Raw genomic sequence first — 57,671 nt, forward strand, 5'->3', positions numbered from 1 at the left:
CTCGTTGCTATGCCGGCTGCTTTTCATACAAAGATCAACAACCTCTAGAGACTGTAACTAATTTAATTAGCGAGATCCCAGCTTGCACCTTGATACGTAACAACGTTAGCACTACCCTTTTAAAACAGCCCTAGTTTTCTTGTCATGCTTTTCAATCTATAGGCATATACCATGCACTCTACTAACTCAAACTCATCTATTTTTTGCTTCACTTTAATCGGCTTGCTGTCTTTTTTAACGCTTTCTTGTGCCACTATAAGCAAGAATGATAAGAATTATACGAAGGGGAGCCAACCCGGTGATATTTTGTATAGCTATGTTCATGCGAATATTAGCGATAGTGATACCGTAAGCTCATTACTAGCTAATTACGAAGGCCCTAAAAACTTATCGACCATTGTTGAAAAGTACGAAGACGAGATAGCCCAGTTGTATAAGCAACATGTGTTAATACCTAGCCCACCTATCAGTGAAGATGAAAAGAAAGCGCGGTTTGCCAATATAACCTCTAATCAAGCCTCCGCTCTATTTGCTTTTTATCCCATTGATACTGCAAAGTGGATGAAAATCATTTCAACATATTCGGGTTTAAGCAAAAACGATATTTACGAGTCGGCGATTACAGCAGGGTTAGACCCTACAATAGTTTTTGCCGCATCAGCTTCTGGATTTGAAGATACAGCTACCCCGCTTATTAATTCGATAGGGTTAGTAATTTACGGCCAGGATGAAGAAAGTACTGCCACCGTTAAATTTAGAGCCGAAGATGATACTTATTGGCGTGAAGGGCTAGATTTAGCATGGGAGCCAATTTACGGGTCATTCGCTGGAAGCATAGTGTACCTAGAAGCAAGCACTACGTATCATATAGAAGTAACCGTCACGGATGCTTATGGCGATATCGTTGAACATTCCTTTCAAACAACAACAAAACCTAATACGCCCCCTATCGACCCAAATAAAATTTATTACCTTTCTGAGATATATTCTGGCGGACAACTGGATTTAGAAGCGCTAAATATAGAAGGTAGCGCAGATGGCTATGCAAAAATTATAGGCGACGGCCCCGTTATTGAAGCTGGCAGCGATGTACTTGCGGCTGTAAATATTGGTAACAACTCGTACGTTATGCTAGAAAATCTTACAGTTAAAGGCGGGCAGCGTTACGGTATATTTGCAAAAAAGGCACACCATATCTGGATTAAAGGTTGCAACGTATCGGAGTATGGAAGAGAAGCAGTTGATATTAGAAACGGCAAAGCTTACTCAAGCCCGACAAGTAACTCCCCTATCAATTACGATTCGGGTATTTACTTAGAGCGAAGCGGTATTGCTGTGATTGAAGAGTGTGAAGTACATAGCCCCAATCTAGGAGCAAATAATTGGTCGGTTGGTCACCCTAAAGGTGCAAATGCGCTTCAAGTTTGGGCATATCATGACAGTGATGCATACCGGGGTGAATTTATAGTTAGAAATAATCGTTTCTACGGTAGTCAAGATCACAGATTTAACGATGTCATCGAAGGTAGAATGAACACAGAACGCCGTGGCGGATTCGTAAAAAACTCAGCTATTCATGGCAATTATTTGGCTTATGCAAACGACGACCTCATTGAAATTGATGGGGGGCAGCAGAATGTTCTGGTATACGATAATGAACTTATTCAAGGTTATACTGGAATTAGTATTGCACCGAATCTCTTAGGACCAAGTTACTTGTTTCATAACTTTATTCATAACTTAGGTGACGATAGAGGAAAAGAATGGACTGCGATAAAAGCTGGAGGCCTCATGTCTAAGCCTGCAGGACAGACATTCATCTTTGAAAATTTTATTGACGTTCAGAGAAATGGAATAGCAGCTTCTAAAGTCGTTGGAGACTCAACTTTTTGGGTCAATACAAAAAATAACATTATCATTACTCAAAATACAGGAAGCTCAGTTGGCTACTGTATTTTTGATAAAGAAAAATTTATAGGGAGTGTTAGTAGCAATGACCTTTGTTTTAACGAAACCTTACAAGACGCAAGATATGAGTTCGACTTAACTAATCTTTCTGAACATCCCCTTTCAGACAACCTCGAGTTTGTTGAATCTTTGAAAGCATTGATGCCATCAACCAGCTCCATAAGTGAGGGCAATACCATACCTAACTTTACAGAAATGGTAGCTCTTACTCCTAGTATCAAAGAACCAGAAACTATTTGCGAATTTAATCTAGAACAAACTGCGTATGTTCCAATTACTAAACAATATAAATATGGCACCACTGTAGTGTCGCCGGAAGGTACCGTAACAATGACAGGAAATAACTGGATACGTTTTCCGATTAATTGTGTATTAACTGAAAGCTCAATCGTTAACCTTAAACTAAAAATAGAAGGTCAAGCAGAGATTGTCGGTATCGGAATGGAAACAGACACTAAAGAAACAAGCAATAGAATAATTAGGTTTTCAGGAACCCAAGAGTGGGGTTTAGATGGTACAGCCAACTTTGATGAGAGTAGTAATGCCGTTGAGTTTCCAGTCGGAAAATACATTACCGGGCAGATAGATTACTTATATTTATTGTTAGATTACGATAGCGTTACCCCCATAGAAAACAAAGTTAAGGTAGTATTTAGCAATATAAGAGTAAGTGAATAGACCTGAACTTCTTTGTAAACAAAATGGCAAATATTGAAAGCAATAAACCTGTAATAAGGCAGGCTTAAAATAATACACATCGTGGTGCGATAAATCCGTTTAAAAAACTAAAATTTAATTTTTAGGATCAATACTTGCTTCACGGTCTCTATTCTAATTATATAAAGTTAAAAACAACTAATATTAAGGATTTAGTTTGAGGCAGCAAATAAAGAAGAAGGTCGAAAAAATTTTAGAGAGCTACCCCAAGGTGTTTTTTTGTCACGTGCCTAAGTGTGGGGGCGTTTCGTTATCCGACGCGATTTACGAATCTCTTTATCCCAAGATATTAAAAGCATCTCGCTTCACTAATAATATCGATTTAAAGGGAAGTAAGGTCGCGAGCGAGATATTGAACCTTGACATGATGACGGTAAGAGAAGCTCAACTTGTTAATTACCTTAACTCCAAAGGCCAAGTGTTCATAACTGGTCATTGTAGGGCCCGCCCGGAAGTAACTTCAGAATTCTCTAAAAATTGGAATTTTATAACCATTTTACGTGAACCTGAAAAACGCTTTGTGTCTGAGTACGTTTATAATAGATTCAAGTCCTCTTCGTGGTTAAAGAATGATAGTGAAATTTCTGAGTATTTAGATACAGAAAAAGCCAAATCTTCAAGTACAACATACGCACGTTTCTTTTCAAAATTTAGTACATACGAAGAAATTATGGCTAATAAAAATGAAGCTATTGATTCTGCAATTTTAAATCTAGCGAATTTTGCAAGTGTCGGTGTGCTTGAAGATTTAGAGAGTTGGCAGAAACAGTTCAACAACAAATTCGGTGCTAATATAAAAGTTAGTAGTAAAAATACCACGCCTAATAGTGATGAAGCTCAAAAGATATATAATAATAGTGCAATAATGGAAAGAATTCGTGAGTTCACCAAGGTAGATCGAACTATTTACGAAGCAGTTCTACGTAAAGAATAAATAATTCTTGTTTGAAAGCTTACTTGTCTCAAGGTCAATCAGAGTTGGGACATCTAATCATTATTCGCTATAGCGCAACTTACAAAAAAAGGGGCTGTTAAGCCCTTTATAATTATTCAAATGTAAGCGTCTGGCAACTTCACGTTTCACCTGAACAAACTTGTTGCTTGTTCGCTGTAACCGAATATCACGACGCTTGGTGTAGTAAGTTTGAACATTATTCTGCTGTTGGCGACAAAACGCCACTGCGGTGAGCCCGCTTTGCTTTCGCTGCTCGAATAAGTTGAGCCAGTCTTGGATGTCTCTTCGTTGATATTGCGGCATGGTCATTCTCCTTAACAAAAAGAGAACACCATGCCGTAGCTAATTTATGAATTGAATGTGGGGATTACCGGACGGATACTTCTTAAAAATGAATACTTACTCTATAAGCCAAGAGATTTAGAAGAAGCGAGAAAGATGGTTGCAGAGTCAGTAGCAATCTATAATGGTAGGCGGCCACATCTGGCCCTTAAATACAAAACGCCCGATGGAATACATCGGGCATTTTAACCGAAATAAGTGTCAACCTATTTCAAGACGAGTCAGAAAGACTATCTCTTAAAGCGTCGTGCACCAATAAAAAAAGCACCAACTAGAGAAAGTAGGAGAACCGAAGGCTCGTGAACTTGTGCAACATTGCTAGATGATGCAGTATTCAACGCCTGAATGTTCTCATCAGTCAAAACCAGCAAATCACCACCTAACAAGTCAGATGAAAAAGCGATACTGCTAAGCCCACCACAGCACTCTTCAGCCCAAACAACATCAATTTTAGTTAATCCAATTGAAGCGATCTACTGACTGGACATCACTGTTTGTCCACGTTTTTCTCCACCAAAGATCATCTTCGGTGTCTAGAACATTCGACCCATTCACGTAGATTTCTGCTCCGTAAAACGCGTCTAAGCCAGCAAAAAGAGTAAATTGAACAAGCGAAGAAAAATCAAATTCAAACGAGATGTGAGAAACTGACTGAGTTTCAGAATTAACCATATCAAAAGCTGATGCATTTGATGTAGTAGCAGACGAGCTGTTGTTGATGTAATCCAATAGACTAGAACTCGCGTCGAAAGTGCTGTCTATACCAGTGTACTTATACTCGATAAGTGCTGCGTGAGAAACGCTTGTGGTAAGTGCAAGTAGCAGCGCTGCAATGTACTTCTTCATATGGACCTCAATAATACTTGAAATAATTAATATGTTACTGAAAATCAATAAAGCAAAATTTAGGCCACCACATAAAACCCTTTAAAATCAACAGCTTATAAAAAACACAGTATTCCGAGAATATATATTGTAAATATTTCTGACAGTAACGATTTTCACGAATGTATTGTCTATATGACGTTAATATGAAACTAGTATTCAAATAATTCGAAATCTTTTGAATACAAATCAAATATTTTTTCGCGAACATTATCAGAAACATCTGACCCATTAGATAACTTTGAAACGTTAGATTTAGGTAACGTAGTATTTAGATCGAGTTTATCTGCTACGACTTTGAAATCTTGATCGATCTTTTCGTATCTACCTACAAAGTCAACCATCACTTCAAAATATTCATTACATAAAAAACTAAATTGCGGCCTGAAAAGTACTTCTGTATGTATCCGCATAGAATTAAGGTAATTTAGGACAAAGTCATCGAATTGATTATATTCACTATTTATAAGTGCACTTAACCGCTTATTATTAGTTCCATTTCCACCAGACAATAAATAACGGTGAACCGAAAGCAGTCTATCAACTGGATGGCGTACAAATGCGAACTTGAAACTTCTTTCAAAACGCTTCTTGTCCGCGCTTTTAAAATTGAAAGCTGAGCAATGGTCTCGTTGAACATGCTTAGTAGAGCCAGATAAAGCGTGTAGCACGCTTGTACCCGCCGCCTTGGGTATATGAATAAAAATGCAATTATGCTTACACATATAGCGACGATAGGGATAAATATTGAGATAACTCTTAATATGATAACTTATTGCAGTTTTTATACCTAACATGTGCTTTCCCTATCTACCTAAAATCTTAATCAAGTCATCTCTCAAAACTTTCGAATTGAAAGATTGCTCTATTTTTTTTCTAGCATTATCACGTATTTCACTCAGGTCCCGCCGCTTCGATATATCTAATATTGCATTGCTTATAGCATCACTGTCATGTTCTTGTACTAAGAAGCCTGTCTTCTTATTTTCAATAAGTTCCGGTATTCCGCTATGATATGTTGACAACACGATTACGCCGCTAGCCATTGCTTCCATCAGCGATACAGGAATACCCTCTTTGTCACCATATCGGTCCTGTATTGAAGGGAGTAAGAATAAATCAGTACGTTTTAGTTCGTTAGCAACTTCTATGGGTGAGCAAGCACCTAAAAAGCTTACTCTATGTTTGTTATCATGCCTTTCCACTATCTCTTTTAAATTTGGCAGCAAACTTCCATCACCAATCAACGTTAGGTGGCACTCTACTTCCGTGTTTAGAATTGCCTTTATCGCATACTTAAGTCCTTTCTTTTCTGTCGCTCTAGCGACAGAAAGCACCTGAAGTGGTGAAGATAGTTCTTTATCGCTGAAAGAAAAAGTATCGACATCTACGCCCATATGGACGACTTCTATGCTCGATTTGTTAGCACCAAAATTAACTAAAGATTCAGCCCAATGTTCGCTAATAGGTAACAACTTTCCACCTAACTTGCCATACTCTTCTTTCCATAACTTCAATTGGTCATAACGACTTATTTCATAACCATGAAAAACCGTAAATAGGTTTTCACAGTCTATAAGTTCAGCATTTCGGAGATAATCTAGTACTACACCATTACTTCCAAAGTGCGCTATGCAATTTTCCATAACGATTTTTTTGTTCCGCAAATGCCAAACTAAACATAGTAAATCTTTTGCCGTAAAAAAATTTTTCTTCTTTATTAGCCGGCTTGCTAAACCTAAAATCGGCCAACGCTGCTTAACACACGCGCACAACAATGCCCCGAGGAGCATATATACCCACGACTTTTTTGAGTGCGGCTCTGGTAATATTGACGATACTTTTTCATCCACATCCGGTCCAAATATGGAAGTTAGTATTGAAGAAGTATGATCAATAGGATTTACAGCCAACACATGAACATCCATTCCCTGGTTCTTGAGATCTTTTACTTGATTAAGGACGAACGTTTGCGATAACACAGGGAACGTCCGTACAAAAAAGTAAACTTTTTTGGAAATTGACATTTAAAATCCTTTTACTCTTATAAGTGAGTTTTTTAGCTCTTTGTAGAAGACCAACAACATAGCGGCTATAGCAAATGTAAGCATTGCTACAATGATTTCTTTTACCAAAAATACTTCGGGTATAAAAGGCAAAACAAAATACTTTAGTATGGCTAGCGGGACAGACAGTGAAGTCACGACTATAAGCATATTTTTAACTGAAAAAGGGAAGCTGACGTTTGTGATAAATAATATGAAATAATAATTCACAATAGGAAACAGGATAAGCTGGAATACAGCCATCGCCGAGACCAGAGCAACTACACCATACTGTGAGGACGCATAAATAACTAGTGTATTAGGCAAAAGTAAAATTACATTCCAGAGAAAATTTCTCTTGGTAAAGCCAGTCGCCTGAACTAATGGTCCGACTAAGTTAGAACTAGCTACACGGATGAACCAAAATATTGAAAGTATTGATAATACCCAGCTATGTTGCACAAAATCGGAACCGAAGAACAACGCTGTGACTAGGTCTGACGTGATGATTACTGGTATGTAAATAATTGCTAGTACAAACAGTTGTAGTATAAAGAAGTCTTTATAGACTCTGGCGAATCGCGTTCCATTTTCTTTTACTTCTGCAAATGCGGGTAATGCCACTTTACCTATAATAGGCTGTAGTGCCTGTGCAGGTCTGCTGGCAAGTTGCTTTATAACATGGTAAACCCCTAATTCGTTGCTCGGAAGGGTTACAGCTAGAATAATAACGTCAAGTTGCCTTCTTAGAATATTTAGAGCCTGAGATCCAAAGTCAAATATTCCATAATTGAAAGCTTCACGATAAATAGCAGTATTTACTTTAGTCGTTAGGTTTACTTCTCTTCCCAAAACCATCATGAACCCAACCAGACGAACTAACTGGTATACGATAGTGGCTCCTACTAAACAAAGTAGCTCCAAATGACTAAAACTGATTGCAAACACAAAGGATAGGACTTTCGCAAATATATCAACTTGCGCTACCCGTTGATGATGAAAGTTTTTCATTCCTACTGCTTGATATTGCGAGGCAATAGATGAAATTACTAGTAAAACAGTGGCCAACCTTAGTTCTTGGACTATGCTTTCATACCCAAGCGCAGTTGCTAAAAAGGGCGTTAATAAAAAATAACACCAAGCTGAATATTGCGCCTATCCCAAGAGCAAGAAAATATATGGCATTGCTTGTGGGTTGGTCTGCATTCTTTTTATATACTAGAAAGTTCGAGATTCCTCCCAAAGCGAAAGCAACAAATACCTCTATCACCATATTAACAACGGCGAACTGACCAAATACTGCTGGAGCTAAAATGCGCACTAATATAGCGAGCTGCGCCATCGTTAGCAGTAGGTTTACTATTGTCGCTAATGTCGTCCATGAAGTAGCACTTACTATCCTGCTCAATTTATATTATTCCTTTTAGCTTCTTGTACTTTGTTGACCAGCTGTGAGCTTCGCTATTTCTGATAACGATACAAAGAATATCGCTGATATGATTCCAAAGACCGATAACCTTTGTTTAAGAGAGGCTTCATTCGAAAAAAACACAAGAAGCGTACGTTTGATATATAGTTTAACGGCCTCCCAAAGCAGCTTTATGGACTTGAGCTTGCCGTCTGTTTTATCCCAAGAGCCACCGATAACCCGCCTTCTTTTCTTAAGAATTTCTTGCTTATTTCTGGCTGGGTGAGCAACTACTGCCTGCTTACAAAAAACAACACTTAAACCATTGTTAGTAAGTCGCTTTGCCATATCATGATCTCCTCCCGATTTAAGTTTGGCGTTGAACCCACCTAACTCGAGAAGTGTCTTTTTTTTCGACAGCCAATTTGCTGTAATGCAAACGCCTCTCCTCGCATACTCTTCTTGATTCATTGAGAAAAAGCTCTCGTATGCTAGAGATGCATCATCAATAATATCAGCGTCATCTTTGAAAAAGCTAACATCACCCGCGACTACACCTATATCCCTCTGAGTTTCGGCGCACTCAATTAGAGAAGCCAACCAGTTTTTATCTGGAACGCAATCAGAGTCTGTAAATGCTACATAGTTTCCTTTAGCAACCGAAAGCCCCTTGTTTCTTGCAGCATATGAACCAGGCTGAAGCTCTTGTAAAACAGTGATACCTTCAATCCTTTGAATTTCTTCAAAAGTCCTATCAGTAGAGCCATTATCAATAATTATTATTTCGTAAGCTTCAGGTACAAACTGTTGACTCTTAAGCGCGTTAATGCATTTAACAACTCTTCGTTCATCATTCCATACGGGAACGATTACAGAAACTTTTACGTTTGAAGTCATGTGAACCACGCATTTAATTTTTAATAAGTAGGAGAGTAATCGGAGAATCACTCTTATATGGACATAGGTCTATTGAATACCTTACGTTTGAGTGCATTAAAAAAGAAAACAAAGGTAGCTCTGACACCTGCCATTTTAAGAGCTTGGATGATCCAGCGTGACTTTTCATTCTTATGTTTAAGAGAAAACAAGATTTGTTCACAGACTCGTTTTTTAAACCAATAGTCACCAAGAAAAACCTTATGCTTATATGCAGACCCCAACCTTTTATCAATGTCTTCCGGTTTCATTTTACGTACTTTTGCACCGATGCCATCTTCATTTTGGAATCTATACAAAAAAACTGGCTTAGGTATATTTTTAAACTTAACGCCTTTTTGAAAAAGTCTTACATACATATCCCAATCTTGGCCATTATTTAATGATTCATCGAAAGAGTGCATCAACAATAGTTCACGTTTGGCACTGAAGCCACTCATTCCGCAGTAGGTATTTCCTCGAAGAAGTGATGGTTTAGTCACCTCTTCATCATTGTTCACAACGACAACATCCTCATTACCTAACTGTTTAAAACCAGAAACGATAGCATCAGCACCAGCTTCATAATGGCCAACCAAAGTTGTCAGATATTCCGGTAACCAAATATCATCGTCATCCAAAAAAGCAATTACTTCGCCACTAGCTTCTTCAATACCTAAATTTCGAGCCTTGTTTGCCCCGCAAGAGACGTTTTGTCTTAAGTACCTAGCACCTAGGGCATTGATAGTAGGCATAGCGCTTTCGTATGTTTGACTCGAATTATCGTCAATAATGATAATTTCAAATGGTGAATAAAGCTGGCTTTTTACACCATTTAGAGCTTCTAAGAGACAGTCGGGTCGATTGTAGGTAGTGATGACTACTGAAATATTTAAGCTCACCTGCTAGCACCTTTTATAAAAACGCTTTTCATTAAACTAAGGGTATTATCAGCAATTCGGTCCCAATTAAAAATGTATAAATACCTATTCTGGTCTAGCGCCAAATCTAGCGAATCTAAATTGGTCAATTTGTTAGCCAGAGCTGCAGTATCCCCAACCTCAAAATAGCTATCTACCGGTGCTTCGATATCTTTATTAGGTAAGATGTCACTAAGAATTACAGGCGTACCCGCACTTATAGCTTCAAGCGCAACAATAGGTAAACCTTCATGATATGACGGCAATACAAATACTCTCGCGTGTTTGTATAACGCTTTAAGTTCATCGCCTGACCTCCGGCCAGCAAAAATAATGTTATCGCTCCCTTGTTCTACCAATGTACACGCGTATTCATCCTGATGATCTGCTTGGCCGACTATAACTAACTTTAAAGAAGTATTAGCTTTTTGGTAGGCAGCCACCAAATCGTGAAAGCCTTTTTCGGGTACCAGCCTGCCCACTGTGAGAACATAGCTATTTGAGGAGAGTCCTAATTCCTTGGGAAGTGCACTTGCACTAATCTCCCCTGTAAATGAGGGCAACATGCCATTGGGCACATATTCGATTTTTCCAGCTTGATTTGAAAATTCTTTTTTCAGCCTGTTCGTTAAAGTTTTTCCTACTACAAACATTTTATTTGAAAATAACACTCCCATTTTTTCGCCAGATCTTAGAATAAACTTCGCTAGTCCATTCCACTTTTGTCGGTCATAATCTGCACCATGGTGTGTCACTACTACTTTCATACCTAGCAACCGCGCGAGCGGAGTAAACAATGCAGGCCCAATAGCGTGAAGATGAACTACATCTGGATGTACAAATATTCTTGCGTACAGAATCGCAAAAAAAGTGTGCATAAAGGTTTCTAAGAATTTATGTTTTAAGGTCCATACACTAACTACGTCTACACCTTTGTAGGTATATTTGTTTCCGCTTACATAAGGTGAACGCGCAATAACTACTACTGAATCGCCCTTTTCTACCATACGTGGGTATAACTGCTGGCAGTGTGACTCTATGCCCCCCATAACATCGGGTATTCCGCGTAAACCTATCGCACATATCTTCATATTATTTGGCGAACCTCATGACTTGATTGTTATGTAAGTTTGGATCAAAAAGCTTTTTCGGTGCAGATAAAGCAAGAACAACGCTAATTAGAATTGCAAAGAATATTAAGCCCTCGATATTCCAAAGCGGCATTGTTGCCATATTCATTATTAAAAAACCAACTATTGAAAAAGCTACTATTTTAGATAGACCACTTTTGCTGATTCTTAATGCTTGGTTTAACGAATATCCAAACATGAAAATAAAAACGGTGAAACCAACTACTCCATATTCATAAAGATTTGATACATAGGTATTATGCGCATATTTAGCGAATACTCCTTTCCAAGAATCAGGACCAAACCCAATTAACTGGTTAAGAGCATTAGCATTCACAAACCCATCTATATATTGACTCCAGATGAATACGCGAGCCGACATAATGTCTTTTTCGGCTTCGCTAAAATATATTGGCGCTTTAAAAATAATATCTAAGTTACTAATTAGCAGACCTACATCAGAGAAGCGTTCACGCATGGTAAATGACAAAACCATAAACGATGCAACGATAACCATAGAGACGATTGTCAGCACAGGCACTTTTTGTGAGGGTTTTAACCGTTGCTCGACAAGCGTGAAATAAAAAACGGCCGCTATAGGCAAAATCGTAAGTACCGAAGTTCTATAGTTCACTAGAACAAGTAGCAATATAGCCAAGGAAAATAAGCCAGTTCTGAAGCGAATGGAGTTTGGCTTAGTCAGTCCTATTACGAAAATGAAACTAACTATAATCATTGAAAAGGCGGCTTCGTGGTTGTAACCACCGATAAAGCTGGTTGAACCATCTGCTTCAGCTGCTTTTGCATGCCCTAACAAAATAGACAGTACCTGCATTGTCACCGGCATCACAAATGCTACTAATAACTTTTTAAATGTTTCCTGTTGCCCTTGAACTCGTATAGATAGAAATAATGCCCCTGCCAAAACTAAGAAGTAACACCATTTAACCAATACATTTATTGCACCTGGTATCTTCATATTCACAAAACCGCTGACAGCGATTACCGTAAAAAATAGATAAAATGGAAAAAGCTTCTTGAGGGTAAATACTGTAAACGGCAAAAAGAATAGCCCCAGCCCAGCCACAGAAATACTCGAAAGCGCATTTATCGAAAAGCCCGCAACCAACGAAGGGTACGTAATAGTATGAAACGCCGACAAAAAGAATCGCAGCCATATAGCGCAAATAGCAAACGCTAAATATTTATTGCAGTTCCCAGTTATGGTGCGATACACCATAATAAAACTTATTAGGCCAACAACTACTTTTAACCCTTCAAACATGTTTATTCGCAAACCTTTTCAATAATGGCTATTACTTTTTCTTGAAAGGCATTGTAAGAAAATTGCTTTGCACAGTTTTTGCTTTTTGCAACGTAAGATGCCCGAACAGTTTCATCACTGAATGAGCTTAACGCACTTGCAACACCTTCAGCGTTATTCAACTCACAAAGAATACCGTTTTTTTCATTGCTAGCGCCAGTTACTCTGTAAGGATATTGCTCGGCAATAATTTCTGCAGGGCCAGATTCGCAGTTTGTTGCTATTACCGCTTTTTCTAAACACATGGCTTCAACAATGGCATTAGGGAAGCCTTCAGCGTTCGACGTACTTACAAAGTATTCGGCATTGCTTAAATAAGGGTATGGGTTTGCTTTAAAACCAAGAAACTGCGTTTTGTTTTCAATTCCTAGGTCTTTGGCTTGTGCTTTTAGGTTCGCTTCTTCATCGCCCACGCCCAGAATTACTAGGTTTTCTGCTATGTTAGCTTTAGCATAGGCGTTAAGTAGTAAAGTGAAATTTTTATTTTTGACTAAGCGCCCTACCCCAATAATGTAAGGCTTTGCTGGTAAGTCCGACACATTTTCCGATGCCTGAGCTTGAAGCTGCTCAATATCATACGGGTTATACAGCACCGAAATTTTATCTCTTGATACTGCATAGTTGTCGATAAGGTCGGCTTTTACACCTTCAGAAACGGCAACAACGCTGTCAGCTTTGTTGTAAAACAAACGAACTAATAGTCGGCTAACACTGTCTTTTAGCCCGCCGGAAAGATGGCTTGTTGTATTAACCCGCTCGCTTATTATGGCTTTAAATTTTAGCCGTTTAGCCAAGGTAACGTTTAAGAAGTTACTTCTTGTTAAAAAGCTGAAGCAATATTCTGGGTTCAGGTCTGCCAATACGGGTTTTAGTTGCTTATACCCTGAAACCAAACTGCCTTCAGCATTAAGTACTATTTTATTTACGTACTCGGGGCAAAGCTGTGACTCTGGCAAGTCGTCAAGAAGAATAAGATGAACAGGAACACGTTTAGCAACAAAGTACGATTGCATTATGGTTAATAGCTTAACCATTACTCGTTCAGCGCCACCGCCTTCAAGTGAATTAATGATAAACACCGCTGGACGCGCTGAGTACTCCATGAAAGTTCCTTTTCGTTGTAAAATTACTACAAAGCTTGGCAATGATACCAGACGGCGCACAACTTCATAACCCGCACCGCGTACTTATAATTTTAAAATCTTAATTAAAAACAATTAAACATAAACCATGCCAGAAAGATCACTTTTTAATAAAAAGACTTTATGGCTTTTGAAATGCCTTTCAAGTTCTTAATAAGTTTGCCATCATTATGTTATTGGTAGGCAAGCTATGCTAACCCATAGTAGTGAAAGATTTTTTACACTTGCCTTAATCTATTGCATAAAGTACCTACGGTTTGCACCAAAAGAAACGTTCATGCTCACCTTTTCTTGCCTTATTAACTGTGCGCGGCATGTTATCAGCTGCTCGCATGGTTGTGATTATAGGGTGTACTTTGCTGGCAGTTACATCGCCCATTGCACAACAAAAAACCGTGTTCACACCGCAAGTTTATGCCCGTATTGGTTCAGTTTATGGCACTGAGGCTAGCGAAAACGTTGCTAAATGGCGACAATTGGTTAGTGAACTACAAAGCGAAGACTTAGACGAAAAGCTTTACCAGATAAACCGCTTTTTTAACCGGTTTGATTTTGTAGACGACCTTGTTCACTGGCAACAAAAAGATTATTGGGCAACACCAATTGAGTTTATCTCTACCGGTGCTGGCGACTGTGAAGACTACACTATTGCAAAATACTTCTCTTTGATTGAACTTGGCGTTCCTGAACAACAGTTGCGATTAATGTATGTAACCGCCTTAGAATTACGCCAACCCCACATGGTTTTGGCGTATTATGAAACCCCAACCTCTGTTCCACTTGTTTTGGATAATATAAATAGGCGTATATTGCCTGCTAATAAAAGAAGAGATTTGTCACCCATTTATAGCTTTAATGGTAACGGCTTGTGGGCCGCTAAAGCTATGGGAACGGGCCGTAAGCTGAGGGGAAGCGGCCCAATGAAGATGTGGGACGATATGGTAGAGCGGCTAGACCGCGTTATGTACGGAGATAAACAAGAATAATGAGACTATCTACCCAATTAAGTTCAAGCTTACTCGTTTTTTTAATACTGGTTTTTGCTGGTTCTTTCATAATAAACGTTAAGTTAACCAGAGAGTATGTAAACGAGCAGCTTGCCACCCACGCGCAAGATACTGCGACTTCGCTGGGGCTATCTATTACCCCATACTTGAGTGAAGCCAATGGTATAGCGGTAGCCGAGACCATGGTAAATGCTATTTTTGATAGAGGGTTTTACCAATACATAACCATTACAGATATGGAAGGGAATTTACTGATTGAAAGGCGCAACCCTAATACCATTGATACGGTCCCAGACTGGTTTACTAGCATTGTGGAAGTTACACCACCGGTAGAGACAACCGAATTAAATGATGGTTGGACGATGGCGGGCGAACTCGCGGTTCAAAGTCACCCAGGCCTTGCCAATGAAACATTATGGGAAAGCGTAAAGCAAAGTGCGTTTATGTTCTTTGCTGCTTTTGTTTTTGCCTATATTGCGCTGCTGTTTATTATTACTGCCATCACAAAGCCCCTTCGTATTGTGGTAAACAAAATTGAAGATATACAAAACCAAAAGTTTTCCCACATTAACTACAAACCTTTCACGAAAGAACTTTCTTTTATAACTCAGGCAGTAAACAGGCTTTCTTCGTCTGTTGAGGTAATGTTTAAAGAGCTAACCCAAAAAGCCGAACAGTTCAGAATTCAAGCCTTTGAAGACAGCCTTACCGGTGTGCAAAACAGGAACGCTTTCACTCGCCACATGAACGCGCTACTAAGTAAAACTGCCACCTCGGATGAAGGCTATGTTATTTTAATACGTCTTGCACAACTAAACGCTATTAACATGACGTTAGGCGCACAAGATGGCGATAATTATGTAACTGCGGTAGCTAAAGAGCTAAGGAACTTTGCTTCTAGCATTCAGGAAACGGCGTTTCTGTTTAGGGTATCTGGCGCTGATTTTGTATTGGTGACAGAGTCGATGACTAAGCAAGATTGTGAAGCCCACATAAACGTACTTTGTAGTACCCTAGCGCCTTGCAACTCACTTAAAGATGGCAGTAAAGCAGTATGGATTGGCGCTGCGCAGTTTAATGATGAACAGTCTTTTTCTGAAATTATGGAAAATGCCGACAGTGCGCTTATGGCTGCGACCAAACAGCCTCATGGCTGGCAGTTCGCTTCTGAGCTTTCTCATATTCACAGTAACACAGCGTGGAAAGAGCGTTTAAACCAAATTTTAGATCAGCAATACGCTGATATACTTATTCAGCCTGTAATGAATGTTGAAAAAAACACACCCGCTTACTGCGAGGCGTTTGCGCGATTTAAAGACAAAGATACTGGCTCCCCAATACCAATGTCTCAATTAATTCCGGCGTCAGAGCGCTTGAACTTAATTCCTGAGGTCGATAAGTTGGTGGTTAGCCTAGTGCTTAATAAGCTAGCAAAAGATAAACGTAATGTTGCCATTAACATTGCGAACGCGTCGCTAGCTAATGCTTCGTTTAGGCAGTGGTTATTAGGTTTACTGAACCAAAATGAAGCGCTATGCACTTATTTGATCTTTGAGTTAGAAGATTCTGCATTAATACACCACAAAAACGATGCAGTATCGTTTTGCAAGTCGCTGGTTAATTTAGGTTGCATGATTACCATTGAACATTTTGGAGATAATCTTGCATCATTAGTAGGGTTAAGGGCTATTCAGCCTCATTTTGTAAAAATTTCCGGCAAACTTACGAAAGATATTCACTCAGACAAAGACAGTCAGCTGTTTGTAAGTAGTTTATTGAGTATCGCTCGCGGGTTAAGTATTAATATTATTGCTGAACTTGTTGAGAATGAAGCCGAGTCGATTGCACTATCGCAACTACATGTCTCGTATCAGCAGGGTTTTCACTTCGCCAAACCTTCGTTATGGCAGTTTTAATACACGCGAAAAATGAGCATAAGTGAATAGGTGTACAACAAAAACGAGATCTTAGACGTTCACTTGTTGTACAATATGGCCATATGGTGTTAGCAAGAAGCTAACCCGACGTTTTTAATCTAAGGATAAGTTATGCGTAGCAACGTTTTTTTATCTGTGCTTTTAAGCGCTTTAATCGCTTTTTCGACAGTTTCTTTTGCACAAGAAGGCAACGGACCAGGTTTGCAAGTTAGGAACCTTTTGGTTACTGAAATTGAAGAAGGTGCCGCAGTTGAGCAAGCAGCCAGTGTAGTAAGCCAGACTGTACTTAATGAAGCACTATTTTTTGATGCATCGGCTATGGCTTATTTAGGTGAAAATCAAAATGCTTTCGAATCATTAGTGGGCCTTTTGAATGATAACGCCACAGGGTTTGAACTTGCGATAGCAGGTTTTACAGCGTTTCCTGAACAGGCTGCACAGATTGTTACCATTACTATTTTAATGTTTCCTGAAGACGCTAACGAAATTTACAACATAGCCCTTCAAATGCAGGTTATTAGTGAAGAAGACGCCTTATTAGCGGTTATTAATGCAGGCGTCGATCCTAGCACGTTAACGGCTACTGCCGCAGGTGCTGCAGGCACTACGTTTTCTCCGCTAGGTGTAGGTACTGGAGCTGCAGGCGCAGGCGGTGGCGACACAACCATTTCAGCTAACTAGGTTGCTTTAATTTATATTTAAATTCTACTTTAGTTAGTTGTAATTGCTTATGTTTAATTTTCAGAAAACCGAAAAGTTTCTTTTCGGTTTTCTTTTATTTACCTTGTTCTGGCTGCCTTTGTCACTAGGAGCCAATCGCCCGTGGGCATGGGCGTTAATGCAAATGTCGTTTTTCTTTATTGGCGGCGCTTTATTACTCATTAACAACTTTTTACTATCAAAGCTATACGCACAATACAAGGTGCTTGTTATTGTATGGATGGCATTCTTAGCTTGGCAGCTAGTTAATATCATTCCCCTTCCTTTTTCTTTAGTTGAAGCCCTTCGCCCTGAACGCGTTCACTTTACGATGAGCCAAAATACTCAGTACTTGGAAGATATAAGGTCGCAGTGGCTTTCGCTAAGTTTCGATGTTGGGCAAAGCAACGTTACGTTTTTTAAATCGCTTGCCTATTGCTTCTTGTTTTTCATTGCACTTACGCTTATCAACACAGGTAAACGCCTTAGGTACACTTTGATAGTAATTAGCGCTGCTGGTGTGCTTCAAGCTATATATGGTGCATTGGAAGTATTGTCTGGCTTAAAGTACAGCTTAATTTTTAAACTGCCTGTTTCTCATATTGCCACGGGAAGCTTTGTTTATAAAAATCATTATGCCAATTTTCTATTACTTTGCTTAAGTGCTGCCATTGGTTACATGATAGCGAGTTTACGTGTTCGAAGCGGTTCTAGCCCAAGAGAGCGATTACGTAGAATAGTGCGCTTTTGGTTAAGTAATAAAGTGCTGTTTCGAATCGGTATTATCATTATGGTTATCGCGTTAGTTATGTCTCGCTCTAGAATGGGTAACAGTGCCTTTTTCATTGCTATGACTATTACTGCCACGCTAGGCTTAATTTACTTTAAACCACGCCAAAAAAGCTATGTAGTACTGTTTATTAGTATGCTGGTAATCGACATTCTTATTGTTAGTAGCCTTTTTGGACTTAAGCAAGTGCAGCAACGTTTAGAGCAAACAAACTTAACCCAAGAAAGCAGGGATGAAGTTGTTACCGATGCCCTTCCCCTTCTTTTAAAATATGGAATTATCGGTACAGGCGGAGGTACCTTTTATACGGTATACCCGCAGGTTCAAAGTGAATCTATTCAGCACTTTTACGATCATGCTCATAACGAATATCTTCAATTTGCTCTTGAATTCGGCATAGTAGGCGCAGCCATTATAGCCGTGCTTGTATTGCTATGCGCGAAAAGCGCCTTAACCGCAATACGGCACCGAAGACACCCCCTTCCGCGAGGAACCGCATTTGCAGGTATTATGGCAATAATAGGAATGGCTTTACACAGTACTGTCGACTTCCCTCTACAAGCACCGGCAAATACCGCTATATTTATTATACTGTTAGCGCTAGGTGTGTTAAGCCGCGATATACCTATGGGAAGGCATGATAGATAACCAGCATTGGTTTTTATAACACAAGGGGATTTGTGTGGTATTAAAGATAAAGCGACCGATAAAAGAAGAGCCAAACGTTCAACATATGCTGGAACGTATGCCCAAAAATGTTGCCGATTCTTTTACTGACGACCAACTGTTTCATTTAAACACAGCCCTAGCCGGGCGGCGATGGGGTAGCCACAAAGTTGACGTAAGAGGCACTATAGGTTTACTGCGAAGCCGATATTATTTTGTTTTATTGGCAGGTAGAGATAAGCGCGACCTATCGCGTACCGAAAGCCGTATAGGCAAACTGGTGATGGCAGCGATGATTGCTTTATTCTTATGCGTATCTTTAGTAGTAGGTTTGGTGCTGCTGTATATTTTAAAAAGCTGGCTGGGTATAAACCTTTTTGAAGGATTCTCGTTAGGCTTATGGGATTGGCTAAACGGAAAAGGCTAACTAATCATACGTTATACAGTTAGGAATGCGTTTTCGAACTGGGTAAATGGCGTCACGCAACCATCTACAAACGGTTCCACTCGCATTGTGCTTTTGTATTGCCTTTAAAACAAAATCTCTGCTAAGCGGGTTCTGAAGGCCTAAATTCAAATGCTGTTTCAATTGCTCTTTAATTTTTACGTAGTGAATAGACCTTGAACTAAACATTTCTAAACCGAACTCCACAATAAACTTATGCACTATGGCATCTTGTGGGCCGGCTTGCTTCGCGTTTTTTACATAATAGTAAAATTCATTATCCAACTCGTTTTGTAGCAGTTTTACAGAAGCCAAGCCGATCCAACTGCCGCTCCAGGTAGGCCGTAATAGCAGGCTTTTTTGATAGCTTATTGCCGCATTGTTTAAGTTGGCATTAATGGTATTTAAGTCTGAACCAGCATCGACCGATTCTTCACTTCTCTTTTCAACAATAGCTTTCCACTCGAATAGCTGCCCCTGTATTTGATAATACAGAGCGTTATCGGGGAAGTAATCGATAGCGCTGCCAATTTTACTTAGACCACTGTCAACTTGCTTTATTGAAGCTTTTTCAGGACTTAGTTGCCATCCTTCAATATCATTTTTCACGCTGTAATACGCGTTACCCGCAATAAAAAGCTGGAAGCTCCACAAAAAAGAGAAACCGGCAAGTAGCACCATGATCCACTTCAGTATTAAGCTGTTATCTTTGAAGATGTTAAGTAATCGGCTAGTCATTGATTGGTTCATTTTTTTAATCGAACGACACTATCGCACCAGGCCGCGTTACAAAAACTTCTTGCGCAAATTCATCACTGAATGCCGACACAACGTCGTAAGCGGCACCCATATCGTTTGGACGGCGTACAAGGTCGTGGGTGTCTGACGCCACTACATGGAATGCTTTGTTTCGCATCATTGACAGTGCAAAATCTTCTACTTTGTCACCAAAACGACCTGTTAAGGCACCAGCGGTAACTTGGAATATACAGCCCTGGCGCTGCAGCCAACTAAATTTATGCTGCTCGGCTAGCAACTCGCGATTCCGCTCTGGGTGTGCAATAAGGGGCTGCACATTATTTTTTAAAAGCCATTTTATAAGCACTTCTAAGCCTTGTGGTATATGGCTATGTGGCATTTCAAGCAACAGAATATGCTTACCATTATATGTACCTAAAAAAGGCAGTGCTTTTTGCTTATACCAAACAGGAATTAGCTCGTTAACGCGCACTTCTGCGGCATAAGAGAGAGAAAGAGGTATAGATGCACGGATAATTTCTTTTTTGAATTCTAGAAAAGAATGTTCAATAGACTTTAACGTATTGTCAAAGTAGCCTTTGTGGATATGTGGTGTGCAAACCATATGGCGAACACCGCCATCTACAGCTTGCTGCGCCATTTCCAAGGCAATGTCTAAAGACCTGGCACCATCGTCGATGCCAGGTAATATGTGGCTATGTAAGTCTATCAATAAATGCTGTTAGCTGCTTTTATGACTGGTATATCCGTATTGGTCATAAAAACCAGCGTACCTCTGTGCTGCCCCTGATTTGCGTAAGTCTACTTGATTTAGTACTACACCATCAAGGCGGTGACCTACTTGTAAGAAACGAGACAAGCCATTGTTAATAAGCTTTTCACTGGTACTATCCGCACGTACTACGTAAATTACCGAGTCACAAGAGTTAGCAATCAACATAGAGTCGCTTACCGCTTGAGTAGGTGCAGTATCAATGACAACGTACTTATACTGAGTTTTTAACAGCTCAATAAGCTCGTTGAAACCTTTATCAGACAAGAGCTCCTGCGGGTTAGAAGGTATAGTACCTGCTGATAAGATGTCGATATTAGACTCTTCATCTCTAACCAAGCACTCATCCAATGTATGAGACTTCAAGATAAGGTTGGCTACGCCCGGCTGATAGTTGGGAATGTTAAATTGCTTACCTACACTAGGGCGACGTAAGTCCGCATCAATAAGTATAGTTTTATCAAGCTGACCTAAGGCGAACGCCAAGTTTATAGAAACCGTCGTTTTACCTTCTTTAGGTACACTTGAGGTTACCATTATAGCTTGTTGCTCTTTGTCTAAATTCAATAAAGACAAGCTAGTACGCAGTGTACGAACAGACTCGGCAAACTGGTGTTTTTTGCCATCGAAGAATGAACGAACTGGTAAGTCGGTCTTTTTCTTATGTGGTAGCCAAGGAATAAGCCCCAACATACGCTGCCCTAGCTTACGCTCTACATCTTCAACTGAACGTATACCACTGTTAAGCGTTTCCATCGCAATAGCTAAGAACACACCAAAACCCACACTAAATACGAAAGCTGCGCCAATTAACAATTTTTTATTTGGTTTTGAAGGCACATAGTTTGGAAGCGCTTCATCCAACACTCTTGCGTTTGCAGATTCAAACCCACCTAGCTCGTCTGTTTCTTTTAAGCGTGTAAAGAATGAATTGTATAGCTGCTGATTAATATCAACTTCGCGCTGAAGGGCTTTGCGCTGATTATCCAGCGCGGATAGGTCGCGAAATTCGGCTTTCGCACGAGACACTTCTCGCTCTAATTGCGCCACCCTATCTTCAGATACTTCATATTGCGTTGTAATACTTCTAATAAGGTCGCGTATTTGGCCGCTTAATGTTTCTCTTATTGATGAAAGCTCAGCGTTTGCTGCAATCATGCGCGGGTGTTTCGGGCCGTATACATTACTAAGCTCACTCACTCGCGTCATTGCCTTAGCTTCGTCACGACGAACGTCTCTTATAGTCGGGTGATTAAGTACTTCAGGCAGGCGTGCAATGTCATCTAATGAAACATCGTTACGTGTTTGTTTGTAAATAACAGCGTTTAGTTTAAGCGCCGTCTGTGCATCTAATAACTGCTTACTTAGTTGCTCTAGTTCTTCAGACGCTAAACCGACTACACCATCAATGTTTACCACTTGGTTTTCTTCATAGAACTTTGCCAAGTTACGTTCTGCTACGTCTAGCTTTTGCTTCAACCCTTCAAGGCTTTCTGTAAGAAAAGACGTCGCTTTTGCTGTCATATCCAGCTTAGCTTGAAGGTAGTTTTCAATGTACACATCGGTAACTGCGTTAGCTAGTTCAGCCGACAGCTGCGGAGATTCGGTAGTAACAGTGATACGCATTACTTGCGTGTTATCTACCATTTCTACTGATAACGCGCTCATTAATAAGGATGTGGCTTTACGCTTTTTAGCCGCTAGGACTTGCTCTTCAGTCAGCTCTTTTGGGTCTTCTTGGGGCAAAAATGGCAGTGCCTCCAGAAGGCTTGCCTTAATTTGGTCTACAATGCCTGGCTCTTCCTTAGCGGGCATAAAGTCTTCATTATTCCATAGCGACAAGCTCTCTACCGTCCGCTCTGCAATTTGACGTGACTGCAATATTTCAAACTGCGTTTGCATGTAGTCTTTACGCTTGGTATCTAAGCCGTATACCTCTTCAATTGAAACCACATTTGCCTTGTCGGCCTCTACCAAAATAGTAGTAGTAGAGGTGAACATTGGCGTCATGCGCATTACCAGTAACGCCACCAATATGGTAAAGGCGATAGCTAATGAAACAATACGAAATGCGTAACGCTTTATAATTCCTAAATAGTGAGCAATGTCGATGGTTTCATTTTCAAACACACCGGCGTTTAACTCTTCCCTGCTATTTACTGCCATTTTTATTCCTGAACGCTACGTATAATTTAGAAGAAACGCTGATTAATGGTGATGATGTCACCAGGCTGGATCATATCGCTAACCGTTACTGTGAACTCGTTAGTTCTGCCGTCTTTTTCGCGAATGATGGTAATTTTGTCGCGCGCTGCACGTTCGGTATACCCACCTGCTAACGCGGCCGCTTTATTTACTGACAGACCGGGTTGATAAGCATAGCCGCCAGGGCGCTTAACTTCACCATCAATAAAGAACGGGCGATATTCTACGATAGCGACAGAAACAGATGGGTTAATAAGGTAATCCCCTAGTAACCCTTCGTAGATAAGTTGCTCTACTTCAGCGGCTGTCATACCTACCAGTTTAATCTCACCTAAAAATGGGTAATTAATAGTACCTACGTCTGGAAGGCGAACTTCCATTGAAAGGTCTTCTTGCCCAAAAACGCTTATTTGAATTCTATCGCCAGAGCCTAATTGATATTGGCTCATGCTTAAGTTGCCCTCTTGGGCTACTACAACGTTAGAAATGAACAAATAACAAATAAAGAAGAAGCTTAGAACTACACTATTCTTCACAACGTAACCTCAGCGGATAAACCAACAACGTTTCTATCATAACCTATAGCTTCTCTGTTACTGTCACGATCAGCTAATTGATAAAATAACGAGAATGATAAATAACGACGTGCTTGATAATTAAGAGAAGCTGAATAACGCATCAATTCGTCATCACGGTTTGCTATACCGTCATCATCAAGTACATATTCATTTGTTTCACGAGCAATGGTTACAGAAGAGCTTAAACGTTCTAACCACTCATGGTTCCAAGATGCAGAATAATCTCTGCCTCGAATAAAGTTCCCTTCCCCATTAGTTTCTCGGGTGTCGGCGTTGGTAGAGAAGCGAAACGTTGAATACGAAACAGGCTGCCATTCTACTCCAACCTCCCAATCAGTCCCATAGAAAGTGCTTCTAGTCGCAGATTCAAAATCTTTCTCTTTATAACCGACTTTCGCAAAACCCGTTGTTGCAGCAGTCGATTCCCAAGTTACACCCAATAGAACGCGTGTTTCGTCACTATCACGTGTTTCAATGCCGGTTTGGTTATCGTATCTGACGTAGGTTTGGGTAACGTCAAGTACAGCAGTAGTCGCTGAACCAATTCTATAACCCAATTCAGCGCCCACCTTATTTTTCACACGATCTCGAATTAGGTAAGCTTGTTCAGATCTATCATAGTCAAGAGTCTCACGGTTAGCTTTAAGCGTTAGCAAGCCATCAGATGTAGCGGCACCGTACATGTATTCACCGCCAAAATAAGTACTTTTGTACCTGTCAGGAGTAGTAATAGCTGTACCAAGGCCTAGTGAGAAGCCGGTGCCTCTGTCTTCATGACCGTCTTCATATTGAGCGATAGCATTGATTCGATGGCGACTGTTCAACTCAAAGTCACCCGAAGCTTCTACAAAGTGGTCAGTGTAATCGTCGTTATCACTGGAAAAATAAACGCCGCGTTCTAATCTATAACCAACTTGAACTGGGTTACCATCTACTTCTGTAGCTGCGATTAGTTCCGGCGATAACGTAGTGCGCCAGCTGTATATTTTGGGGTCATCATCACGCGCATACGCAACATTATCGACGTAAGCCATCGACGATGAAAATGATGGAATTAAATCGAACTGCCCTGCTTGAATTCGACCGGCCTCTTGGGCATATAGTGTCGGGGTGGCGCAAATTACCGACATTGCTATGATGCTTTTGGTCCTTTTAAACATGTTTTTTCCTTCCTTCGATGACCTATCTGTAATGACAATCTAATAACGGTAACTTCGTTTAGCTTTCACCCACTACACAAGCGTATAGCTCTAGTAAAAGAAAAATCTGCATCTTTTACAATTTTTGGTGTTTTTTTACCGGAATATCTAAACTATATTTGAACACGAGCAATAGACGTGCCGTTTTTTGGCCTCTTAACTAAACGTAGAAAAAGTTTCGTTAACTCGCCTGCGCTCAACAAACGGCCGCTCGCAGACACATTAGCTAAATCAAAAGTATTTTATAAAGTACTTAGGTATTGTTTCAGCTATATGTCGACACGTTATTTTGCTCAGTATGCTATCGTATTTATGTAACGAATGGAAAGCTTGTGAGCGTCATTCTACTCTTTCTGCACCAAATTAGTACGAAATAAAGTTGTTTGCTGTAATAAAATTACAATAACAGTCCAATATTGTTACAATGAAAAATAGTAGTTCTGAAATAACTAAGATTAACGTGTCAAAAACACATAGTTGTAAAAGCAGCAAACACCGCGCCATTATTAGGCACAACTATTGCTTACTTTTAGACAAACGTATTAGCTGTTTTTACTGTTCACGTAATAATTGGATCAGGCTAGTAAAACAACCAAGCCATCCACGGCGGCCTTCACTTTTCACCTAGAGATTACCTAAATGGACAATAGAGTAGAATCTAACAAAGCGATAAAAGCTCATCCGGTAGAACCTAATACCAATGGTGGTTTAGTTGTTAGAAACCAGAGCGGTTTTTCTACTGTTTACAGACTTATTGATCTTTCCCTTGTTACCATTCTTTATTATTCATCTGCTGCGTATTACGGAAACCAGATAGACACGACAAGTCTTATCCTTTTATTTATCAATGTAATTTGCTTTCAAATTTCAGCAGAAGGCGTGGAGCTTTATCGGTCTTGGCGCGGTCATGGAACCCAGGAAATGCTGAGAGCAGCGGCTATCACGTGGGCATTGAGTATTTTAGGCACTATGACGATGGGATATTTCTTTGTTCAAGAAATCAAGACCCCGCCGCCTGCAATTTTACTGTGGTTCGCATCGTCATTCGTTGTTTTAATAATGTGGCGATTTGTTATGCGAAAATTTTTATTTCGCATTCGTAAAAGTGGTTTGAACTCACGTCGCTCTATAATAATAGGCGCTACTCAACTTGGCGCGAATGTCGCACTTCAGATACAACAAAATGAGCACTTGGGTATCAAGTTCAATGGCCTCTTCGATGACCGTGAGCCAGAGCGCCTTCCACACGAGATGCAAGGGGCTGTGTTAGGCAACATTGAAGCTGCGATAGAAATGGCAAAGCGCAATGAGGTTGATTACATCTACATTGCCCTTCCGATGAGTGCAGAAAACCGAATTCGCAGCATATTAGAGCAGTGTAGTGACACCACGGCAAACGTTTATGTTATTCCGAACTTCTTCATGTACAACCTACTAAATGCTCGCTGGCAAACAGTAGGTAACGTGCAAGCACTAAGTGTTTACGACACCCCGTTCCAAGGTGCGAGCGACGTTCTTAAGCGTTTTGAAGATATTGTTTTAAGTACTCTAATTTTAATGCTTATATCTGTTCCTATGTTAGCGATTGCAGCAGCAGTTAAGCTTACATCCAAAGGGCCCGTTATTTTTAAACAAAAGCGTTACGGATTAGATGGTAAACAAATTACGGTTTATAAGTTCCGGTCTATGACCACGCAAGATAATGGTGCAGTTGTAAAACAAGCAACCAAAAACGATGCCCGTTTAACGAAGATTGGTGGTTTCTTAAGAAGAACTTCTTTGGATGAACTTCCGCAGTTTATTAATGTTCTGCAAGGCCGTATGTCGATTGTTGGCCCTCGCCCTCACGCTGTGGCGCATAACGAGGAATACCGCAAAATCATTACAGGCTACATGTTACGCCATAAAGTTAAACCAGGAATTACCGGCTGGGCACAGGTAAATGGCCTGCGTGGTGAGACTGAGACAACTAACAAAATGGTACAGCGCGTAGAATATGATTTGGATTACATACACCGCTGGTCTATTTGGTTCGATATCAAAATAGTGTTTATGACTATTTTCAATGGCTTTATTAATAAGAACGCCTATTAATAACGCTCACTAACATTTCACAAAGCGGCAGTTTGCCGCTTTTTTTATGCCCGTAAATAAAATGATGCTTTACACCGCGTAACCACTTAAATGTGTTTTTTACCAGCGCCAGTGTCACTGTCGATGACGACACTCAGCTAGTTACCGACCTGTCTTTAATATAATTGAAACCTGAGTAACTGTTTGTCGACCCGGGATATGCGATTCTTTTGACCGGCCATTTGAGCGTTGATTGTTGGGAAGGTGGTATGGTCTAAATTTATCGTTAACTTATCCATATCGGTCTTTGCGATTTACTTTACTGCTATGCCCTTGCATCTGGATCTTATTCGCAATTCCTCCATATAAGATCCTATATAGAATTTTTGCTATACTACGCCGCTGTATTTCTTAACCTTGAAAGTCATAAAATTGAGCTTATTCATTTCCCTAATTCGAAACGCACTTGGCGGTTTTATCGCCTTGCTTGATTTAATAACTCGTGGCAGAAAACTTAAACGATTGCCACAAGAACAACAGCAAGTCGAAAAAGCCGTACAAGAATTAACACTTTATCAATTTTTTGCATGCCCTTTTTGTATTAAAACACGCAGCGCTATGTATAAATTGAATTTGCCTATTCGTAAACGCAGCGTATCGAGTGGGTCACCGTATCGTGATGAATTGGCGCAACGCGGAGGAAAAGTGAAAGCCCCTTGCTTACGCATACAAACTCCTGAAAAGGATATTTGGTTGTACGAGTCTTCAGAAATTATTAAGTATTTGCAGCAACGTTTTCTGTAAGTTATTTATATTAGCTGCTTAAAGGCGTGCAAAGTCAGCGACAAGGTAAACACCATAAATAGAGTGATTTATCTAAACCACAAAAACGAAAAAAGGCGAGCATCCTGCTCGCCTTTTCCCGAAAGAACTTAAACTTAATTAGTTAATAATTAAGCTAATGCGCCTTTAGCCGCTTCGACTAGTGCGCTGAAAGCTGCTTTGTCATGTACTGCGATGTCGGCAAGGATCTTACGATCGATTTCAACAGACGCTTTCTTCAAACCGTTAATGAAACGGCTGTATGACATACCATTTTGACGAGCAGCAGCATTGATACGTGCAATCCATAGTTGACGGAATTGACGCTTGCGCTGACGACGGTCACGGTAAGCATATTGACCAGCTTTAGTTACAGCTTGTACCGCTACGCGATATACACGTGAACGTGCGCCGTAATAACCTTTTGCCTGCTTGAGGACTTTTTTGTGACGAGCACGTGCGATAGTGCCGCGTTTTACTCTAGCCATTAATCAGTCTCCTAAGTCTTATACGTAAGGCAACATGCGCTGAACCAATTTGGTATCAGAGTCATGAACCAGTTTTTTGCCACGAAGGTGACGTTTACGCTTAGAGCTCTTCTTAGTCAGAATGTGACGTAAGTGAGACTGTTTGCTTTTAAAGCGGCCAGAACCCGTTTTCTTGAAACGTTTGGCGGCACCGCTTACAGTTTTCATTTTAGGCATTGCTAAAACTCCGCATTGTTTAATATCGGTATTTTTCGTGTTGCAGTCACTTCATACCGGCTAATGTTTAGCAGCAAGGTGTTTAAGGGTGCAGATTCCTTAAAACTTTAGACCGTTACTACTTCTTATTTGGGGCTAGCACCATGATCATCTGACGGCCTTCAACACGACGTGGGAAAGACTCGCAGGTAGCGATTTCTTCTAAATCCGTTTTAACGCGGTTTAACAAATCGATACCGATATCTTGGTGCGCCATTTCACGACCGCGGAAGCGGATCGTAACTTTGGCTTTGTCACCACCTTCAAGAAAGCGACGCAGGTTGCGCAGTTTTACCTGGTAATCGCCTTCATCAGTGCCAGGGCGAAATTTAATCTCCTTGACCTGAATTTGCTTCTGTTTTTTCTTCTGCTCTTTTTGAGCTTTACTTTTTTCGAAGAGGAATTTGCCATAGTCCATAACTTTACAGACTGGCGGCTCGGCATTCGGACTGATTTCTACTAGATCTAGGCTCGCTTCTTCAGCGGTACGCGTAGCTTCTGCTAGCGAAACCACACCAACCTGTTCACCGTCTTTGCCAATTAATCTTACTTCTCTGGCTTTAATCTCATCGTTAATGCGGGCTTTGTCGCCCTGAGCCTTGTTGTTAGCGCCTTTAATGTGCTATTCCTCCAAACATTTAATTCTTTTGTCTGCTTTTAGGTGATTCGTATGAATCTAAAAAATAAAAACTAAAAGCAGACACCTTGATGTGCATTATACACAAAATGCTCAACTATTTAATTGTCTTTTCTACAACTTCTTGTTGAGCCATGGCAATAAAGTCTTCCAGGCCCATTTTGCCTAGGTCGTCGCCGCGACGAGAGCGTACTGCTACTTCGCCCGCTTCCATTTCTTTATCGCCCACCACCAGCATATACGGAATACGCTTCAATGTGTGCTCGCGGATTTTAAAGCCGATTTTCTCATTACGCAAGTCAGACTTTGCTCTAAACCCTAAATCTTGCAGTTTTTTTACACAATCTGATGCATAGTCAGCCTGTTTGTCGGTAATATTCATTACCACAACTTGCTGAGGTGCCAACCAAAGTGGGAAGAAACCTGCAAATTCTTCGGTCAAAATACCGATGAAGCGTTCTAATGAACCCAAAATAGCGCGGTGAATCATTACCGGTACTTTGCGCTCGCCATCTTCAGCTACATAAGTAGAGCCTAAACGACCTGGCATTGAGAAATCTAGCTGTACGGTTCCGCACTGCCATGCACGGTCTAAGCAATCGTGCAGCGTAAACTCAATTTTCGGCCCGTAGAACGCACCTTCGCCAGGCTGATAATCGAATTCGATATCGTTGGCTTTAAGTGCTTCTGCAAGCGCCGCTTCTGATTTATCCCAAATCTCATCCGCACCTACACGCTTTTCAGGGCGAGTAGACAGCTTAACTTTGATATTTTCAAAACCAAATGCCGCGTATGTCTCATACACCATCTTAATACAGCCACTTACCTCTTCTAGGATCTGTTCTTCTGTACAAAAAATATGAGCGTCGTCTTGCGTAAAGCCTCGCACACGCATTAAGCCGTGTAGCGCACCCGATGGTTCATTACGGTGACAGCAGCCAAACTCGGCCATACGAAGCGGTAAATCGCGATACGATTTTAAGCCTTGGTTGAAAATTTGTACGTGGCCCGGGCAGTTCATAGGCTTAACCGCATATTCACGTTTTTCAGATTCGGTGGTGAACATGTTTTCAGCGTACTTATCCCAGTGACCTGATTTTTCCCACAAAGAGCGGTCCATCATTAATGGGCCTTTTACTTCGTCGTAGCCGTATTCACGCAGTTTTTTACGCACAAAGCTTTCTAGCTCGGTGTAAATAGACCAGCCGTCGTTGTGCCAAAACACCATACCTGGCGCTTCTTCTTGCCAATGGAACAGGTTAAGAGCTTTACCAATTTTGCGGTGGTCGCGCTTTTCCGCTTCTTCTAAGCGCTGTAGGTAAGACTTAAGCTGTTTCTTGTCAGCCCACGCTGTGCCGTAAATACGCTGAAGCATTTTGTTGTCGCTGTCACCACGCCAGTAAGCACCTGCTACCTTCATGAGTTTGAAGTGGTGGCAGAACTTCATGTTCGGTACGTGCGGGCCACGACACATATCGGTATATTCTTCGTGTTGATAAAGTGCTGGGCGATCGTCCTTGCTGATGTTTTCATCAAGAATTTCCATTTTGTAGCTTTCACCGCGCGCTTCAAATGCATCGCGGGCTTCCTGCCAGCTAACTTTATTTTTAACCACGTTGTAATTGGTTTTAGCCAGCTCAAGCATGCGCTTTTCTAACTTAGCTAAATCTTCCTGGGTTAGGCTCTCTTCCATATCAACGTCATAGTAAAAACCGTTGTCGATAACTGGGCCGATAGCCATTTTGGTGTTAGGCCAAAGTTGTTTGATAGCGTGGCCTAACAAGTGCGCGCAACTGTGACGAAGAATTTCTAAACCTTCATCGTCTTTTGCAGTAATAATTTGAAGTTGTGCGTCTGCGTCAATCATGTCAACAGCGTCTACAAGTTCGCCGTTTACTTTCCCTGCAATGGTTGCTTTGGCTAAACCAGGGCCAATATCGTTTGCAACATCTAGTACAGAAACAGGGTTATCGAAAGCGCGTTGGCTTCCATCAGGAAGGGTAATTACAGGCATTTTAATTCCTTTACAGTGGTGACGCCTACTCTGCGCCACATGCATAATCTGATAAATTTAATCGTGCTATTGAGCACTCGAATACAGCGCACTTTCGCCGCGCTATGCATAAAAAATGCGCGGGCTCGGTACAGCAAGTGGTGGATTATAACCAGTGTATGGGCAACTTCAATAATCAAAAGGCTATCTTGGTGCAATTTGTGTCATATTGTTCTTTGCATTTAACATTTTAAGCGTCGAATTCGTGCATTTATGTTTTTTTAACCCATACTTTAGAATAATGCGATTTGGCTTATTAATGCTTTTCTTATGCGCTTTTTTTGCGCATATGTTCACACCAAGCCAGTTAGTAAGACGTTATCGCGGGTCGGGCACTATCTTTATACCAAAGCGTTTCAAGGGAACGTTTTAAATAGGCGTCTTAATGTAAAGAAATAGACTTAGCAGAGCGTGTGATATGTGGCATTTCATTAGCGAGCATATTTCAGATGAGACCGAGCAATTTTTCAGTTGTCAAAAAGCCGAGCGCGTAAGCGGTGGCGACACCCATGAAAGCTATATTATTAAAGACGCTACTCATCGCTATTTCGTGAAAACCAGGCGTTACGACGACACCCAGCAGCTTTCCCATGAGGCGGAAGGATTAAATGCCTTAGCCAATACACAAACGATTGCCACACCTCGCGTCATCTGCCACGGCATTACCGCCAACGAAACCCCAAATATGGAATATTTAGTGCTTTCTCACATTCGCTTTATAGAGCCTAACGCAGATAACTACTTCACATTAGGCGAGCAGTTAGCGTCGCTTCACAAGGTAAACGCCTATACCAGCTACGGCTGGCCCCACGATAATTACATTGGCGCTAGCGTGCAAACCAATGGACGAATGGCTTCATGGGCCGATTTTTTTGCCGAAAGGCGAATTGGCAGCATGCTAGAACGCTTGGCCTCAAAAGGACTTTGGAAAAGCGAGGATGGTGATATCGACTCTATCGTTACGCGGGTTCGACACCTTCTTAGTTTACATCAGCCCCACCCTTCTCTGCTTCATGGTGACTTGTGGGCAGGCAATGCAGGGTTTAATAGTAAGGGGCCTATTTTATTTGACCCTGCTGTCTATGTTGGCGATGGGGAAACCGATTTAGCCATGGCTGAGTTATTTAACGGTTTTCCCCAATCTTTCTTTGACGGATATGAACAGCACCTACCCATTGAAAAAAATTACCCGTTAAGAAAACCAATTTACCAGCTTTACCATATTTTAAATCACGGGTTATTATTCGGCGCGCACTATATTGCGCAAGCAAAACACGTGCTAGATGACATTAACAGAGACTAACCCCCTCACAATACGCCGCATAAGATTTAAAAATAGAGAGCAGCTTTTATTATGACAAATTCAGGCCCTGTCGCACTTATTACCGGGGCAGCAAAGCGCATTGGTGCCGCAATGGCAATGAAATTACACAACGAAGGGTATCGTGTGATTATTCATTACGGGCACTCTGAAAATGACGCACACTCACTTGCCGCTAGGCTTAATCAAAAGCGCGCAAACTCGGCGTTTTGCTTACAAGCAGATTTATGCGATACCCACGCGGTTTCGGCATTAGGCGAAGAAGCCGTAAACGTTTGGGGCAGGCTCGATGTGTTAGTCAATAACGCATCTAGCTTCTACCCGACACCCGTTGGCGATATCACCGAGGAAGACTGGACATCGCTTGTTGGCAGCAATGTGAAAGGCCCGCTGTTTTTGTCGCAAGCACTCGCGCCAGCACTTAAAAAAAGTAATGGCTGTATCGTGAATATGGTTGATATGCACATAGACCGCCCTCTCGCCAAACACAGCGTGTACCTGCTGGCAAAATCCGGGCTTGCCTCGTTAACCCAATCTTTAGCGATAGATTTAGCCCCTAATATACGGGTTAATGGCATAGGTCCCGGCGCAATATTGTGGCCAGAGCGAGAAATGGAAGACGCGGAAAAAGATACGTTGTTATCCAGCATTCCGTTAGGCGAATTAGGTACCCCTGACGATATTGCAAACACCCTTTGGTTTTTAATTTCGGCACCGTATATCACAGGGCAAATCATTTTTGTCGATGGTGGTCGTAGCTTACATACGGGGGCGTCAGCGTGAACCAACGTTTGCTAAGAGGGGCTTGTCGCATTGGCACAGTGGGCGTGGCTTTCTTAGCGCTGTCTGGCTGCTTTAGTGACAACACCGTTAAGCACAGTATTGAAGACTATGCTGAACGCCTTTCCCGTGTACTCAATACGCCGCTTCCCCCGTCGTTTGACGATAGCATAGTACGCCCCCTTCCTACGCTTGCCGATTCAGCGTCTCTTAAACATAACATTGAGCCCATAAGTATTAATTTACGGGAATTCTACGCGTTACAAGATTGTGAACTGGGCACCGTAGTTGCCGAGCGCAACACGTCCTTAGGCAAAAGTCAGCTGCCCTCACAACGGCTAGTTCACGAAAGCAAATTGCTTACGGTGTTAAAAGAATGCGAAGCGGCGCTGCAAAACGAACAAGGCAGTGGTAATGAAAAGCTGGCCGATACTATTGCGTCATGGCGCGAGCAAAAAACCATAGACTACGCCAAAACCTGGGCGAACCTGATTCAGGGAAGCCAAGAGTTACGTTTGGCACTTAACACCCCTCAGCGGTTGTTTTCTGTAGAAAACAACAAAGATTCGCTATCAAGCGTAAACGCCCTCTTTTATTTAACCACCGTTAACAATGCGGCTAACCTTGCCACGCCTATCAATAGCAGTGAATTAGAGAATCAACTTCACATTGTTCGCTCAGGCCGGTTGCCGGCTACGCTCTGGCAAACGCAGCAAACCTTAGCCCATACGCTTTCTGAGTTAACGCACATGCTCAGCCCAAAACTTGAAGCGGTAAGCTGCCCGGATGGAAGAGCGAGCGATCAAGCCAAGATCCTGCGCAATGTGTTCTATTTATTCTTCATTGAAAAAATTCAGCCAGTGGGAAGTTTAGTTAACCAATACCACTATAAGCTCTCTCCATTGTGGGAAAAATGGCTTAACGAACCTTCGCTGCACAAAGAACTGAAGCGCTACATTGAAAACCAAACCCAAGAAGGCTTCGCACAGTACAGCGACGCGATGAAGTCGCACGTAAGCCTATGGCAACAGTTTTTAGGCCGCTGTAACTTATCGCCAGTCGCACCCGGCTAAGTTGCTTTATAAAATATTTTCACCGGCCTCGGGGTCTCGAGACTTACGGGCCTGTTCTCTAATCTCATGCGCTTCAGAGGTAACGTCATCCGCTTCGCTGTTTTGTGAGTTATCTGATTGATGCCTTTCGCTGCGCTTTGCATCGCTTTGGGGTTTATGCTGGGTGCGAGTCGCTGCGCCGCCTTCACCATGCTCATCTGTGGCGCGTTTTTCAGGTTCAGGGTGTGCGTCATCAGTGCGGGTAATCGCTAAGCCCTGCGGAAAAATACGCTCTCGCGCATCGTCTGGCATGCTAATATCAGCATCTAAGTACGCTTGGGTAATATTACGCATTAAGACAGACGACATTTTTAGTACGCTGGTTTTCTCAACATTCACCCAGAAATATACTTTAACGTTGTAGGTAGACGCCCCTAGCTCATCGATAAGAATTTGCGGCTCTGGGTCGTGCAGCACGTTATCTTGCGCATTAGTCACGTCACGCGCAATTTTTTGTGAATGCTGTATGTCTGAGTCGTAACCCACACCAACCACAAAATGGCCACGCATAAGCGGGTTGGCGGTAAGGTTTTTAATAACGCCCTTGTAAATCGTCGCGTTAGGAATTTGAATGTGATTGCCATCGAAATCAACCAGCGTGGTGGCGCGCGCAGTCACCTTCTGAATAATACCCACGAACTCGTTTATTTGAACAATATCGCCTATTCTAAACGGCCTTTGAATGGTAAGAAGTAAACTTGATATAAAGTTCTCTGCAATATCTCTAAAGGCGAAACCTAAAATAAGCCCCACTACGCCAGTACCGCTCACCACAGCAATTGCAAAGCCTGTTAACCCAGCCAAAAACAGAAATAGATATATGCCAAGTAAGATAAGTATAAGGCTTACGCTGCGCTGAATAACCGAACGTAACAGTGGCGACGCAGTGGTGCGAGTAAAGGGCTTTACCAGCACTTTTGCCACATGGGGGGCTAACAGTATAAACGCCACCATGATAACCGCACCAAGCGCTAACCCAGGTAAACGGTATACAAAACTTTCCCAAAGCGAGGAAAGCAACGATTGCGCGTTCGTGAAGCTTGTTACGCCACCACCTTCACTGTCTTGCATAAATGAAGAAGTAAACGAAAGCCAGTGACTGAATTGCGAAGTTGATAACATAACCTAATTCCTTGGTAGTAACATTAACGCCCGTGTACGCTGTATGCATAATGCCTACGTAGAAATCACAAGATAAGATCCCAGCCCTATTGTGAATAGAAAACTGCCCCAAATAGCGTGTTCAATCACGACCACAGGGGTCGAGTTAGTTTGCATATATCGATAGCCAAATATTGCGCCCCCTATCCAAGAGACAACAACGGCCACCCAATTCCCATAAACCAAATGAGCAAGACCAAACAAAAAAGTACTTAGGCCCCATCGTGCGTACTTAGACGGCAAAATGCGTTTGTAGCGGTGGAAAAAATAAGTGCGAAAGATAATTTCTTGCGGGATCACAGACACAATTGGATAAATTAATAGGGTTGCCACCCACATCCAAGGCTGGTTCATTGGCCAATGTAAAAATAGCGCTGGCTTGAGAAAATAAACCACCAGCGCAAGTAAACTCGCCCACGGCAAAAATAGCCTAAGCGTACGTTTAAAATGAATTCGGTAGTCGTCCCAATGCCACAACTTTATACGCTTAAATTGTTTATCTGCTAATAGTACCGCTAAGCAAAAAAGCCCCATTACACCCAAAATAGGCATGAGGTAACTTGCGAAATGCTTTATCCAGTAAAGCACAGCAAAGGGAACTGCTACAAATAGCAAAATCAGTTCAGACCACAGCTTCGCCACAACACACCTCTTGTTTTACCCATGCTCGTTTTACCCTTGCCTGTTGTTCCATTTATGCATTAGATTCTCGCCCTAATGCCCTGAACAACACGTTCATTACCATCCGATGACGGTTTTATGAATATTGCTACTATTATGAAAGTGTAGTGCCAATGTGCGCCCTTCGAACGACTAATTTGGTGCTACTTTCGCCTAACGAGCTGCAGCTATAAGTAAGCCATTCATTTCTATTTAGTTTTGTTTACACCAAGAGAATTACTGCGCAGAAAAGACGTTTGAAAAAGGCGTTTAACAGGCGGTTTGTAATTATCAGAAACGAAGAAATATGAAAAAGCGAGAGGGTGAATTCAGGTAGTGTTTGTATAACGCACAAAAGTCGTGAAATAATTGCACAAGATGTATAAGGCGAAACTAATGACAAAAAATAGCCCTAGCGACGTTTTACAACAAATTGAAAAACACTATGCCTCGTTGTCTCCATCGGGCAAATCGATTGCGCACTATATTCAACAAAACCCCATCGCTGTGCTTAGTCAATCTACCTCACTCATTGCCGAGAAAACGGGTACATCAAAAGCCACGGTTAGCCGTTTCTTTCGCCAGCTGGGTTTCGACTCGCACCAACAGGCGAAAGACGCGTTGGTGCAATTACGGGAACAAGGTGTACCTGTCGTTAGCCCTTCAAGCGGCGTACTTCAGCATGAAAGTGATAGCAAAAATTTAGCAAATACGTTTGCAAGTACGTCTTCAGAAGCATTGACCGAAGTGGCTAAGCTACTTGCTTCGGCAGGCCAAATTACCTTAATAGGGTTTAGAAACGCCTACCCTATTGCGCTTCACTTCAGGCAACAGTTAAAACAGATTCGCACGTCGGTACGCGTTTTACCCCAACCGGGGCAAACCTTAAGTGAAGATATCATTGACCTTGGGGAAAACGATGTGGTGGTGCTATTTGGCTTTCGCCGCAGAACCCGACAGTTCAAGTATGTCTTAAACAGTATAAAACAGTGTAAAACCGTATTGATTACCGATCCTACCGGTCAAGGCTACCGCCAAAGCGTTGACCATTTGCTGGTTACACACATTGGTAGCGACTCGCCGTTTGATAGTTATGCAGCCCCCATGAGCCTTGTCGCGTCGCTGTGTAATTTAACTTACGAAGCATTGGGTAGCGCCGCGGCAGACCGGGTAGACGCCATTACCGAGATTTATATTCAAATGGATGAGCTGGAAAGTCCTAAACGCTAACGCTTCCAATCGTACGCTTTTTAAGCAATACTATAAACGTAAGTAGCAGATAACAGCTATTATGCAAGTAGAAATGGAACTTTTTCAGGAAAAAGTAGGTATAAGTATAAATTATTTTTATTTTACTGCTTTTGACATGCTGTTGGAGTAGATATGGATAAGACGCAAGTAGTCATGGAAGAAGCTAACGGGGTGTTAGCATTTTGGTTTGGTGAGCTTTCACCTGAACAGTGGTTTGAAGAAGATCCCGCGCTGGATAAAACGATCGCGTCGCGATTTTCTGAACTTCGATTAGCTGCAACAAAAGGCGAACTTTGGCCATGGCGTGCCACAGCAACAGGTCGCCTTGCAGAAATCATTCTTTTAGATCAGTTCTCTCGCAATATTTTTCGCAACCACGCTGATGCATTCAGTGCCGATAGTATGGCGCTGGTGTTAGCCCAAGAGGCAGTCAGCGTAGAAGCAGATAAGGTGTTAACCCCGCAGCAACGCGCATTTATGTATATGCCTTTCATGCAAAGTGAATCACTTGCCATTCACGATGTCGCAATGGAACTGTTTTCTCAAGAAGGGCTCGAGCGTGAATTTTCTTTTGAAAAGCGCCACCAAAAGGTGATTGAAACGTTTGGCCGCTACCCACATAGAAATCATTTGTTAGGGCGCGAGTCTACGGCACAAGAAATCGCCTTCCTTAAAAGTAATCCTCAAGGCTTTTAGCGGCTATTGCCCCCGCAAAACAGCGGCTATTGTGGCGCTGTTTGTTGCGGCTTCACATAAGTTCGTTCGTATTTTTCAATTACCGCTATACGACTTCTTAATGCTTGCCCTTTTGCTCTCCGGTTTTTTGCTTTTCTGCTTTTCTGAAAAGCAACGCTTGTTTCTTCTTGACATTACAATGAAACAATTGTTTCATGTTATGTAGGCATATATGAATAAATAAATAAAGAACGAAAAATAAGAATTGCGCTGTGAGCTCACCTTTTGTAATCAAGCCCTGCGACAAGCATTTTGAGCAGGCAATTGAAAATTTAAATATCTATCTTGGTGACAGTTACAGCCCAGACGTAAGCGCTCATTCTAAAAAGAGCCATGCAGAAAGGCGCCTTGATAACGACCAAGATATAAACACTTCACTTAAGGGCCTTGGTCTAGCGGTGAAAGATTTGTTTCATATAAAAGGTTTGCCCACGGCGGCAGGCAGTCCCGACTGGCAGGCAACACACGACATACCTCAAGCAACGAATACCTGTGTAGCTACCATGCTAAACGCTGGCGCTAATTTTAAAGGTAAAACCATTACCGACGAACTCGCCTACAGTTTGCATGGACAAAACAAGCACTATGCGCCGTTAGTCAACCCGGTTGCACCTGCACATATTCCTGGCGGCTCATCGTCTGGCTCTGCGGTAGCGGTAAGTGCCCATCTTGCCGATATTGGGCTTGGAACCGATACAGGCGGGTCGATACGCGTGCCTGCTAGCTATCAAGGGTTATGGGGGCTTCGCACTACGCATGGCCTTTTACCGTGCGACAACATGGTAGCATTAGCCCCTTCTTTCGACACCATTGGGTGGATGACGAGAGATCTCGATACGCTTCAGAAAGTCGCGCACACATGTATAGATAATACAAAGCAGAGCACCATTAAAGCAAACCCTTGCTTCGGTATAGCCACCCCTTTATTTGCAAACTCGGCACATAGTTCGGTATGTAATAAATGGTTAACCGAACTTGCTGATAACAACCGTTGTGTTGCGCTAACAGAAGAACAGTTAGATCTTTCAAAACTGCAAACCGCCGCTACATTTCGAATTCTGCAGGGCAGTGAAATTTGGCAGCAACACGGCGAGTGGATTGAGACAGTTCAGCCAAATATTGCGAAAGACATTATGTTGCGCTTAGCATGGTGCAAGACCATAACAACGCAAGACGTCACCCTTGCTAAAGCACAACAAAAAGTGGTGATTGACCACATCAATGCGCTATTTGACGACATTGACGTATTGGTTATTCCCACAACACCCGGTGTTGCACCCCGATGCGATGCCGACGAGACAACATTGGCAAACGATAGAAACGCGCTACTTGCACTTACTGCAATAGCAGGGCTAGCGGGCTTGCCCCAGCTACATTTGCCATTGTTTACCCTACACAATGCCCCCTGCGGCTTATCGCTTGTGGGCAAAAAAGGCAACGATCTTGCACTTCTTGCGTTAGCTAAAACGCTAACCACTGGCTGATGGTTTAGGCGCACAAAAAACTGCGCCTCCACTATTTAGCAGCAAGCAGAAGGAAGAAACAACGCTACCCTATTGCATAATAGGCCCTGGCCGTTGCTGAATTTTCGAAGGATATAACAATGAGTGAAAAACCGAACATCGCGTTTACTGCGCCCCATTATGCTGCATCACAAGTGGGTTTAAACATTTTAGAGAAAGGCGGCACGGCCATTGAAGCTATGGTGGCGGCAGCGGCATCAATTGCCGTTGAGTACCCGCACATGAATGGTATGGGCGGTGATGGCTTTTGGCTTATCAGCGAACCGGGCAAAAGCCCTGTTGGTATCGATGCGTCTGGCGTTGCCGCAAAAGGCGCGACGCCGTCGTTTTACGAAGGCTTTGAGGCAATCCCAAGCAGAGGCGGAAAGTCGGCGCTAACCATGGCCGGCGCAGTAGCGGGGTGGCAGAAAGCCCTAGAGATAAGCCACTCTTGGCAAAGCGGGCTGCCGCTAAGTACGCTGTTTGATACCGCCATCAGCCAAGCCAACTGGGGAATAGAAGTTACCCAAAGCCTGGTTGACGCTAGCAACAAAACTTTCGAGGAACTCAGTAGCGATGAAAACTTTGCCCAGTTTTTAATAAAGGGCAAAGCCCTTAAAAAAGGTAAAATTTTAAAGCTTACTAAACTGTCTGAAACCTTGAAGCATTTGGCTGATAAAGGCTTGGATGACTTTTATCACGGCGAACTTGCCACACAACTCGCTGAAGATTTAGAAGCGGCAGGCTCCCCTATTCGCTTAGAAGATTTCAAAAATTACGAAGCAAAATTAGTAGAGCCACTATCGGTGTCTACCAGTAAAGGTAAGCTTTATAACTTACCGGCGCCCACGCAAGGGGTGGCGTCGCTGATTATTTTGGCGCTGTACGACAAAGTTCAACACTTAGGCAGTACCGATGCCGACATGGTGCACCTGCTCATTGAGTGTACAAAGCAAGCCTTTATTGCTCGGAACACTAACGTGACCGACCCGTCGCGCACACCGGTGAGCTTACAAAGCCTATTAAGCGACGACACGCTTGAAGAAATGGCTAAGAACATCTCTTTAGACAAAGCCTTGCCATGGCCACATGAAGCAAAACACGGCGACACCATTTGGATGGGCTGCTGTGACTCTGAAGGTCGCATGGTGAGCTATATTCAGTCCCTTTACTGGGAATTTGGCTCCGGCGTAGTAAGCCCACAAACCGGTATTGTTTGGAATAACCGCGGCACGTCGTTCTCACTTGACTCAAGCAGCAATCAATACCTAGCACCCGGTTTAAAGCCGTTTCACACGCTAAACCCAGCTTTTGCAGAGCTTATTGATGGCCGCCGAATGAGTTACGGCACCATGGGCGGTGAAGGACAACCGCAAACCCAAGCCGCTCTATTTGCGCGTCACATTTATCACGGCCAACCCATTGCAAAAGCGATTTCGTTAGGACGCTGGTTGCTTGGCAGAACGTGGGGCGATCAGAGCCACAACTTAAAAGCCGAGCGCGACTTGGTTGAATACGTAGGTGATAGTTTGCTAGCCCGCGGTCACGACATGGTTACGGTAGACCCATGCAACGAATTGATGGGCCATGCCGGCGCCATCATTCGCGACACTGAAGGAACGGTTAATGGTGCCAGCGATCCGCGCAGCGACGGTAAGGCTTTCTTTGGTCACCGTTAATTCACTTAACGCTTTGCCATTAACTTAAGTTACACATTTAAATTAATCACTTAGAAGAGTTATAAATTACATGCAGTTTTTAATGGATAACCTTACGGTTATATTGTCTTTAATAGGTACGGGCGTTTTCGCGGGTTTACTCGCGGGAATGCTGGGCGTAGGCGGCGGCATTGTGATAGTGCCCGTGCTGTTCTTTTTATTTCAAGCCCTTGGCGTATCACCTGAAAGCGCGATGGTCATTGCCACAGCAACGTCGCTGGCTACTATTGTCCCCACTTCGGTAAGCTCTATTCGTGCCCACCACGCTAAAGGCAACGTGGATTTTGCCTTACTCAAAGCGTGGGCTGTATTCATATTAATTGGCGTACTTGCTGGCAGCTATCTGGTTACCGTGGTTAACCCTACTTTCCTAACCTTACTGTTTGGCATTATTGCTACGCTTTCTGCAATTAACATGCTTATAGGTAAAAAAGACGCCCTATTTAATGGTTTGCCAGGCCGTGGGGGTCAATCGGTAATGGCAAGCTGTATTGGCTTATTTAGCTCTATGGTGGGTATTGGCGGTGGAACGCTAACCGTACCTACACTGACTTTTTGTAACTACCCTGCACATAAAGCAGTGGGTACTGCAGCGGCAGTAGGCTTAATTATTTCTCTTCCTGCAGCGCTAACCTTACTGTTTGTAGGTGCAACTCCCGCCGACGCCCCGTTTGCAACCTACGGCTACGTAAACCTGCTTGGCTTTGCTTGCATAGTGCCGCTTACCGTTCTGTTTGCTCCCATTGGCGCAGGTATTGCCAACAAGCTTGATGCAGGCTTACTTAAGAAAATCTTCGCTGTTGTTCTTATCATCACTGGCTTGCGCATGTTAGCGCAAGTCCTTATCTAGGAGTGCCCTCATGTCTCACGAAATGTCTAACGCAAATTCTAACGGGGCTTTGGCACCACTCTCTCCACCGCCGCGTTTGCTAATGGGCCCTGGCCCTATCAACTGCTATCCGCGCGTTTTAAGCGCCATGTCTACGCAGCTAGTAGGCCAGTACGACCCGGTAATGACTGGTTACATGAATGAGGTAATGCAGCTTTACCGGGATGTTTTTAACACCCAAAACCAACAGACGTTTTTGGTTGACGGCACTTCGCGGGCTGGCATTGAAGCCGTACTCGTCTCGGCCATAGAGCCAGGCGATAAAGTACTTGTTCCTATTTTTGGTCGTTTTGGGCATTTGCTTGCTGAAATTGCCGAACGCGCCGATGCCGAGGTACACACTATCGAAGTACCTTGGGGTGAAGTCTTTTCACCAGCGCAAATTGAAGCGGCAATTAAAGAAGTAAAACCGAAGTTACTGGCTATTGTGCAGGGCGATACGTCGACCACCATGCTTCAACCGCTCAAAGACATAGGCGCAATATGTGAGGCTCACGACGTATTGTTCTACTGCGATGCCACCGCATCTATCGGCGGTAATCCTCTTGATGTTGATGCGTGGAAGTTAGACGCAGTTTCCGTTGGCCTGCAAAAGTGTTTAGGCGGCCCGTCTGGCAGTGCGCCTATTACCCTTAGCGATAAATTCGTGAAGACGGTACGCACGCGCCATCACGTTGAGGCGGGTATTCGCGATGCCCATCACGAAGCGGCCCGAGGCCCCAAAATTCGCTCGAATTATTTTGATTTACCTATGATCATGGATTATTGGGGCGAAGAGCGTTTAAACCATCACACAGAAGCTGCCAGCATGCTGTATTGCGCTAGAGAATGCGCACGCTTACATTTAGAAGAAGGTCAGCAAAATGTTATAGCTCGCCATAAAGTGGCTGGCGATGCCATGCTTGCCGGCATTCAAGCCATGGGCCTTGCGCCTTTTGGCGACTTGAACCACAAAATGTATAACGTGGTGGGAGTACATATTCCAGAGGGCGTTGAAGGTGAAGCCGTTCGGGAAACGCTGCTTATGCGGTTCAATATTGAAATTGGCACCAGCTTCGGCCCCCTTAAAGGCAAAATATGGCGTATTGGCACCATGGGCTATAACGCGCGTGAAGATGCTGTACTTCACACTTTACAATCTCTGGAAACCGTATTGCGAATGCAAGGGTTTAATGCGCCTGCAGGCAAAGGGGTAGATGCAGCATTAACGGTGTATGCAGAAGCTAAAGTGGCAGGAGTGGCGAATGCGTGAATTCGCTGAATTAGCCACTCAGGTTATGGCACGGTGTGAAACCTTGGGCACCTTAAGCCAAGATCCCACCTGTTTAGACAGGCGCTACTTAACCGAACAACACAGGTTAGCGAACCAACTTGCATCCGGTTGGATGATTGAAGCAGGCATGACGACCTGGAAAGACGCGGTGGGAAATATTTGGGGGCGCTACACATCTAGCGTGCCCAACGCGCCGCGATTAATCTTGGGCAGCCACTTAGATACCGTACCAAATGGTGGTAAATACGACGGCATGCTGGGTGTTATTGCAGCTATTTCACTGGTAGCCATGTTTGACGGCACCCAAACTAAATTCCCATTTCACATTGATATCGTTGGCTTTTGTGATGAGGAAGGCACGCGGTTTGGCACAACACTTTTAGGCAGTCGCGCGCTTACTGGTAAGTGGCAAGACCAATGGCGCTTCCTTAAAGATGAAAACGGCGTGAGTTTAGAGCAAGCCATGACGGATTTTGGCCTGAGCTTTGATGCCGTTAACAGCGCCGCTATTTCCCGTACCGATATTTTGGGCTACTTAGAACTGCATATTGAACAAGGCCCCGTTTTAGAGCAAGAAAACTTACCTGTGGGTGTAGTAAGTGCAATAGCGGGCGCGAAGCGCTTTAATTTTACGGTTGAAGGAATGGCAGGTCACGCCGGTACGGTACCTATGTCTATGCGAAAAGATGCGCTATGTGCAAGTGCAGAAATGCTGTTAGCCGTTGAAGCTATCAGCCTTCAGCGCCCTGGCGTAGTCGCTACCGTTGGTAAAATTGAGAATGCCCCTAATGGTGTCAATGTTATTTCGGGTCGCACCCGTTTTTCACTCGACATTCGAAGTGAAGACAATGACTTGCGCGATTCTGTGTTGGCAGAAATTTTGCAAAAATTCGATGACATTGCAAAAGCACGACAAATTACGCTTAGCCGTGAGCAAACGCATAGCGCTCCCGCGGTTCACTGCGACCCGCACTTAAAGCAAGCCTTGATTCGCGGGGTTGAAGAAAGTGGAATATTGCCACGGGTATTAGCTTCTGGTGCAGGTCATGATGCTATGGCAATTGCAGATATTTGCCCTGTAGCAATGCTATTTACCCGCTGCAAAGGTGGTATTAGCCATCACCCTGCTGAGTCTATCACTCACGATGACGTCGCGGCGAGTTTGTCGGTGCTTTATAAAACAATTAGCAAGTTACAACACGCTTAGCATGTGTAACAAACGTGCGCCAACGCTAGCGTATTTCAAGGCAAAAGCCTTTTATCGCGAGAGCGTTCCGCTCTCTTTCTTCTTAAGATAAAACCACGATAGTTTTGAAGGGTGAATAATGAAAATAACAAGGATTTACAACGATGAAGCGGGAAAAAGTCACTTCGGCGAAGTGGATATTGCGCTAAAGGACGGCGGGCCGATTGGTATGCTTTCAGAAAAGTTTGGCGCGGATAAAATCATCTTCCGAGAAACGCCTGCCGACTATGACTTTAAATGGCACCCTGCCCCAGCACGCCAACTGCTATTTATCATTAAAGGGCGCGCAGAGTTTACCGTATCTAACGGTGAGCGACATGTATTTGGTGCAGGTGACGTCCTACTTTTAGAAGATACCGAAGGTGAAGGCCACTGCTCGCGGGCTATGTACAATGAAGTGCGCCACTCGATTTTTGTCACGCTGGACGAAGGCGTTACGCTTTAGCAATAAATGCTCAACTCACGTTAATAAATGCGCTAATTTAGCGCATTTTTTTGTTTAGGCACCAAAATGGGGCTTAGACATACTCCGAACATTTCAACCCACGTAAATAGCACATAAAAAGCAAGCTAAAACAAACAGTTAGAAACCAAAAAACAAACAGACCAGTTGGTCAACATCTTGCAGTTCATGGATATACTTTATTTACCTATATCCGGCCATGTTATTTGCTTTACCACCCTTACGTTTTTTAACGCTGTGCTTTTCATGCCTGCATAGCCTTGTTGCCACGCGTGTCGTTGATAGAAATGCTAACGCTTGGTTCGAAAGGGGTATGGGCTCACAAAGCGCATCGCAAACGTATCGAGTTTTTCGCCAGCAAGCGTGGATACTTACGGCCGAGGTATCGTCTTTCAAAAAAACAAACGCACTTCACTTCTTCTACAGTGCTTTATTAACAAGTGCTTTGTCTACAAGTGCTTTTACTGTCTGCGTGAAATAAGGAATAACCATGTCTTCTGGTAACAGCGAGTTAATTTACGATTTACACGATAGCCCGGCATTTCTCCCATCACTTACCGCGGCGTTTCAGCACTTGTTAGCCAGTTTTGTAGGCGTAATTACACCAACACTTATCGTCACATCGTCATTAGGGTTAAGCGAGTATACTCCCTATTTGATTAGCATGGCTTTGTTTGTAAGCGGCGTGGGTACGGCCATTCAGACCAAGCGAATTGGGCCTGTGGGCAGTGGCCTTGTTGCTATTCAAGGTACTAGCTTCGCGTTTATCAGCGCATTAATTTTGGCCGGTAGTCAGGTGAAAGCAAATGGTGGCACGCCTGAAGATATCCTAGCCCTGCTATTTGGCTTAACGATGGCAGGTGCGTCAGTTGAAATTGTGTTTAGCTTGTTTGTAAACCGCTTAAAGCGAATTATCACACCACTGACCACAGGTATCGTCATTACCGCAATAGGCCTCAGTTTAATTAACGTGGGCATGACAGACCTCGCCGGCGGCTTTAATGCTTCAGATTTTGCCAGTACCGACAACTTAACCGTCGGGCTAGGTGTATTACTCATCATTGTTTTTCTGAACGCGTCATCAAATCATTGGCTTCGCTTAAGCGCCATTTTTATTGGCATGGCAATAGGTGCCACCTATATTGCTTTTACCAAAGGGCTAGATTTTAGCGGTTTATCTTCATTGTCTATCGTCGCTATTCCCACGCCATTTACTTTTGGTATTGCCTTTGATATCAACTTATTTTTGCCTATTGCGCTTATTTACTTATTCAGCGCCATAGAAACGGCTGGCGACCTCACCGCCAACAGCCTTTTCTGTAAGCAGCCTGTTAGCGGGCCTGTGTATTTACGTCGCATTAAAGGCGGCATTTTGGGTGACGGCGTAAATTCATTGCTTGCTGGCATATTCAACACTTTTCCCAATACCACATTTGGGCAGAACAACGGCGTGATCCAGTTAACGGGGATCGCGAGCCGTAAAGTAGGCTTTTTTGTCGCTGGGCTATTTGTGTTTATTGGCTGCTTTCCAGTAGTAGGCGGCGTGCTTCAAGCTATTCCTAAACCGGTATTAGGCGGTGCAACCTTGGTTATGTTTGCCATGGTGGCCGTAGGCGGATTGAAGCTACTTGCAAGTTATGCCCTAGATAGACGCAGTAGTTTGGTAACGGCCTGCGCTTTGGGCATGGCCATAGGTGTAATGATGGTGCCTCAGGCACTAGCTGAACTCCCAAATTGGCTTGAAAATATTTTGCTTTCTCCAGTGACTTCGGCAGGGCTTACCGCTGTCATACTAGATTTAACCTTACCCGGTAGAACGTCACACAAATCTAAGAATGAAACGCCATCTGAAAACCAATTACAAAATGCCAAGCGCGAGAAGGCGACACGCCAAGGCAAACAAAGCTCGAACGCTTTCCATGCAGATAATACGGGCTTTGAGGTTAACAACGGCCGCGATGTTCCTAAACCGATAACAGCCATACTGGGCACTCACCATCGTCAAGATGCAGCCTTTTCCCTTTATAGTGCAAAAACACGATAAAAATCACCGTAAAAGTGCATAAATTAGAAAAACCTTAACTATTTACATAAAAATAACAATATAAGAACAACATTATATTTTTTTATCCCTATAATTCAGCAGCTTAAGAGCAGGTTAAAAGTTGACCAACTGGTTAAGTAGTTGGCACTCATCCTGCTAACCCTCTTGCATACAGCAAGGCGCAATAGAAATGTTGCGTTGATAAAGCCCTAAAAAAGGGCAACTAAAAATAACGAGGAAACCATGAAAAACACTACATTCAAATTATCTCCTCTAGCAAAAGCGTTTGCGATGACTACAGCAGTGGCATTGTCATCTCAAGCATTTGCGCAAGAAGAGACAGAGGTTAAAGAAAAAGATGTCGAGAAGATTCAGGTAACTGGGTCGCTAGGCAGCTTACCAGGCCAAGACGTGGAGTCTGTTTTCGGCTTTGGTAAATCTATTCTGGAAACACCGCGTTCAGCATCCACTATTTCTCAAGAGCAAATGGAGCGTTTCAACGTTTCTGATATTGATGAATTGGTCGCATTCGCGCCTGGTACATTCACACAGTCATTCTTTGGTGTAGCCGGTTCACTTGACGTGCGTGGTACACCGGGTGAAACATACTTTCGCGGTGTAAAGCGCCTTGATAACCCAGGCAACTACCCTACTCCTATTGGCGCATCAAGCCGAATTGATATTGTTCGAGGCCCGGCATCACCTATTTATGGTCCGTCTAAAATTGGCGGCTACCTAAACTTCAACCCCAAATCTGCTCGCGCATCTGGTGGGCAATATTTAGATGCCCCTACCGGTGCCCTTTCCTATACCACGGGTTCATGGGATAAAAGCATTCTAACCGCCGAAGTTGGCGGCCCAGCAAGCGTTGCTGGTAAAGAGATGGGTTATTATATATACGGTGAGCTAGAGAACTCAGATAGCTATTACGATAATACGCAAACCGATCAAACCGTGCTTCAAGCCTCTTTCAACGTAGATATCACAGACAACTTACGCTTTGAGTTTGGCGGTATGTACCATGACTACGATGGCAACCAAGTAGCTGGCTGGAACCGTTTAACGCAAGAACTAGTGGATGACGGCACTTACATTACAGGTACAGCGCAACCGCTAGATACCGACGGCGATGGCCAAATCAGCCACGAAGAATACGCAGAAGTCGCAGATTTAGTTGCACCGTTTATTTTTACCCCTGCCGTTCCGTTAGACACAGTGACAGCTGACTTTTTCGATCCTTTAATGGCATTAGAAAATCCCGGCACCACGACCTTAAGTGGTAGCCAAACGCTGGTAGCGCCTGATGATCAACTAAGCAATGAAGCTATTACGCTGTACTTCGATACCATTTACTACACGGATAATTGGGAAATTCGCAACCAGCTATTCTATGATGCATATGACAACATTAACGAAAATGCGTACGGTTTCTCGCAGTTCCACGACACCTGGGTGGTAGAAGACAAGCTTATTTTTGCCACAGAATATGAAAACGACGGCTTACTCGCACAGTTCCAATTCTCGCCATCAGTACGTTACACCGACTTTAAGCACGGTGATGACTTTACCTACGAGTTTTTCAATCGCCGTGATCTGACGATGCCATCCTCTGCGCTGGACCGTCGCCTACTATCTACCCGCTCAGGCAAAAACTACGACAACTATGACGTAGGCAACTACTTAGATTTGGGCGTTGCCGCGATGACTGATTTAACATGGGACTGGGGCTTGAACTTAGTTCTTGGTTTGCGCTACGACACCATTGATATTGAAAGTACATCGCGCGCTGATTTGCTGCTTGGCGCCACCGGGGATGAAACACCAGTATACGCGGAAGAAACCGTTGACGGCTGGTCGTGGAACACGAGTATTTCATATGAATTTGAGTTTGGTTTAATCCCATACATCACCGCTGCTGAGCAGGCTACGCTGGTAGCAGGCCAAGGTGCTGAGATAGGCGTAGGTCAACTCAACCAACCTGGTGGTGGTGGCGCTTTCGACACCTCAGAGTTATTAGAATACGGTGTCAAAGGCTCTTTAGTTGATGATACCCTCTATTTCGCTCTTTCATTCTTTGAGCAAGAACGTACCGACTTTAATACACAGAATACGGTAACCAACAACACAACCAATAACGAAGGGACTGAATTTGAACTTCGTTGGGTGGTTAATGAAAATCTTGTTGTATCTGCAGGCTACACCAATATCGAAGTTATCAACTTAACGGCATTGGCTAACGGTAACCAGTTTGGTTTCTTAGGTGCAGATGACTTAGTCGCTCTTGATGATCCCTCGTTAGTGTTCGGCGGAAATGTTGCAGGTTTAAACCTAGTGGGTGAAGGCCAAACGAATTCTGACGGACGAAAGGCCGGTATTCCTGAAAATATCTACACGCTAACAGCTACATATGACTTCCAGAACGGCTACGCCGCTAACGTAAGTGTTGTAGATGTCGACGAAGTAGCTTCAGGATATTCAGGTGCAGTTACTCTACCTGCTTACACGCTTGTAAATGCGGGATTGTCATATCAGGCAGAAGACTGGGCGTTTAACCTAACGGTTAAAAACTTAACGGATGAGCGTTATTTCCGTTCTAACTTCCCTGACCTGTTCGGTAGCCAAATTGTGCTTCCTGAATTACCGCGTCACTTCAACGCGAAATTCACTTACACCTTCTAGGTAGCCAATGCTGTTAAGGTTGTCGTGTTGTAGCATAGACATTAGCGCGACAACCACTTACAGTTTGTCTCCTCACTCTTACTAGAGAGCCCAGCGCACTGTCTGAAGGTCACTTCGGTGCTTGGCTCGCTTTTAGGATTTTTTCCATGCATATTGCTTCATAAAAACTTTTTACTTTCCTAATTACGCTTCTTATTTTACGTACTGCGAGTAATTTTACGATGCAACCGCCAAGCTTAAGTGCTGCAGATAATCTTAAACTTGAAAGTTCGGGCGATGGCTATGCGGCGATGAATGCAGCTATTGAAGCAGCATATCGCGTGGGCTCTCAGGTAACAGATTCCATCGTTAAACACTGGAATGAAGTACAACATTCAATTCCTAAGGCACACTAAAAGCAAAAGCCGCTTATTGGCAATCATTTTTGCATTAAGCGGTGATAGACTTTGCGTTCAATGTAGTTCTAACCTGCGCCGTCACGTCGCTTTGGACAACGGGTTTTGACAGAAAATCAGCCATTCCTGCTTCGCTACAGCTAATTTTATCTTCGGCTGTGGTGTTAGCGGTTACCGCGACAACTCTTCCGTATTTTGATAGTAGCCCTTCTTGCATAATGATTTTCGTTGCGCTCATCCCATCAAGCACTGGCATCGCACAGTCCATAAAAATAAGGTCATATCTTTTCGCCCGGGCCATTTCGACAGCAACTTCGCCATTGTCTGCCTCATCGGGCACGTAGTTAAATCTTTCAAGCATTGAGGCCAGCACAAGGCGGTTTATGTCGTTGTCATCAACGACCAGTATATTTATTGGCACAATTAAAAGCTCAGAAGATACCTCGACATCCTCGTTCGCTGTTTCTTCCAATGTAGCCATTTCAATAGGAATGGCTACATCGAAACATGTTCCCTTCCCCACGTTCGAGCGAACTTCTAACTCGCCGCCCATTTTTTCTACCAGCTGGTTGACGATAGACAGGCCTAAACCATTACCATTTAATTCTTCTGATGCACTGTCTGTATCGTTTTGGAAGGGTCTGAATATACGCGACAATATGTCATCGCTCATGCCCACACCTGTGTCTTCGACAGAGGCGAGCAAGATAGGTATATCTCCCTGCTGCTTTAGGGTGACTTGAATAGAAATGTAGCCTTTTGCCGTAAGTTTGACGGCATTTGACAGCAAGTTGGTAATAACTTGACTGATTCTTGCGGCATCACCATTAACATAGGTGTTATCGTCAAAGGACAATACGGCGTAAAGCCTGACGCCTTTGTCTGAACATTTGCTTTTAAACTCATCAACGATATCTTCGGCTAATGAACGAACACAAAAATCGCTGTAATTGAGGGAAAATTCTCCGTTGATGATTGACGTATAGTCAAGCACATCGTTGATTAACGATAAAAGCCGGTCGGCGCTGTGCAATGCAATATCTGCTTTTCTTATGCGAACATTGTCTTTATTTTCAAACTTGATGGCCTGAAGCATTCCCGTAATACCATTTAGCGGGGTTTTTAACTCGTGACTAATTCGCGAAAGCAACATGCCACGCTCTTTAGACGCCGCTTCCGCTTCTTTGCGACGGGCCTCGAGCTCAAGCCTGAGCTGAACCGACTTATTCACATTTTGACAAGTGCCGAACAACCGAACGCATTTACCCTGCTTCATTTCTGCCATACCATGGGTTTCGATCCACACCGAGTTACCCTTTGCAGAAACTAGTTCGAGGGTTGCACTCCATGGTTCACCCGTTTCAACGGTGTGAGAAACAATGCGGCTAATCTCATCTCGGTCAAATCCCTCTTTGTAAAAACCCACTGCGGTTTCTAGTGAAGGAATAAAATCGTCATCCACTTCATGTATGCGACGAGTTTGTGATGACCAAGTTAGAACGTTTGTTGTGAAATCTACTTCCCACGTGCCAATATTTGCTACGCTTTGTAGCTTCTCGTAAAGGGTATTCTGGTTAGTTTCCGCTTTTTCAACGTGAAACTTCTCAATCATCACATTTAACCAGTCATCGAGTAACGCCACTTTTTCAAGGTTTATCGACTGTGCCGGACAGGCATTAATGAAAACCAGACAAACGCGATTTCCGTCGAGATTGTGAATACGCCCGCGAATGTACTTTTCGCCATTAAAGTATGTAGCAAACCATTGCTTAAAGGCTGACGATGCTTTTGCGCTGTTAGCTGGGAAACAGTTATCTACAGAAACACATGAAGAAAAAGAAGGAATCGATTTGAAGCTTGGGGGATAAGCAGAGGAGGCTTTTACAAGAACGTTGACTATCTCATCATCAATTTGCAGTAGCATAGCTTGGAAGATACCAAGCGAATCACAGCCGCGCTGAACTAACCCCGTTAACGAGGTTTTTAGCTGTGCTTCCAACTTAATATTTAAACTCGACTGCTCGTCAAAATAAACCATGGCTCGCTACCTAAGCTCAAAACCTATGAAACACTGCAGCGCACAAAGCACTGCGACATTAGACTTCTTCTATAATGCCAAATAGTAGCGTTTATATTTCGTTTACGACATTAAACAATAGGATAGATTGTAGGGCGATAAGGGCGCAATTTTTTATACACGTTAGCCTTTCGCCTGATTTCGTCCTCGCTCTTTGGCCTCAAAAAGGGAAATATCTGCGTCTTCGATAAGTGAAGCTGAATCTTCGTCTACAACGTCCGTTGCCTTCCATACGGCATATCCAGCGCTAATTGATACATAGCCGCTAATCCCTTTTTCGTGCACAATACCTGCTTGCCTCACCGCTTTCACGAGTTGGTTGGCAACGAGCTTTATTCCCTGATAATCGATGTAGGGAAGAATTACCAAAAATTCTTCACCGCCAAAACGGATCACTGCATCTTTGGGCCGTTTAACGGTGTCTGCAATAATCTGCGCGACTTTCTTAAGGCAATTATCGCCTTCTAAATGCCCGTAATGGTCGTTAAAAAGCTTGAAATAGTCGATATCAATCATTATCGCGCCAACCATTTCTTTATCTCGCGCTACTTGTTTTATTAGCAGAGGGATTTCTTTGGTCAGATACATGCGGTTGTACAGGCCCGTTAACTGGTCATGAAATGTCATCATTTCTAAAAACTCAGTACGAAGCTTATTTTGAAGGTGGGTTTTGACTCGGTGCGTTAAGGTAGATGCGTTTACAGGCTTCATAACGAAGTCAGACGCTCCAACCTCCCAGCACGCATTTTCACTTTCAATGTCCATCGTTGAGGTAACGAAAATCACCGGTATGTGGCTTGTCGTCGGGGATGCTTTGAGCGTTGCACATACTTCGAGCCCACTTATGTCTGGCATATTCATGTCGAGTAACACTAAGTCAGGCAAACACTCCTCGCAGTTAGATATAGCGTCTTTACCGGATTCCACTACAGTGCAGTGAAAAACGCTTTCTAGTATTGACTCCAACAACAACCGACTCATCGGTTCATCGTCAACAATTAGTACCCGGCACGCTGAGTAGGGTTTTATTTCCATTCCATTCATTAATTTTTTAATATATTACCGCGAAGGGATAAGGCATAGCCTTTGTTACCTAGGACTTTTTTGAAACCACATAAATTAAGGCTAGTCTAGCATCTTATAGAGAGATGTGTATTGGAAAACACTATATTTTTGGAATTAATCGGTGTTAATATGGCACATAAATTTACCTGTTAGGGCTTGCTCCTAAAGAATGCTTTTTCACGCCACATCAATATCATCAATAAACTTTGTAAAGAAATCGTTCATTGGCATAGGGCGACACATAAAATACCCCTGCCCTAGGTGACACCCCAGAGCTTTTAAACCATTAAAGTGGGATTGCGTCTCTATACCTTCAGCCACAATCTTTAATTCGAGGCTTAACGCTAAGTGCACGATTGCAGTAACAATATCGTGCGCCTGTTGCTCTGTATCCATATCTATTATAAAGGAACGATCTATTTTTAATACGTTAAGTGGAAACTGCCTTAGGACAGTGCAATGCGCTCGTTTTCTATATCACTGTGAGATGTAACGAAGATGACAGGAATTGAAGCCGTAACAGGACACGCCTTTAATTGCTTGCACACTTCAAAACCTGACACTTCGGGCATGCTTATATCCAGCACAACTAAGTCTGGGCGATGTAATTTAACACACTCAAAAGCTTGTACGCTTTGAGAGACTGTAACAGTTTTTGCTAGAGATTCTACTGCACTTTCTAATAACAAGAGCGTTGTAGGCTCATCGTCTATGATGACTACTTTCTGTGTCTCACTTCCCATGAGAATTACCAAACTTCGGAACAATTAACCGAGTTTAGTATCGCTTGAGATACTCAAAAAAAACATTAGCCTTTAGTATATATTAGCTATGCATTATGTAAAAATATTAGTTAAAGCAATTGACTAATGGTTTTTTAAAGCACAACAATTACTATAAAGTGGTACGAAACAATTGATTTGGTGATAGGCATGGATACGTTAAACGCACAACACGCACTTTCTAAAGAGAAGTTATGGAATAAAGAGGCAGCAACAAGCAGGCTCGGTGGAAACGAGGGGCTACTTAACCGCATTGTTGAAATGTTTTTAGCACAAATAGAGCAAAAGCAAAATGCGCTTCAAGCATCCGCAGAGGCGGAAGACGCCGAAGGCGTACGCTTTAATAGCCACGCGATGAAAGGCGTGTCTGGCGATGTGGGCGCTGACGCCATTCGAGAAAAAGCAGCGGAAATTGAAGTTAAAGCAAAGCAAGGCGACCTTAGCAACGTAGTAAGCGACATGGCCGCGCTTGACGACTTAATTCAACAAACCGTTGATGTAATGCGGGCTTAGTATGATGCCCCTTGTCATTTAACGTTAAAGATTTTTCTATTGTTAAAGACTTTCTCTCACATCAAAGGTTTTCTTTCACGTTAAAGACTTTTTCTCACGTTAAAGACTTTTTCTCACGTTAAAGACTTTCTCAACAAAAGAGCGCTTAACATCCTCAGGTAGAAAGCTGGATTTAAAGCTGTTTGCCGCCAACGTTCTAATTGTATCTTCGTCGATATCTAAAGACTCTTGTAAAGCAACAAAATTGTCGTTTAAGAAACCGCCAAAGTATGTGGGGTCGTCTGAATTAACGGTAACCAATAGCCCTTCGTTCAATAGTTCAACGATATTGTGCTGTTTCATATCGTCTATTACACACAGTTTAAGGTTGCTTAGCGGGCATACAGTCAGTGGAATTTGCCTTTCTCTTAAAAGTGCCATAAGCGCTTTATCTTCTTGGCACCTTACCCCGTGGTCAATGCGGTCAACATCAAGAAGCTCAATGGCTTCCCAAATGTAAGAAGCGGGGCCTTCTTCTCCAGCATGAGCAACTATTTTAAAGCCCAGTGATTTCGCTTTCTTAAACACCCGTTCAAATTTTGACGGCGGATGCCCTAGCTCTGAGCTATCTAATCCCACAGCGGTTATGTGCTTGTAATACGGTTCTGCTTCGCTGAGTGTTTCAAAAGCTGCGCTTTCAGGAAGGTGTCGCAAGAAAGACATGATGAGATAACTACTAATGCCGTACTCTTGTTTTGCTTTATCCATGGCCCGTAGAAAGCCTGGCATAAAAACGTCAAAGCCAATATCACGCTCGGTGTGTGTTTGTGGGTCGAACATGATTTCCGTATGAACGATGTTTTCTTTATGGCATCGGCTTAGGTATTCCCACATAAGTGTGAAAAAGTCCTCTTCGTCCCTAAGCACGCCAGCACCAGCGTAATATAAATCGAGAAAGCTTTGCAGGTCTTCAAAGTTATATGCAGCTTCTATCTCTTTCACGCTGGCATAAGGAAGTGTTACACTGTGCTTCTTAGCTAGGCGCCACATGAGTTCAGGCGTTAAGCTACCTTCGATATGCAGATGCAGCTCGGCCTTTGGAATGTTGTTAATTATGGATGACAGCGACATGGCCCCTCACTTTTTGCACCATCGCAATGCAATTGCATTTAATTGGTGCGTTATAGTTTATCTTTAATGCTATCTGTAAACGAGTTCTATTGCTCATTTAGGTTTTGTTTGCGGTTTTTATAACATCAACTATGGTGTTTACTAACCGTTTGGCTGGCTTTATGTCGCCTGGCTAATGACGTTAAGTCATACAATGAATTTTGTTTTTTCATTGTACTAAAATTTTAAGTTAGCACAAAACACACCAACAAGTTGACTAATTGGTCAGTTTATTGCTTTAACGCACAAAACTATAAATGAAACACACACAGAGAACTCTTGATGTCCAATAACGTAATTGAACGGCTATTTAAGCTGCAGGAACACGGAACAACAGTAAGAACAGAGATCATCGCGGGGCTAACTACGTTTGCCGCTATGTCTTACATTCTTGTGGTCAATCCAGGTATCTTGGGGTTAAGCGGTATGCCCGTAGAGGGCTTAATTACAGTGACAGCAATTGCAGCGTGTATCGGCACGCTCATGATGGCACTGATGACAAATTACCCTATCGCGTTAGCACCAGGCATGGGTTTAAATGCTTTTTTTACGTTTACCATTTGCCTTGGTCGAGAGATCCCATGGGAAGCAGCATTAGGTATCGTTTTTTGGAATGGTATTCTCTTTCTTATACTGTCATTGACAGGGGTGCGAACAAAAATAGCCGAATCTATTCCGCCGTCGCTTAAAATTGGCGTGCAGTGCGGCATCGGTTTGTTCATTGCTTTTATTGGTCTTAAAAACGCAGGGCTTATTGTTGATAACCCCGCCACATTTGTGCAGCTAGGCGACCTTTCAGAACCCGCCGTTATGCTCGCCCTTGCGGGTATCATTTTTACTATCGTACTTATGGTAAAGCGCGTAACTGGCGCCATTTTAATATCTATCGTAACGCTTACACTTATCGGCGCATTCGTTCCCACCGAGAATGGCACACTTACAGCCACGCCATCTGCCGTTGTAGGCATGCCAGAGTCGATATCAAACACCTTTATGGCAATGGACTTTTGGTATCCTATCGACCACCTTGCTGAGACATGGGACCTTATTTTTGCGCTTATGTTTGTCAACATGTTCGATACCATCGGCACACTCATTGGCGTTTCGCGAAAAGCAAACCTGCTCACACCTGAGGGTAAACTCCCTAAAATTGGCGCGGCGATGACTGCCGATGCGTCAGCGAGTATTGCCGGCGCAATGGTCGGCACATCGCCAGTAACAAGCTATGTAGAGTCTGCCACCGGCGTTTCTTCAGGTGGCCGAACAGGCCTTACCGCGGTCGTAGTGTCAGTGTGCTTCTTATTATCACTGTTTTTGACGCCGCTGATGAAAGTGATCCCTCTCATGGCCACCACACCTGCACTTCTCATGGTGGGTATTTTAATGATGGAATCGATTCGTCAAGTTGACTTCGATGATCTAGGCGCACTGGCAACGGCCTCTGTAGCACTTATTGCAATGCCTCTCACCTTTAGTATCAGCGAAGGTATCGCGCTTGGTTTTATTACCTATGTGGGCATTAAGGTGGGTACAGGAAAGTTCAAAGACGTAACCCCACTTACCTACGCACTTGCGGTTGTATTCTTACTGCGATACTTGATGGACCTAAAATAACTGCTAAGTGCGCTTATAACGCGATAGAAATCACGCTATAGCACTAAATACAAAAAAGGTGGCTAATTTAAATTAGCCACCTTTTTTTAGATAAATAATGTAGGCT

Annotated in this window: 52 protein-coding genes and 1 pseudogene; 26 read left to right on the forward strand and 27 right to left on the reverse strand. The window is 42.9% G+C overall.

The window, feature by feature from the left end; all coding sequences use genetic code 11:
* The first annotated feature begins 171 nt into the window (after positions 1 to 171).
* Together ACX5J7_RS16010 and ACX5J7_RS16015 are read left to right on the forward strand one after the other, a co-directional pair.
* Positions 172 to 2,646, forward strand: coding sequence for a right-handed parallel beta-helix repeat-containing protein (locus ACX5J7_RS16010; protein WP_498707502.1), 2,475 nt, complete (start codon positions 172 to 174; stop codon positions 2,644 to 2,646).
* 196 nt (positions 2,647 to 2,842) lie between these two features.
* On the forward strand, positions 2,843 to 3,619 hold the full coding sequence (locus ACX5J7_RS16015; protein WP_498707503.1) for a sulfotransferase family 2 domain-containing protein: 777 nt from the start codon (positions 2,843 to 2,845) through the stop codon (positions 3,617 to 3,619).
* A 60-nt stretch (positions 3,620 to 3,679) separates the two neighbouring features.
* Here the strand turns inward: ACX5J7_RS16015 and tnpA are convergent, their stop codons facing one another.
* Positions 3,680 to 3,943 carry an IS66 family insertion sequence element accessory protein TnpA gene (gene tnpA / locus ACX5J7_RS16020; protein WP_498707504.1) on the reverse strand — a complete coding sequence of 88 codons (264 nt, stop codon included), beginning with the start codon at positions 3,941 to 3,943 and terminating at the stop codon, positions 3,680 to 3,682.
* Positions 3,944 to 4,021: 78 nt separating this feature from the next.
* On the opposite strand from tnpA, the pseudogene ACX5J7_RS16025 reads away from it, so the two are divergent.
* A pseudogene (locus ACX5J7_RS16025) lies at positions 4,022 to 4,171 on the forward strand (integrase core domain-containing protein); the annotation flags it as partial.
* A gap of 261 nt (positions 4,172 to 4,432) precedes the next feature.
* On the opposite strand, the gene ACX5J7_RS16030 reads toward ACX5J7_RS16025, so the two are convergent.
* From ACX5J7_RS16030 to ACX5J7_RS16075, 10 genes are all read right to left on the reverse strand, one after another.
* Positions 4,433 to 4,828 carry a hypothetical protein gene (locus ACX5J7_RS16030; RefSeq protein WP_498707506.1) on the reverse strand — a complete coding sequence of 132 codons (396 nt, stop codon included), beginning with the start codon at positions 4,826 to 4,828 and terminating at the stop codon, positions 4,433 to 4,435.
* 191 nt (positions 4,829 to 5,019) lie between these two features.
* The gene (locus ACX5J7_RS16035; protein ID WP_498707507.1) at positions 5,020 to 5,664 is read right to left on the reverse strand and encodes a sulfotransferase family 2 domain-containing protein; all 645 of its coding nucleotides are present in this window, start codon (positions 5,662 to 5,664) and stop codon (positions 5,020 to 5,022) included.
* A 9-nt stretch (positions 5,665 to 5,673) separates the two neighbouring features.
* Positions 5,674 to 6,894 carry a glycosyltransferase gene (locus ACX5J7_RS16040; RefSeq protein WP_498707508.1) on the reverse strand — a complete coding sequence of 407 codons (1,221 nt, stop codon included), beginning with the start codon at positions 6,892 to 6,894 and terminating at the stop codon, positions 5,674 to 5,676.
* On the reverse strand, positions 6,895 to 7,998 hold the full coding sequence (locus ACX5J7_RS16045) for an oligosaccharide flippase family protein (protein ID WP_498707550.1): 1,104 nt from the start codon (positions 7,996 to 7,998) through the stop codon (positions 6,895 to 6,897).
* 4 nt (positions 7,999 to 8,002) lie between these two features.
* Positions 8,003 to 8,254 carry an oligosaccharide flippase family protein gene (locus ACX5J7_RS16050; protein WP_498707551.1) on the reverse strand — a complete coding sequence of 84 codons (252 nt, stop codon included), beginning with the start codon at positions 8,252 to 8,254 and terminating at the stop codon, positions 8,003 to 8,005.
* 81 nt (positions 8,255 to 8,335) lie between these two features.
* Positions 8,336 to 9,217 (reverse strand): glycosyltransferase family 2 protein, encoded by an 882-nt coding sequence (locus ACX5J7_RS16055; RefSeq protein WP_498707509.1) that lies wholly within the window; start codon positions 9,215 to 9,217, stop codon positions 8,336 to 8,338.
* A gap of 53 nt (positions 9,218 to 9,270) precedes the next feature.
* Entirely contained in the window at positions 9,271 to 10,137 is an 867-nt protein-coding gene (locus ACX5J7_RS16060; RefSeq protein WP_498707510.1) for a glycosyltransferase family 2 protein, read from the reverse strand.
* Positions 10,134 to 11,246 carry a glycosyltransferase family 4 protein gene (locus tag ACX5J7_RS16065; RefSeq protein WP_498707511.1) on the reverse strand — a complete coding sequence of 371 codons (1,113 nt, stop codon included), beginning with the start codon at positions 11,244 to 11,246 and terminating at the stop codon, positions 10,134 to 10,136. The genes ACX5J7_RS16060 and ACX5J7_RS16065 overlap by 4 nt, the downstream gene beginning before the upstream one ends.
* 1 nt (position 11,247) lies before the next feature.
* On the reverse strand, positions 11,248 to 12,570 hold the full coding sequence (locus tag ACX5J7_RS16070) for an O-antigen ligase family protein (RefSeq protein WP_498707512.1): 1,323 nt from the start codon (positions 12,568 to 12,570) through the stop codon (positions 11,248 to 11,250).
* Positions 12,571 to 12,572: 2 nt separating this feature from the next.
* On the reverse strand, positions 12,573 to 13,712 hold the full coding sequence (locus tag ACX5J7_RS16075) for a glycosyltransferase (protein ID WP_498707513.1): 1,140 nt from the start codon (positions 13,710 to 13,712) through the stop codon (positions 12,573 to 12,575).
* A gap of 353 nt (positions 13,713 to 14,065) precedes the next feature.
* Between ACX5J7_RS16075 and ACX5J7_RS16080 the strand changes: the two genes are divergently transcribed.
* The 5 genes from ACX5J7_RS16080 (at position 14,066) to ACX5J7_RS16100 (ending at position 19,277) form a co-directional block, all read left to right on the forward strand.
* Complete coding sequence (locus tag ACX5J7_RS16080) at positions 14,066 to 14,737, forward strand: transglutaminase-like cysteine peptidase (RefSeq protein ID WP_498707514.1); 672 nt, start codon at positions 14,066 to 14,068, stop codon at positions 14,735 to 14,737.
* Positions 14,737 to 16,674, forward strand: coding sequence for a bifunctional diguanylate cyclase/phosphodiesterase (locus ACX5J7_RS16085; RefSeq protein WP_498707515.1), 1,938 nt, complete (start codon positions 14,737 to 14,739; stop codon positions 16,672 to 16,674). The genes ACX5J7_RS16080 and ACX5J7_RS16085 overlap by 1 nt, the downstream gene beginning before the upstream one ends.
* A 132-nt stretch (positions 16,675 to 16,806) precedes the next feature.
* Positions 16,807 to 17,376 (forward strand): hypothetical protein, encoded by a 570-nt coding sequence (locus ACX5J7_RS16090; RefSeq protein WP_498707516.1) that lies wholly within the window; start codon positions 16,807 to 16,809, stop codon positions 17,374 to 17,376.
* A 49-nt stretch (positions 17,377 to 17,425) separates the two neighbouring features.
* Positions 17,426 to 18,832, forward strand: coding sequence for an O-antigen ligase family protein (locus ACX5J7_RS16095; RefSeq protein ID WP_498707517.1), 1,407 nt, complete (start codon positions 17,426 to 17,428; stop codon positions 18,830 to 18,832).
* 34 nt (positions 18,833 to 18,866) lie between these two features.
* Positions 18,867 to 19,277 (forward strand): 3-phosphoshikimate 1-carboxyvinyltransferase, encoded by a 411-nt coding sequence (locus ACX5J7_RS16100; RefSeq protein ID WP_498707518.1) that lies wholly within the window; start codon positions 18,867 to 18,869, stop codon positions 19,275 to 19,277.
* Here the strand turns inward: ACX5J7_RS16100 and ACX5J7_RS16105 are convergent, their stop codons facing one another.
* The 5 genes from ACX5J7_RS16105 to ACX5J7_RS16125 all read right to left on the reverse strand — a co-directional run bounded on the left by ACX5J7_RS16105 (position 19,278) and on the right by ACX5J7_RS16125 (position 24,769).
* On the reverse strand, positions 19,278 to 20,033 hold the full coding sequence (locus ACX5J7_RS16105) for a VpsP family polysaccharide biosynthesis protein (RefSeq protein WP_498707519.1): 756 nt from the start codon (positions 20,031 to 20,033) through the stop codon (positions 19,278 to 19,280).
* Positions 20,034 to 20,049: 16 nt separating this feature from the next.
* A complete protein-coding gene (locus ACX5J7_RS16110) occupies positions 20,050 to 20,766 on the reverse strand; it encodes a tyrosine-protein phosphatase (protein WP_498707520.1) in 717 nt (238 codons plus the stop codon).
* A gap of 9 nt (positions 20,767 to 20,775) precedes the next feature.
* Positions 20,776 to 22,992, reverse strand: coding sequence for a GumC family protein (locus tag ACX5J7_RS16115; protein ID WP_498707521.1), 2,217 nt, complete (start codon positions 22,990 to 22,992; stop codon positions 20,776 to 20,778).
* A 26-nt stretch (positions 22,993 to 23,018) separates the two neighbouring features.
* A complete protein-coding gene (locus ACX5J7_RS16120; RefSeq protein WP_020744721.1) occupies positions 23,019 to 23,480 on the reverse strand; it encodes a polysaccharide biosynthesis/export family protein in 462 nt (153 codons plus the stop codon).
* Positions 23,481 to 23,563: 83 nt separating this feature from the next.
* Positions 23,564 to 24,769 carry an outer membrane beta-barrel protein gene (locus ACX5J7_RS16125; RefSeq protein ID WP_498707522.1) on the reverse strand — a complete coding sequence of 402 codons (1,206 nt, stop codon included), beginning with the start codon at positions 24,767 to 24,769 and terminating at the stop codon, positions 23,564 to 23,566.
* 678 nt (positions 24,770 to 25,447) lie between these two features.
* Here ACX5J7_RS16125 and ACX5J7_RS16130 point away from each other — a divergent pair.
* Positions 25,448 to 26,902 (forward strand): undecaprenyl-phosphate glucose phosphotransferase, encoded by a 1,455-nt coding sequence (locus ACX5J7_RS16130; RefSeq protein ID WP_498707523.1) that lies wholly within the window; start codon positions 25,448 to 25,450, stop codon positions 26,900 to 26,902.
* Positions 26,903 to 27,313: 411 nt separating this feature from the next.
* Positions 27,314 to 27,685, forward strand: coding sequence for a glutathione S-transferase N-terminal domain-containing protein (locus ACX5J7_RS16135; RefSeq protein ID WP_020743343.1), 372 nt, complete (start codon positions 27,314 to 27,316; stop codon positions 27,683 to 27,685).
* 149 nt (positions 27,686 to 27,834) lie between these two features.
* Here the strand turns inward: ACX5J7_RS16135 and rplT are convergent, their stop codons facing one another.
* The 4 genes from rplT to thrS all read right to left on the reverse strand — a co-directional run bounded on the left by rplT (position 27,835) and on the right by thrS (position 31,097).
* Positions 27,835 to 28,191 (reverse strand): 50S ribosomal protein L20, encoded by a 357-nt coding sequence (rplT, locus tag ACX5J7_RS16140; RefSeq protein ID WP_012518092.1) that lies wholly within the window; start codon positions 28,189 to 28,191, stop codon positions 27,835 to 27,837.
* A gap of 18 nt (positions 28,192 to 28,209) precedes the next feature.
* Positions 28,210 to 28,407 carry a 50S ribosomal protein L35 gene (rpmI, locus tag ACX5J7_RS16145; protein ID WP_012518091.1) on the reverse strand — a complete coding sequence of 66 codons (198 nt, stop codon included), beginning with the start codon at positions 28,405 to 28,407 and terminating at the stop codon, positions 28,210 to 28,212.
* 118 nt (positions 28,408 to 28,525) lie between these two features.
* Positions 28,526 to 29,065 (reverse strand): translation initiation factor IF-3, encoded by a 540-nt coding sequence (gene infC, locus ACX5J7_RS16150; RefSeq protein WP_071951277.1) that lies wholly within the window; start codon positions 29,063 to 29,065, stop codon positions 28,526 to 28,528.
* A 115-nt stretch (positions 29,066 to 29,180) separates the two neighbouring features.
* On the reverse strand, positions 29,181 to 31,097 hold the full coding sequence (thrS, locus tag ACX5J7_RS16155; protein WP_015066886.1) for a threonine--tRNA ligase: 1,917 nt from the start codon (positions 31,095 to 31,097) through the stop codon (positions 29,181 to 29,183).
* A 457-nt stretch (positions 31,098 to 31,554) separates the two neighbouring features.
* On the opposite strand from thrS, the gene ACX5J7_RS16160 reads away from it, so the two are divergent.
* From ACX5J7_RS16160 to ACX5J7_RS16170, 3 genes are read left to right on the forward strand one after another with little or no spacing between them, the layout of a single operon-like run.
* Entirely contained in the window at positions 31,555 to 32,439 is an 885-nt protein-coding gene (locus tag ACX5J7_RS16160; protein WP_278383849.1) for a fructosamine kinase family protein, read from the forward strand.
* 51 nt (positions 32,440 to 32,490) lie between these two features.
* Positions 32,491 to 33,240 (forward strand): pteridine reductase, encoded by a 750-nt coding sequence (locus ACX5J7_RS16165; RefSeq protein ID WP_485165418.1) that lies wholly within the window; start codon positions 32,491 to 32,493, stop codon positions 33,238 to 33,240.
* Positions 33,237 to 34,310, forward strand: coding sequence for a DUF3080 family protein (locus ACX5J7_RS16170; protein ID WP_474372326.1), 1,074 nt, complete (start codon positions 33,237 to 33,239; stop codon positions 34,308 to 34,310). The genes ACX5J7_RS16165 and ACX5J7_RS16170 overlap by 4 nt, the downstream gene beginning before the upstream one ends.
* A 6-nt stretch (positions 34,311 to 34,316) precedes the next feature.
* On the opposite strand, the gene ACX5J7_RS16175 is transcribed toward ACX5J7_RS16170, so the two are convergent.
* Both ACX5J7_RS16175 and ACX5J7_RS16180 read right to left on the reverse strand, forming a co-directional pair.
* The gene (locus ACX5J7_RS16175; protein ID WP_278383144.1) at positions 34,317 to 35,471 is read right to left on the reverse strand and encodes a mechanosensitive ion channel family protein; all 1,155 of its coding nucleotides are present in this window, start codon (positions 35,469 to 35,471) and stop codon (positions 34,317 to 34,319) included.
* Between the two features lie 54 nt (positions 35,472 to 35,525).
* The gene (locus ACX5J7_RS16180) at positions 35,526 to 36,152 is read right to left on the reverse strand and encodes a CPBP family intramembrane glutamic endopeptidase (protein ID WP_071951271.1); all 627 of its coding nucleotides are present in this window, start codon (positions 36,150 to 36,152) and stop codon (positions 35,526 to 35,528) included.
* Positions 36,153 to 36,566: 414 nt separating this feature from the next.
* Between ACX5J7_RS16180 and ACX5J7_RS16185 the strand changes: the two genes are divergently transcribed.
* The 11 genes from ACX5J7_RS16185 (at position 36,567) to ACX5J7_RS16235 (ending at position 50,365) form a co-directional block, all read left to right on the forward strand.
* Complete coding sequence (locus tag ACX5J7_RS16185) at positions 36,567 to 37,400, forward strand: MurR/RpiR family transcriptional regulator (RefSeq protein WP_020745741.1); 834 nt, start codon at positions 36,567 to 36,569, stop codon at positions 37,398 to 37,400.
* A 153-nt stretch (positions 37,401 to 37,553) separates the two neighbouring features.
* A complete protein-coding gene (locus tag ACX5J7_RS16190) occupies positions 37,554 to 38,117 on the forward strand; it encodes a DUF924 family protein (RefSeq protein WP_024016114.1) in 564 nt (187 codons plus the stop codon).
* Between the two features lie 251 nt (positions 38,118 to 38,368).
* Complete coding sequence (locus ACX5J7_RS16195) at positions 38,369 to 39,640, forward strand: amidase (protein ID WP_485165417.1); 1,272 nt, start codon at positions 38,369 to 38,371, stop codon at positions 39,638 to 39,640.
* 119 nt (positions 39,641 to 39,759) lie between these two features.
* A complete protein-coding gene (locus ACX5J7_RS16200; RefSeq protein WP_278383151.1) occupies positions 39,760 to 41,337 on the forward strand; it encodes a gamma-glutamyltransferase family protein in 1,578 nt (525 codons plus the stop codon).
* Between the two features lie 70 nt (positions 41,338 to 41,407).
* Positions 41,408 to 42,226 (forward strand): sulfite exporter TauE/SafE family protein, encoded by an 819-nt coding sequence (locus ACX5J7_RS16205; RefSeq protein WP_015066875.1) that lies wholly within the window; start codon positions 41,408 to 41,410, stop codon positions 42,224 to 42,226.
* A 10-nt stretch (positions 42,227 to 42,236) separates the two neighbouring features.
* Entirely contained in the window at positions 42,237 to 43,517 is a 1,281-nt protein-coding gene (locus ACX5J7_RS16210) for a pyridoxal-phosphate-dependent aminotransferase family protein (RefSeq protein WP_498707526.1), read from the forward strand.
* Complete coding sequence (locus ACX5J7_RS16215) at positions 43,510 to 44,745, forward strand: allantoate amidohydrolase (protein WP_498707528.1); 1,236 nt, start codon at positions 43,510 to 43,512, stop codon at positions 44,743 to 44,745. The genes ACX5J7_RS16210 and ACX5J7_RS16215 overlap by 8 nt, the downstream gene beginning before the upstream one ends.
* A gap of 118 nt (positions 44,746 to 44,863) precedes the next feature.
* Positions 44,864 to 45,229, forward strand: coding sequence for an AraC family ligand binding domain-containing protein (locus ACX5J7_RS16220; protein WP_015066872.1), 366 nt, complete (start codon positions 44,864 to 44,866; stop codon positions 45,227 to 45,229).
* A 508-nt stretch (positions 45,230 to 45,737) separates the two neighbouring features.
* Entirely contained in the window at positions 45,738 to 47,291 is a 1,554-nt protein-coding gene (locus ACX5J7_RS16225) for a uracil-xanthine permease family protein (RefSeq protein ID WP_020745736.1), read from the forward strand.
* A gap of 243 nt (positions 47,292 to 47,534) precedes the next feature.
* A complete protein-coding gene (locus tag ACX5J7_RS16230; RefSeq protein ID WP_498707530.1) occupies positions 47,535 to 49,970 on the forward strand; it encodes a TonB-dependent siderophore receptor in 2,436 nt (811 codons plus the stop codon).
* A gap of 194 nt (positions 49,971 to 50,164) precedes the next feature.
* Entirely contained in the window at positions 50,165 to 50,365 is a 201-nt protein-coding gene (locus ACX5J7_RS16235) for a hypothetical protein (RefSeq protein WP_278383182.1), read from the forward strand.
* Between the two features lie 34 nt (positions 50,366 to 50,399).
* On the opposite strand, the gene ACX5J7_RS16240 is transcribed toward ACX5J7_RS16235, so the two are convergent.
* The 4 genes from ACX5J7_RS16240 to ACX5J7_RS16255 all read right to left on the reverse strand — a co-directional run bounded on the left by ACX5J7_RS16240 (position 50,400) and on the right by ACX5J7_RS16255 (position 54,250).
* The gene (locus ACX5J7_RS16240) at positions 50,400 to 52,403 is read right to left on the reverse strand and encodes an ATP-binding protein (RefSeq protein ID WP_498707531.1); all 2,004 of its coding nucleotides are present in this window, start codon (positions 52,401 to 52,403) and stop codon (positions 50,400 to 50,402) included.
* Between the two features lie 162 nt (positions 52,404 to 52,565).
* The gene (locus ACX5J7_RS16245) at positions 52,566 to 53,477 is read right to left on the reverse strand and encodes a diguanylate cyclase (RefSeq protein WP_498707532.1); all 912 of its coding nucleotides are present in this window, start codon (positions 53,475 to 53,477) and stop codon (positions 52,566 to 52,568) included.
* 207 nt (positions 53,478 to 53,684) lie between these two features.
* Positions 53,685 to 53,927 carry an EAL domain-containing protein gene (locus ACX5J7_RS16250; RefSeq protein WP_498707552.1) on the reverse strand — a complete coding sequence of 81 codons (243 nt, stop codon included), beginning with the start codon at positions 53,925 to 53,927 and terminating at the stop codon, positions 53,685 to 53,687.
* 26 nt (positions 53,928 to 53,953) lie between these two features.
* Complete coding sequence (locus ACX5J7_RS16255) at positions 53,954 to 54,250, reverse strand: response regulator (RefSeq protein WP_474115433.1); 297 nt, start codon at positions 54,248 to 54,250, stop codon at positions 53,954 to 53,956.
* 189 nt (positions 54,251 to 54,439) lie between these two features.
* Between ACX5J7_RS16255 and ACX5J7_RS16260 the strand changes: the two genes are divergently transcribed.
* Complete coding sequence (locus ACX5J7_RS16260) at positions 54,440 to 54,802, forward strand: Hpt domain-containing protein (RefSeq protein ID WP_474115434.1); 363 nt, start codon at positions 54,440 to 54,442, stop codon at positions 54,800 to 54,802.
* A gap of 99 nt (positions 54,803 to 54,901) precedes the next feature.
* Here ACX5J7_RS16260 and ACX5J7_RS16265 read toward each other — a convergent pair whose 3' ends face one another.
* On the reverse strand, positions 54,902 to 55,912 hold the full coding sequence (locus ACX5J7_RS16265) for an adenosine deaminase (RefSeq protein ID WP_498707533.1): 1,011 nt from the start codon (positions 55,910 to 55,912) through the stop codon (positions 54,902 to 54,904).
* Positions 55,913 to 56,233: 321 nt separating this feature from the next.
* Here ACX5J7_RS16265 and ACX5J7_RS16270 point away from each other — a divergent pair, with 321 nt between their 5' ends.
* A complete protein-coding gene (locus ACX5J7_RS16270; protein WP_474115435.1) occupies positions 56,234 to 57,565 on the forward strand; it encodes an NCS2 family permease in 1,332 nt (443 codons plus the stop codon).
* Positions 57,566 to 57,671 lie beyond the last annotated feature (106 nt).

This window comes from Alteromonas infernus, from assembly GCF_902705815.1.

Bases quoted from the DNA above. Each gene is read 5' to 3' on its own strand.
- ACX5J7_RS16010 (WP_498707502.1), top strand. From the start codon at position 172: ATGCACTCTACTAACTCAAACTCATCTATTTTTTGCTTCACTTTAATC.
- tnpA (WP_498707504.1), bottom strand. From the start codon at position 3,943: ATGCCGCAATATCAACGAAGAGACATCCAAGACTGGCTCAACTTATTC.
- ACX5J7_RS16030 (WP_498707506.1), bottom strand. From the start codon at position 4,828: ATGAAGAAGTACATTGCAGCGCTGCTACTTGCACTTACCACAAGCGTT.
- ACX5J7_RS16035 (WP_498707507.1), bottom strand. From the start codon at position 5,664: ATGTTAGGTATAAAAACTGCAATAAGTTATCATATTAAGAGTTATCTC.
- ACX5J7_RS16040 (WP_498707508.1), bottom strand. From the start codon at position 6,894: ATGTCAATTTCCAAAAAAGTTTACTTTTTTGTACGGACGTTCCCTGTG.
- ACX5J7_RS16050 (WP_498707551.1), bottom strand. From the start codon at position 8,254: ATGGCGCAGCTCGCTATATTAGTGCGCATTTTAGCTCCAGCAGTATTT.
- ACX5J7_RS16055 (WP_498707509.1), bottom strand. From the start codon at position 9,217: ATGACTTCAAACGTAAAAGTTTCTGTAATCGTTCCCGTATGGAATGAT.
- ACX5J7_RS16065 (WP_498707511.1), bottom strand. From the start codon at position 11,246: ATGAAGATATGTGCGATAGGTTTACGCGGAATACCCGATGTTATGGGG.
- ACX5J7_RS16070 (WP_498707512.1), bottom strand. From the start codon at position 12,570: ATGTTTGAAGGGTTAAAAGTAGTTGTTGGCCTAATAAGTTTTATTATG.
- ACX5J7_RS16075 (WP_498707513.1), bottom strand. From the start codon at position 13,712: ATGGAGTACTCAGCGCGTCCAGCGGTGTTTATCATTAATTCACTTGAA.
- ACX5J7_RS16080 (WP_498707514.1), top strand. From the start codon at position 14,066: ATGTTATCAGCTGCTCGCATGGTTGTGATTATAGGGTGTACTTTGCTG.
- ACX5J7_RS16085 (WP_498707515.1), top strand. From the start codon at position 14,737: ATGAGACTATCTACCCAATTAAGTTCAAGCTTACTCGTTTTTTTAATA.
- ACX5J7_RS16090 (WP_498707516.1), top strand. From the start codon at position 16,807: ATGCGTAGCAACGTTTTTTTATCTGTGCTTTTAAGCGCTTTAATCGCT.
- ACX5J7_RS16095 (WP_498707517.1), top strand. From the start codon at position 17,426: ATGTTTAATTTTCAGAAAACCGAAAAGTTTCTTTTCGGTTTTCTTTTA.
- ACX5J7_RS16105 (WP_498707519.1), bottom strand. From the start codon at position 20,033: ATGACTAGCCGATTACTTAACATCTTCAAAGATAACAGCTTAATACTG.
- ACX5J7_RS16115 (WP_498707521.1), bottom strand. From the start codon at position 22,992: ATGGCAGTAAATAGCAGGGAAGAGTTAAACGCCGGTGTGTTTGAAAAT.
- ACX5J7_RS16120 (WP_020744721.1), bottom strand. From the start codon at position 23,480: ATGAGCCAATATCAATTAGGCTCTGGCGATAGAATTCAAATAAGCGTT.
- ACX5J7_RS16125 (WP_498707522.1), bottom strand. From the start codon at position 24,769: ATGTTTAAAAGGACCAAAAGCATCATAGCAATGTCGGTAATTTGCGCC.
- ACX5J7_RS16130 (WP_498707523.1), top strand. From the start codon at position 25,448: ATGGACAATAGAGTAGAATCTAACAAAGCGATAAAAGCTCATCCGGTA.
- rplT (WP_012518092.1), bottom strand. From the start codon at position 28,191: ATGGCTAGAGTAAAACGCGGCACTATCGCACGTGCTCGTCACAAAAAA.
- rpmI (WP_012518091.1), bottom strand. From the start codon at position 28,407: ATGCCTAAAATGAAAACTGTAAGCGGTGCCGCCAAACGTTTCAAGAAA.
- thrS (WP_015066886.1), bottom strand. From the start codon at position 31,097: ATGCCTGTAATTACCCTTCCTGATGGAAGCCAACGCGCTTTCGATAAC.
- ACX5J7_RS16160 (WP_278383849.1), top strand. From the start codon at position 31,555: ATGTGGCATTTCATTAGCGAGCATATTTCAGATGAGACCGAGCAATTT.
- ACX5J7_RS16165 (WP_485165418.1), top strand. From the start codon at position 32,491: ATGACAAATTCAGGCCCTGTCGCACTTATTACCGGGGCAGCAAAGCGC.
- ACX5J7_RS16175 (WP_278383144.1), bottom strand. From the start codon at position 35,471: ATGTTATCAACTTCGCAATTCAGTCACTGGCTTTCGTTTACTTCTTCA.
- ACX5J7_RS16185 (WP_020745741.1), top strand. From the start codon at position 36,567: ATGACAAAAAATAGCCCTAGCGACGTTTTACAACAAATTGAAAAACAC.
- ACX5J7_RS16190 (WP_024016114.1), top strand. From the start codon at position 37,554: ATGGATAAGACGCAAGTAGTCATGGAAGAAGCTAACGGGGTGTTAGCA.
- ACX5J7_RS16200 (WP_278383151.1), top strand. From the start codon at position 39,760: ATGAGTGAAAAACCGAACATCGCGTTTACTGCGCCCCATTATGCTGCA.
- ACX5J7_RS16205 (WP_015066875.1), top strand. From the start codon at position 41,408: ATGCAGTTTTTAATGGATAACCTTACGGTTATATTGTCTTTAATAGGT.
- ACX5J7_RS16210 (WP_498707526.1), top strand. From the start codon at position 42,237: ATGTCTCACGAAATGTCTAACGCAAATTCTAACGGGGCTTTGGCACCA.
- ACX5J7_RS16215 (WP_498707528.1), top strand. From the start codon at position 43,510: ATGCGTGAATTCGCTGAATTAGCCACTCAGGTTATGGCACGGTGTGAA.
- ACX5J7_RS16220 (WP_015066872.1), top strand. From the start codon at position 44,864: ATGAAAATAACAAGGATTTACAACGATGAAGCGGGAAAAAGTCACTTC.
- ACX5J7_RS16225 (WP_020745736.1), top strand. From the start codon at position 45,738: ATGTCTTCTGGTAACAGCGAGTTAATTTACGATTTACACGATAGCCCG.
- ACX5J7_RS16230 (WP_498707530.1), top strand. From the start codon at position 47,535: ATGAAAAACACTACATTCAAATTATCTCCTCTAGCAAAAGCGTTTGCG.
- ACX5J7_RS16240 (WP_498707531.1), bottom strand. From the start codon at position 52,403: ATGGTTTATTTTGACGAGCAGTCGAGTTTAAATATTAAGTTGGAAGCA.
- ACX5J7_RS16245 (WP_498707532.1), bottom strand. From the start codon at position 53,477: ATGGAAATAAAACCCTACTCAGCGTGCCGGGTACTAATTGTTGACGAT.
- ACX5J7_RS16255 (WP_474115433.1), bottom strand. From the start codon at position 54,250: ATGGGAAGTGAGACACAGAAAGTAGTCATCATAGACGATGAGCCTACA.
- ACX5J7_RS16260 (WP_474115434.1), top strand. From the start codon at position 54,440: ATGGATACGTTAAACGCACAACACGCACTTTCTAAAGAGAAGTTATGG.
- ACX5J7_RS16265 (WP_498707533.1), bottom strand. From the start codon at position 55,912: ATGTCGCTGTCATCCATAATTAACAACATTCCAAAGGCCGAGCTGCAT.
- ACX5J7_RS16270 (WP_474115435.1), top strand. From the start codon at position 56,234: ATGTCCAATAACGTAATTGAACGGCTATTTAAGCTGCAGGAACACGGA.